The following is a 57,671-nucleotide window of genomic DNA, read 5'->3' on the forward strand; positions in this document are numbered from 1 at the left end:
AGCGCCTCTTTGAGGAAGGCGTCGCGATCTGGCTGGACGACCTGTCGCGCAAGCGGATCACGTCCGGCAACCTCGCCGAGCTGATCGACCAGCAGCACGTCGTGGGCGTCACCACCAACCCGACGATCTTCCAGAAGGCGATCTCGCAGGGCGACGGCTACGACCAGCAGTTGTCGGACCTCGCCGCCCGCAAGGTCACCGTGGAAGAGGCCATCCGCATGATCACGACGGCGGACGTCCGTGACGCCGCGGACATCCTGCGGCCGGTGTTCGACGCCACGGGCGGCCAGGACGGCCGGGTCTCCATCGAGGTCGACCCGCGCCTGGCGTACAACACCAAGGCGACGGTGGCCGAGGCCAAGCAGCTCGCCTGGCTGGTGGAACCGGCCGAACACGCTCATCAAGATCCCGGCGACGCGGGCGGGCCTGCCCGCGATCACCGAGACCATCGGTCTCGGCATCAGCGTGAACGTGACGCTGATCTTCTCGCTGGAGCGCTACCGCGAGGTCATGGACGCCTACCTGGCGGGCCTGGAGAAGGCCAAGGAGCGCGGCCTGGACCTGTCGAAGATCCATTCGGTGGCGTCGTTCTTCGTGTCCCGTGTGGATACCGAGATCGACAAGCGGATCGACGCGCTCGGCACGCCCGAGGCCAAGGCGGCCCGCGGCAAGGCGGGCGTCGCCAACGCGCGGCTCGCCTACCAGGCGTACGAGGAGGTGTTCGGCTCTGCCGACAATTCGACACAGTCCTCCGACCGCCGGAGCGCGCTGGACAGCGCGGGCGCCAACAAGCAGCGTCCGCTGTGGGCCTCGACGGGCGCCAAGGACAAGGCGTACAAGGACACCCTGTACGTCGACGACCTGGTCGCGCCGGACACGGTGAACACCATGCCGGAGGCCACCCTTTTCGCCACCGAGGACCACGGCGGGATCACGGGCAACACCATCGCCGGCACGTACGAGCAGGCGCGTGCCGACATCGACGCGGTCGAGGCGCTCGGGATCGGCTACGACGAGGTGGTCCAGATCCTGGAGGACGAGGGCGTCGAGAAGTTCGAGGCGTCCTGGAACGGCCTGCTCAAGTCGACCGAGGCGGCGCTTTCGCGCCTCGCCTCTTCGGACGATCGCTGATCCCGGCACGCAGGAACTCGACGACCGGTGGCTCGAGTGGGCCGTCTCCAGGGGAGAGGACTGAACCGGCTGCGCCCATCCGAAACATCGGGCATCGGATGCCGGCCGAAGTGGACCGGTACGGGCTCGGGCCCGCAGCGCCGCGCCAGGCAGTGCGGCGGGCCCGGGCGGTGTAGCCACCTTGCCTCAGGTTTCAGCGGGTTCCCTTCGCGGCGAACGCCGCGATGCTGTCGATGTTGCTCTTGTCGACGAAAGCCGGCCCGGTCAGTACCGGCTCCTCGCCGCCGCCGCTGTAGTTGCCGTTGTTCTTGTAGAGCCAGAGGGCGTCGACGGAGAGGTAGCCCTGCAGATATGGCTGCTGGTCGACGGCGAACTCGATGGTGCCCTTCTCGACGGCGGAGACGAGTTCCTTGTTGAGGTCGAAGGTCGCGATCTTCGCCTTGCTGCCCGCGTCGGACACCGCCTGCACCGCGGTCAGCGCGATCGGGGCGGCGAGCGTGACCATCTCGTCGATGGTGGTGTCCTGCTTGAGCTTGGCGGTGATCGTCGACTTCACGGACGGCATGTCGGCGCCGTTGACGTAGAGCACGTCAGTCTTGCCGCTGAAGGTCTTCTTCACTCCGGCGCAGCGCTCTTCGAGATTGACGTCCCCTTGCGCGTGGACGACGCACAGGGCGTGCTTGGCACCGGTGGAGTTGAGTTTCGTACCCAGCGCCTGCCCGGAGACGGACTCGTCCTGGCCGAAGAACGACAGCAGGCCCTGCTCCTTCCAGGCGGTCATGCCCGCGTTGAGCCCGACGACGGGGATGCCGGCCTTCTCCGCCTTGGCCATCACGTCCTTGAGCGCGTCCGGCTTGGCGAGGGTGACCGCGATGCCGTCGACCTTCTGGTCGATCGCGTTCTGCACCAGGTTCGCCTGGTCGCCGGCGGTCTCGTCGTTGGAGTAGATCAGCTTGACGTTGTCCTTGGCCGCGGCGGCCTCGGCACCCTTGCGGATGGTGTCCCAGAACGTGTCGCCGGAAGGCGCATGGGTGACCATCGCGATCGTCATCCGGGGCGTGCTCGCCTTGCCCGCGGAGGCGTCGGCCGTGCCTTCCTCGGACTTCTTGCCACCGGAGCTGCTGGAACAGCCCGCGAGGGCGAGGACTGCCGCCGTGGCCACGGCCAGCGCGGGGGCGACTCTGCGGGAGAAGGGAGCGGCTATGGGGTTCATTCTGTGCACCTCACTGTGCAGCAGGGGACAGGGACTCAGACCCGGCTCAGGCGGGCCGGGGGAAGGTGATGCCGGTCAGCCTGCGGATCTCGTCCATCGCCCGGAGGGTGGCGATCGAGTCCGACAGGGGCCGCAACGGTGTTTGCGGCGAACCGGCCGCGATGCAGCGAGCCGCCTCGGCGGCTTCGAAGTGCAGGGCGTCGTGAGCGGTGCGGGATCCGGCACAGGTCAGCGGAGTGCCGCCGCCGGACGGGGTGAGCACGAGGTCGCCGGGCTGGTAGAAGGGGCCCGGCAGGCTCAGGGTTGCGTGGCTGCCGGCGATGGTCGCGGTGGTCGGGGTGTCGCTGAACAGCGTGGTGTGGACGACGGCCTGGTTGCCGTGCGTGTCACGCAGGATCGCGGATGTCTGGCCGTTCACGCCCGCGGGGTGCGGCTGGCCGCAAGCCTGGATGTGCGCAGGCGCGCCCAGGACCCAGGTGGCCAGCGAGACGGGGTAGGTGCCCAGGTCCAGCAGCGGCCCGCCGGCCAGTTCGGGGCGCAGGATGCGATGCTCCGGGCCGAAGTGCTCGCCGATGTCGGCCAGGACGGTGTGGACCTCGCCGAGGACGCCCGAGTCGAGGATTTGGCGGACCACGTCGAATCTGGGCAGGAAGAAGGTCCACAGCGCCTCGGCGCAGAACAGGCCCCGCTCTGCGGCCAGTCGGGCGATCCTGGTCGCCTCAGCGGCGTCCAGCCCGATAGGTTTCTCCACGAGGGTGTGCTTGCCGGCCTCCAACGCCAGCCGGGCGCAGGCGAGATGGGCGGTGTGCTCGGTGGCCACGTACACGATGTCGACGTCGCCGGCGGCGACCAGGTCTTCGTACGAGCCGTAGGAGCCGGGGATGTTGTTGGCCTCGGCGAAGTCCTTGGCGCGGGCCGCGTCGCGGGAGGCCACGGCCGTGAACTTCTGACGGGTGTGCCGCTGGACGGAGCTCACGAAGCGCTCGGCGATCCAGCCGGTGCCCAGGACACCCCAGCGCAGGGCGGGGGCGTCCATGGGGTCCGGGGTGCGGGCGGCGGGCAGTGCGGAGGGGAAGGCGGGCATCGCTCAGACCTCCGGGACCTGGACGGGGACGGTCCTGCCGCCGTCCTTCATGGATGCGATGACGGCCTCGGCCACGGCGGACGCCACCAGGCCGTCGTACGCGTCGGCCAGGGGTGACGGCTGCCCCGCGGCCACGGCGTCGGTCCACGCCTGGAGCTCCAGGCGGTAGGCGTCGGCGAAGCGGGGGCGCCAGTCGGCGGGGTAGCCGGTCAAGCGGGCGCGGGCCGAGTCGGACACGAGCCGTGCCGGGTTGGTGAGGGCCAGCGTGCCGTGCTCGCCCGCCACCTCGCAGCGGATGTCGTAGCCGTACCCGGCGTTCAGGAACACCTCGACCGTGGTCAGCGTGCCGTCGGCGGTGCGCAGCAGCATCAGCTGGGGGTCGTGGAGGCCCGCCATCGCCGAGGTGGAACGCCCCGCGTGCCAGCTGACCTCGGTGACCGGCGAGTCGAGCAGCCAGGGCACGGTGTCGAACTCGTGGATCGCCGACCCGGTGACGCTGAGCTCGTCGGTGCAGCCGGGAGCGGAGGACACACCACGGCTGGTGCAGTGCACGAGCAGCGGGGCACCACAGCTCCCCGCCCCGACGGCCGACTTGAGCTCGACATACGCGGGGTCGAAGCGGCGCATGAAACCGAGCGAGATCAGTCCCCCGCCGACCTGCCGCTCCTCCCGGACGACCCGCACACACTCGTCGAGGGTCGGGGCGAGCGGCTTCTCGCACAGGACCGGCTTCGCGGCCCGCAGGGCGGCGACGCACAGGTCGGCGTGGGTGGTGTCGTGCGAGGCGATGACGACGGCGTCGACGTCCGGGTCCGCGATCAGCGCGTACGCGTCGTCGGTGGCCCGCGCGCCGGGCACAAAACCGGCGACCAGGGCCGCGCGCTCCTTGTCGACGTCCGCGACGAGCGTGACCTCGGCGCCGGAGACGTGCCGGTGGAGGGTGGTCACATGGTCGGCGCCCATGTTGCCCGCGCCGATCACCCCGATGCGCACGTTGCTCATACCAGGTTCACCCACGTCCCGCTCTGGGCGGAGCGTGCCATGGCGTCCACGACGGCCGCGCTGTGCACGGCGTCGTCGAGCGTGGCCCCGTGCGGGGTGCCCTCGGCGACCGAGCGCAGGAAGCGGTACGCCTCGATGACCTTCAGGTCGTCGTAGCCCATGCTGGTCGCCGCGCCCGGCTGGAAGGCGCCGTACTCGCCGTCGCCCGGGCCGACGTAGACCGTGGCGACGGGCTGGTCCTGGTAGCTGGTGCCGCGGCTGACGCCGAGTTCGTTCATGCGGCGGAAGTCCCAGAACACCGCGCCCTTGGTGCCGTGCACCTCGAAGCCGTAGTTGTTCTGCTCGCCGACCGAGACCCGGCAGGCCTCCAGGACACCGCGGGCGCCGGAGGCGAAGCGCAGCAGGCAGTTGACGTAGTCCTCGTTCTCGACCGGCCCCAACTCGCCGCCGGTGGCACGCGTGTGGCCTGCGGTGGCGCCGGTCGGACGGGCGCGCTCGGGGATGAACACGGCCGTGTCCGCGGTCAGCGATGCGATGTCACCCAACAGGTACCGGGCGAGGTCCGCGCCGTGCGAGGCGAGGTCGCCGAGCACTCCGCTGCCGCCGCGCTCCTTTTCGTAGCGCCAGGTCAGGGCGCCGTCCGGATGGGCGGCGTAGTCGCTGAAGAGGCGGATGCGGATGTGAGTGACGGTGCCGAGCTCGCCGGAGGCGATCAGGTCGCGGGCCGTCTGGACGGCGGGCGCGTTGCGGTAGTTGAAGCCGACCGTGCCCTGGACACCGGCCTTGGCCACCGCGTCGGCGACCGCGCCGGCGTCCGTGGCCGTGAGGCCGACCGGCTTCTCGATCCACAGGTGCTTGCCGGCTTCCGCCATCGCGACACCGATCTCCCTGTGCAGGAAGTTCGGCGCGGTGATGCTGACAGCCTGGACGCGGGGATCGGCGGCCACCTCACGCCAGTCACGGGTGGTCGAGGCGAACCCGAACTGCGCGGCGGCCTCCTCGGCCCGGCCCGGCACCTCCTCGGCGACTGAGACCAGCTGCGGCCGCAGGGGCAGCTGCGGGAAGTGGTGCGGGACCCTGGCGTACGCCTGCGTGTGCACCCTCCCCATCCAGCCGAACCCCACGACGGCGACGCCGAGCGTACTCACCATGACTGCCCCTCTTTGGACCGTTCCATACTCGCTGCGCTCACAGTGAAGCCCGTTCTCCCACGTGTCAACCCTTTGACACGAAGCGCAAGCGTGTGGAACGGTCCACCCATGAGACCTCCGACCATCCGCGACGTCGCCGAACGGGCCGGCGTGTCGAAATCACTGGTCTCCCTCGTGCTGCGCGGATCCGACCAGGTGCGCCCGGAGAGACGGCAGGCCGTGCTGGCCGCCGTGGAGGAGCTCGGCTACCGGACGAACGCCGCCGCGCGCAGTCTCAGCGAGCGGCGCACCCGCACGGTCGGCGTGCTGCTGAACGACATGCGCAACCCCTGGTTCGTGGAACTGCTGGACGGCCTCAACTCCCGCCTCCACGACGGCGGCCTGCGGATGCTGCTGGCCGACGGCCACCTCAACCGGCGCCTCGGCGAGAACCTCACCCGCACCTTCACCGAGCTACGAGTCGACGGTCTGATCGCCGTCGGCACCCTGCCGCCCTCCGAGGCGTTGCGCACCGCGGCGGCGCAGATCCCCACCGTCGTCGCGGGCGCGCGTGAGCCCGCGCTCCCCCTGGTGGACATCGTCGCCAACGACGACGAGCACGGCGCCCGCCTGGCCACCGAGCACCTCATCGGACTCGGCCATCGGCGCATCGCCCACATCGCCGGGCAGGGCGTCGTCGGCGACCTTCGCCGGCGCAGCTTCGAGGCGGTCATGCGCGAGCACGGGCTGGACGACACAGCGATCGTGGAGCAGGGCGACCTGACCGAGGAGGGCGGCTACCGGGCCACGGTCCGCCTCCTCAGCGCTGCCGAACGGCCCACCGCCCTGTTCGCCTTCAACGACATCGCATGCGTGGGCGCACTGTCCGCGGCCGAGGAAATCGGCCTCCAGGTACCGCGCGACCTCTCCCTCGTGGGCTACGACAACACCTACCTGTCCCGCCTGCGACACCTCTGGCTCACCACCGTCGACAACGCCAGCCATGACGTCGGCCGCCGCGCCGCCCAGCATCTCATCGACCGGATCGCGGACCCGGCCCGTCCCGGTACGACCGTCCTCGCCGCGCCGACGCTCGAAGTGCGTGGCACCACCGCGCCGCCGAAGGGCGACAAGCGATAGCGGGGATGCGGGAGCGGCAGTGGACCACCGCTCGTCCGGCCCCGGAGCGAACTGGACGCCCTCGCCGAGCAGTCGTCGAAGCAGCTTCGCGAAGTCCGGGTCGAGTGGGACGAACCGGGGATCGCAGAGCGGGTGTTGAACCACCTCGCCGAATCGTCGTCCCGGACCGACAGTCATCGGCTTGGCTGGCGGCGATGGGCGTCAGTTGACCGTGATCGCGTCCAGCACCGTGTGGATGACGCTCACGCGGGCGGTGCTGATCTGCGATGCCACTCACTGCCGGGATGGGCCACACGGCATAGGAACTCGCGTGTGGGTCAGGCGGCGAAGCCGATGTTGGTGACGTACTCGTACTGGCCCCATTGCGATCCGAGGTCGACGATCTGCTCGATCCAGGCGTCGTCCAGGGCCCGGTCGTCGCCGGTGGACCATGCCGCGACGAGCGCCTCCCAGTGGCGGATGTTGAGGGTGCGCAGTTCTACGACCCGCTGGTGGGAGGGGCGCACGCCGGACTGGTTGAGCGGGTGGATCTCCACGCGGGTGCCCCGGCCGGCGCGGTTGAGGCGGGCCAGGAGGTAGCGGGCGACGTTGCGGCGGCGGACGGCGCGGTAGGCGTCGTCGATCCGGGCGAGGTTCTGCTTGGTCGGGCTGCGGGTGCCGGCCAGCCATGCTTGCAGGGTGCGGTCGGTGACGGTCAGGCCCGCGTCGTAGGCGGCGGCGCGGGCGTGGGGGGTGCGGGTGAGGTAGTGCAGGCGGGCCATCAGGCCGCGCCGGGTGGTGACGGGGGTGGCGATGAAGTCGGCGAGGGCGTCGAGCCGGCGGGCGACGGCCTCGTGGCCCTTGATTCCGCTGGCGCCGTACTTGCCGAACTCGGCCGTGCGCTCGGGCACTTGAAGATCCTTCTTCTCTGTCAGTTCTCAGTCCGCGGCTTCTTGGCGGCAGCCGGGTCTGCGGTCGCGGTGCCGACGGTGTAGACGTCCTTGACCTTCGCCTCGAAAACCCCGCGCCCCTCGGCAAAGACGCGGCGCCAGGTGCCGATGACGTGGAGTTCGTCGGTGCCCATCGCGCGGACGACCGTCAGGCCCTCGTCGTGCGCCTTGTGCGCCTTCATCCAGAGGTTGGCGAAGGCCTGGGAGCGGATGAGGTGCATCCAGTCGGGGCGGTACAGTTCCCGGTTGTAGTTCGACTCCCCCATCGTGGAGACGAACTTGGAGTACATCGCCTTCACATACTCCAACGTCACCTCGTCGCCCTCGGCGAGCGCCCGCTCCCGGGCGTCCTTCAGCGCGATACGGAACTTCTCCAGCAGGCTCTCGGTCGCGCCCGAGGTGAACGACTCGTGGATCTGCGGCGGTTCGCACAGACCGTACCGGGGGCCGGACAGGCGCAGCAGCAGACGCAGCGTGGGTTCGGTGACCCAGAGCGGGCCGGGCTCGTCCCGGTTGCCGATCGGGTTGGGCAGGTAGGCGCCGTGCTCCCATGCGGGCGGGGTGATCAGGTGAACGCCGGCACGGCGGCGGTCGTGGTGGTTGCCGGCTGTGTGCTCCAGCTGACCGATCGGCAGGTGCGTCTTGAGCGCGCTGAGATAGGCGCCGTTGATGTCCAGGGCCGTCACCTCGTGCGTGCCGGAAGGCAGTTCGGGGCGGGTCCACTTGGGGCGGGCCTCCCAGATCTGGTCGGCGCCGCGGGCGGAGGGCTTGCGCAGGATGTCCGGGATCCAGGGGTGGGCGACGATGGCGTAGCGGCCGCCCTTGCGGCAGTCGTCCAGCAGGGCCATCGCGTCCGGGATCGCCCGCTTGACCAGGGCTGCCGTCGCCGCGTCGACATCGCCCTCGTGCGCCTCGAGCGCCTCGGCCACGGCCGCCGCGATCGGGTCGGCGTCGGACGCGGTCCGCACACGGCGGCCCGCGGGGACGGTCTTGATGGTCTCCGCCGTGCGGCCCTGAAGCCGCTTGGCGGGGGCGGCTGGTGCGGGTGCTGTCGTCGCGCACTGGGCAGGGTCGAGATGTTGGGGGAAGCCGGCGACCTGGTGGCGGGCAGGCTGCCCGCACAGGACGCACGGCCGGGGCACGCCCAGGTCCTCGACGTCGTCGGCTTCCGGCGCCGGGTACGGCTGATCAGCCGTACCCCGCGGCTTAGCAGCCGTCGCAGCACCGCCGCCCGACATGGCAGGCCCGACTTGAGGAAGGTCGGTGTGAGCAGCGGTTTCAGCCTGCCGGGCGGCATCAAGGTCGGCCAGCTTGGCCTGAGCGCCTTCGAGGAAGTAGGCGTAACGCTCACGGACGTCACCGGCCGGGTCACGGCCCGCCTCCCAGCCGCCGACCGTGGAGGGACTAACCCCCAGCGCCCGGGCCACCTGCGCGCGCGAGAGGTCCAGTGCTTCACGCAGGGCGCGGCGCTGCTCAGCCGGGGGCAGTTCAACCTCTTTGCGGGCCGCGGCGAGCAGGGCGTCGATCGCCTCGAACTGCGGCTTCACCGCACCTCTCCCTTCACGGGCGGCCGCCGCCGTCCGGCACGGCGCTCCTCAGGCAGTGCCTCGCACGCCCGGGTGGGACCCGCCAGGAAGTCCAGGACATCCATGCCGTAGTGCACGGCCAACGCCTCACAGTCAGCCAAACTCCAGGCCGCGGCCCCGGACTGACGGCGGCTCACCTGTGCCTGCGTCACCCCCAGCGCCTCAGCCAGTCTTGCCTGCGACTCGCCCGAGGCATGCATCAGTGCCGCCACCACCAGCCGCACCCGTTCCGGCAAGGACATTCCCATGACCCCACCCTACCAGGTTCATGCGATTGATGCATTATTTATGGGTAATTCGCATAACACTGTGGTGGCCTGCGGCCCGGGAGCGCTGGGCACGGCCGGGCTGCAGGAGGCGGGCGCCGCGGTGCATCGGGGCTCCGCGCCCGGTCACACCCCCACGGCCCTCGCGTTCGAGAGTGAAGTCCGTCCCCACTGTGATCGCGTGGTGCGGGTCAGGGCACCAGCGGATTGTCCCGAGTGAGCTCGATGGTGTGCATCTGGCGGCGCAGCTGCGCGGGCAGGGACGGCAGGTCGTTGTCGACGATGATGACCTGGTGCGGGCGTGCGTGCGGCGTGCCGCTGCGGGCGCCGGCAATGTGGTCGAGGAAGTGCGCGTACAGCCGTGCGATCAGCTGCTGGTCCTCGGTGCCGTATCCGACGTTCTTGCGCGGCGAATCAATGATCAGCAGGGACGGCAGATCGGTGGCTCCGGTGACGAGTGCGTGGCTGAGGAATGTCATCCGGTAGGCCACGTTGATCGCGGTGCGGACGCCGTGGCCCACCTTGGTGAGTTTCCCTGCCCTGACCTTCGGCAGGAGCGAGTTGTGGTCGATGCGCGCACCAGGCTCTCCGGGCAGCGACAGGCCGCCGATGATGGCTGCGAACTGCTCCTCGATCTCGGCGAGGGTGGTCTGGCGTCCGGACAGGAGGTTCTTGCGCGTCTTGATGTCCTCGCGCACACCGCGCAGTTCTTCCTCTGCCGCGCGCAGCGCCCGCTGCAGTTCGAGCAGCCGCCGGTGCGGGTCGAGCTGCCGCTCGAGCATGCCGGTCCGAGTGCGGGCACCGGCGTGGGCGGCTGAGAGCTGTTCGATCTGGCCGGCCAGAGGCCCGGTCTCCAGGCGGGTCCGCTCCTCCAGCTCCGCCCGCGCCTGAGCGAGAGCATCCCCGGTCTCACCGGTCGCCTTGGCCGCCTCGACGGCCCGCTGCTGCGCCGTGGCCAGCGCGGCTTCGGCTGCCGCTGCGGCCTCGTTCCGCGCGCCGGGATCCAGTTCGCACAGGCACAGGCCACAGGCTCCCCGGGGAACGATCCGGCCGGCCAGAGGCTGCGTGCAGGAGGGACAGCGCAGCACCGGGTCGGTGCCCGGCTGCTGCTGGGCACGCTGGACGGCCCGCTGGGCCGAGGAGACAGCCGCCTGGGCTGCTTTCCCCTCTTCCCGGGCCCTGGAGTGCGTTCCTTCCAGGGCGGCGACGCGCTGGCGCAGCGGATCGGCGAAGGTGGTGGCAGCGCGCATGCGGCCCTTGAGTTCCTCCAGTGCCGTCAGCGTCTGGCGTTCTTCGCTCCGGGAGCGGGTCAGCTCCTCCTCCAGTTCCGCCGCGCTCCCGGTCAGGAATTCGCTGATCGTCTCGGTGCGGCGTTTGAACTGGCTCACGGTCTGGCTCAGGTCGTCGCGGCGGGCGGCAAGCACCCGCATCTCGGCATCGATGAGTCCGAGCACGAGCTCGACGACCGTCTTGTAGGACTGCGCGGTGTTGGCCTGTCCGCGGACGGCCTCGGTGCCGTCGACCATGTCCTGGGAGAGGTGGTTCAAGGCGTAGAGCTGGGCGAAGGTGAGGCGGGCGCCGTTGCCGAGCAGTGCGACGGCGGTGGGTGGGGCGAACAGCTCGGACAGGCCCAGAAGGTCCAGCAGCACCTCGCCCACGACGCGCCGGTCGCTGTCCGGCTGCGCGGTGGCGTCGAGCAGTTCTTCGACTTTTCCGTCGTAGGGGCTGATCAGTTCGACGGTGCCGGTGTCGGCGACCGTGGAGCGCCGCAGGGCGATGTCCATGCCTTCGATCCGCAGGTGCACCGTGACAGACGTCAGCCGCTCCGAGGGCACCTGCCGCCAGTCCACCGGAAGACCCAGCGGGTATTTGATGCAGTCGACCAGCGTGGTCTTGCCTGTGTCGATGGGGCCGTAGATGCACACCACCGGATGGGCGAAGTCGAGGGTGCGTACCCCGCCGGTGGAGCTGATGACCACTTGCTTGACGAACAGATCCCGCGACATGGGCTTCCTTCCGCAGTTCACCGATGCCCGGGACAACGGGGATGCCTGCTGAAGGAATCGAGCACGGCGGTCAGATCGCCGGAAGGGGTGAGGGGCGTCCGGGGCCGGGGCACCTCCTGTTCGCCCCGCCGGTCGGCTGTGCTCCCCAGCCACGGCTCAGCCAGGGACGCGCTCTTCCTGCTCACCGCATGCCCGTGCGGTGCATCGCACGTGCTCGGTTGTGAGGAGGGAGGGGATTGCCGTCGGGATGGTCCCGGACCCAGGACAGGCCGCCGATGTCGAAGTGTTGACGGGCCCCGGAATGCACATTCGGGACATTCTGGGGCGTCCGGGAGGGGTGGCGTGCTGTGGACCGTTCGACTGACACCAGGTGCTAGCGTCATATGTCCATCTGGGCCCGTCCGCACGCCCGTTCCCTCTGCTGAGGCCGGCCGCGTGCATGACCGAGGAGACGCGGTGGCTTCCATCCGACGCATGCCCGAGCGCACGATCGCCTTCTTCGAGATCGTCGCGGGCGCTTCCGGGGAACAGGTGCGGGTGCCTCCCATGGAGTGGGACAGGGCTCTGAGTGATCTGGCCACAGCCACCCTGCAGGAGCGGATGGTCGACAAGGAGGTGACCTTGGTCGGCTCGGTGGCCACTGTGCGCGAACAGGATCATCTGCTGTTGCACCGGGTCAAGGACGCCACGGAGTGGCTGAGCATGATGGATTGGAGCACCGGCCAGTGGCGCGAGCTTGAGCAGAACGCCAGCCGCGGCTTTGTGGACACTTCTGCGATCTGCTTCCTGCCGTTCGGGAATGTGGTGGGCATCATGCAGGGTTCCGTTTCGGCCCCCACGCACAAAGGACTGGAGACCTGGCTCAACGAGCTGCACCTGTTTCCCGACACACGGCTGGCGATCCGTCCGGTGCTGTCGAAGGCCGAGGTCGAACGGCTGGGGACTGCGCACGGGGCGTCTCGCATCGAGATCAAGATCGGAAACCACAAGGCATCGGCGCTGCGCAACCGCACCGGCCGACTGGCGAGCTTCCTGCGGCTGGCGCACGAGGCCTACGGCGACATCAACGTCACGATGATCATCAGTGTGCCGCGGGGCAAGGGCCGGGACGAGGACCGTCAGGCGCTGCTGGACGATCTGAGGGACATCGCGCCGGTGGCCCCGGGGGCCGCTGACCGCGCCCGGGCCAAGCTGGTGTTCGCGGAGGCGGACGGTGCAGAGCGCAGCCGCCTCGTGGAGCTGACGGAGCATCACATCACGGCGAAGCGGCGGGTCTCAGCGGTCGACGACGAGGGAAACTCCATCCGGATCTTGTCAGCGGTGGATGCGATCCTTGACGTAGCGGCCGAGCACGAGGGCGAGCTGCGGGCGGCTGTGGGGGCTGACCTGCGCTGACATGTGATAGGGGGCGGTGCGTGAGCGTACGGGAGTCTCTCGTCGACCGATGGTCAGAGACCGTGTGGTGGGACTACGTGATCGCCCTTCTGCTGGTGTCAGGGCACGTCGCAGCTGTGCGGATTTCCGGGAGAGGCGACTGGCTGTCCTGGATCGAGTCCGAACAGCGTGTTGCTCTGTACGGGACCGCCGCCGGCGTCGTCTCCGCGATCGGAGGGCTGAGCTCGATCGCGATCTCCATCTACCTCTCCAGCAACGGGGAACGAATCCGCGCCGCGCGGCGCCACTACCAAAACGAACTGCGGCGCAACTGGAAGGCGCTGCTCGTCGCCACCGCCGTGATCTGTGCGGGCTGCCTCGCCGCTCAGGGGCTGGACAACAAGACCGATGCGCATTCGGCACGCTATCTCTTCGAGGCAGTCATGTCGTTCGCGCTGATCCGCTTCCTGCGCATGCTGTGGCTACTCGACAACATGATGAAGATCAACGACCGCGACCAGAGCGACCCTCCGCCTCAGCCGACACCCCGATTCGACCCCGGCTGGCGCCAGCGCCGCCGCAACCGCACGGCGTAGACCGATGCGATGTCACGGATCGCCCGGCCCTCGACACGCGGACATGTTGTCCGATCCGGCAGGTGACCTGGCCCGAACAGAGGGGCAGGATGCGGTATGGCGGAGCGAACGAGCAATCGGTCCACGAGGGTCCGGTTCGGCCGCCTCCAGAAAGCGGGGCGGCAGGTGCCGCACCAAGCCTTTCTCCGCCCATCTCCGCTCCGCCCTCGGCTCCCCCTTCACTGCGGAGACCTCATGGCCCAGCCAAGGTCTTCCGTATCAGCGGCAATTCGCCACGAGTCCAGCAGCCCCAACGCAGCCAACTGCTCCAGCACGTGAGGCAGTTCTGCGGGTTGGATACCGCACTCGCGCGCTGTCCGGTCAGCTTCATTCAGTCCCTGGCCGGTCTCGGGGTGGCTGTGTGACGTGAGGTAGACACTCACCACTTGCAGGAGCGGACCGAGCACCCCGGCCCGGCTCGGACAACCGGCGCGCACCGCCCAGTCCGCCGCATGGCAGCGGTCGGGGCGGGTGGGTGCCTGGCCGAGAAGCGCGTCGTCCAGCAGTACAGCGGCCACCTCGCCGGTCTCGCGACCGGGGGTCAGGCACAGCCATCGCGCCTGTTCCAGTTCCTGCCAGGGGCTCGGGTTGCCGCCTAGCCGAAGGCTGCGCAGCAGGCCCAGGGAGAGGCTCACCCGCATGCTGGCGTTCATACGCAAAGCGCACTGAAGGGCGATCAGTCGGGTGGCGGGCGAGGCTCCAGCCGGGAGCGCGGCAGCCAGATAGCTGAACATTTCCCGGACCCTGGTCCGCCCGTCCGGTTCATTGCGCCGACGCTGTCGGCGGGATGTGGCCGGTGGCGGGATGAGCAGGGCGGTGTCAGGGACCACTGCGGCGTGGGCTGTCGCTGCGGCGCACGCGGTGCAGGCGTCGGCGAGCCGCCACACCCGGCCCCCGCGCTCGCAGGCGAGAAGCAGCCGGACGGGGCCGGAGCAGCCGCGGTGGCGACGGTGCCAGCGGCAGCCTCGCTCGTGGCACTGGCAGGTCCTCAGGTGGGGCGCGAGTACGTCGCTGCGGGCGTGCCGGGCGAGATGAGTAAGGGCGGCCGCGCGAGCGGATGGTGCTGCGACGGGGCCGCCGCCGAGGCACTGCCGACAGACGAAGGCGAGCCCGCCTGCGTGTGAACGCAGTTCCACGGTCCAGGCCCGTGATGTCGCGGGGCATAGCGCGCGCAGCCTCATGGGCGGGTGCCCTCCTCTCGATGCCTGACCGCTGCCTGCCGGGGAACGGGCGGCGGCGGACACCGTAGTGCAGACCTCTGCACTTCAGTCGCCGCCACCACCTGGGCAAATAGGGCAGAGGTCTGCACTGACAGGGCAGGGGTCTGCACCGTCGGATGGACAGGTGACGATCTTGCCGCCCGATCCGGACCTCAACGCGCTGCGGCTGGAGCTCGCGCGGCTGCGGGCCGTGCGCGGGTGGACGTACGACGAGCTCGCCGCCCACAGCGGCCTGGCCAGGCGCACGGTCATCGAGATCGAGCAGGGCCGCACCATCGGCACCCTGAAGACCTGGCACGCCCTCGCTCACGCCCTGGGAACCCCCTTCGAGCAGCTCTTCGCCACGCTGTGCCACGGCCACGATCAGCCCGGCTCCGCCGACGGCTGACGTCCGGCGCAAGGCCGTCGCAGATCACCTGAAACGGCGACGCCGCACCGAACACCTGAACCCCTCTTCGCACACCCGTCGCCCTGCAGAGGGCCGACCGGGCGACGCCGCGGCGCCAGTTCCACGCGTGCGGCGTGTTGGCTGGCAGGTTCGCCCTCATGCGCTCCTTTCCTTCGTCTTCCGGGCGGCACTGGGACGGCAGTCCCGTTGCCGTTCCCATGCGTCGTGCCCTGCGGGTGAACTCTGGCGGCAGCAGCCGGCTGATGCGCTGCGGCCAGCACAGCCGTTGCCGTGAGTGCGGCAACCGGATCGAGTGGTACCACCACAGCGGCCCGCAGATGGTCCGTCTGCATCCGCGCGAACTCCCCGCCGCCCGGGTACCGGCCGACTGCCGCTGGCACGTCAGCTCCGGCATCGCCCATCCAGCCGGGGACGGCAGCAGCTGGTGCCGCATCCCGCACGCCCTGCTGTGCCCCGCACGGGAGGCCCCCGCGGCAGCCGAGCTGGAGGCGCTCCGCAGAGCGCTCGCGGTGAACACCCGGCGCCTGATCGACGCCGGGACCTTCCTCCCGCCCGCCGCCCGGCCGGAGGGGGCAGCGGCGCAGCAGGCCGTGTGCCGGCCGGCCCGGCCGGTTGTGCAGTTGCTGTACGTCCGCTACCTGGCCGCCAGCCCGGTGGAGGAAATCCAGTGCGTGGCCCTGACCCGGCGCCGCGTCCGCTGCACCCGCCCAGTCCTCGCACCCCACACCCCGCCCGGCACCTGGACCCTGATGCCCGCCACCTCTGCCACCGGCCAACTGGCTCTGCCCGCCGACGTGATGGCCGTCTACAACCTCGGCGCCCTCTCCTACGCCGAGCAGCTGCGCTGGCGTGCCCAGCGCTGCCCCCCGCACGCAGCCACGCCAACGGCTCCCGACCTGACGGTGCCGGACTGGGAGCCCTTCGACCCCCTCCTGCACCGTGAGCACATCCACACCCGGCTGCCCACCCACAGCCGCCCGGGGCCCTCGGGCCGCGTGCGGAAGGCGGTCCGGCCGTGACGCGACACCATGCCGTCGAGATCCTCCTGACCCGGCCCCCCTGCCCCTGTGAACTCAAGCGCGTCCGGCGGGCCGTACCGCTGGCCGTGAACGCCGACCGCACCCGGCTGATGGCCGTGCAGGACGCCCGCAGCCCGGGCCACGCCCTGCACAAGCTGCGGCGCCGCCTGGGCAAACGGCTGCCCATCGACGTCCTGAGCACGCACTACCCGGACCGCAATGGGCAGGTACGGCTCAATATCGCGTTCAGCCGGAGCGATGAGACAGCCATCCGGCAGGCTGCGGCCTGCCGGGGCCAGCGGCCTGCGGAGTTCCTCAGCCGACGCGTGACCGCTGCCCTCGCCGAGCGGGAACAGCAGCGCCTTCGCGCACTGGAGGACCGGCTACAGGTCCTGCTGGCCGACCACGCCCTCGAAGAAGTGCTGACCTGCGCAGTCCATACCCTCAGCCGACGCAGCCACTCGCCGGCGGCACCGTAACGCCTTCTCTTCCGTGAGTGCCCCCTGGCCGTAGGCCGTCTGGGCTCTCTTCGTCTCCATGCTCGCTGCGGAGTCTTCATTGCCTACGCCCACCGACGAACAGGTCCACGCCGCCGATGCCTTCCGCGCCGGCGACCACCTCGCCCTGCAGGCCGGCGCCGGCACGGGCAAGACCACCACGCTCGCCCTGCTCGCCACCAGCACCCAGCGCCGCGGCCGCTACCTTGCCTTCAACAAGAGCATCGCCAGCGACGCCGCGGCCCGCTTCCCCCACACCGTGCAGTGCAAGACGGCCCACGCCACCGCCTACGCGGCCCTCGGCCACCGCTACACCGGCCGTCTCAACAGTCCCCGCCAGCCCGCCTGGAAGACCGGCCAGGCGCTCGGCATCACCCGGCCCGTCCGCATCGGCGAGCACGAGATCAGCACCAGATCGCTGTCCTACGCCGTGCTGCGCACCGTGACCCGCTTCTGCTACTCGGCCGACCGCACCGTGGGCCGCCACCACGTCCCCGCGCTGCGCCGCCTGGGGACCCCCGGCGAGCACGCCCAACTCGCCGAGGCGGTCCTGCCGTTCGCCCGCCGCGCCTGGACCGACCTGCACAACCCCGACCAGGGAGTGGTCCGCTTCGAACACGACCACTACCTGAAGATGTGGGCCCTGACCGAACCGAAAATCAACGCGGACTTCCTCCTGCTCGACGAGGCCCAGGACACCAACCCCGTCCTGGAACAGGTCTTCTCCGCCCAGCGCGACCATGCGCAGCTGGTCATGGTCGGTGACTCCGCCCAGGCCATCTACGGCTGGCGCGGCGCCCGCGACGTGATGACCGGCTTCGACGCCACGCAACTGACCCTCACACAGTCCTTCCGCTTCGGCCCGCTCATCGCCGAGCAGGCAAACCGGTGGCTGGAACTCGCCGAGGCCCCCATCCGGCTGACCGGAAGCACGGCCATCGCCGCGGAAGTCGGCGATCTGGCCCGGCCGGACGCGGTACTGTGCCGCACGAACATCGGTGCCATGACCGAGGTCATGCGCCTGCTCACCGAGGGCCGGCGCGTAGCCCTGACCCGCGGCGCACCAGCCCTGGCCGCGCTGGCGCTCGCCGCCCGCGACCTCCAGGAAGGACGCCCCACCACCCATTCCGAACTCGTTCTCTTCGGTTCCTGGGGCGAGTTGCAGGAGTACGCCGAACACGATCCCGCCGGATGCGACCTGCAGCCCTTCGTCAACCTCGTCGACACACACGGCCCCGACGCCATCCTCACCGCGATCAGTAAGCTCACCGACGAGAAGACCGCCGACGTCACCGTCTCCACCGCCCACTCCGCCAAGGGCCGCGAATGGCCCACCGTGCGGATCGGCGACGACTTCCCCCCGCCCAAGGACACCGACCAGCACGACGCCCAGGGCCGGCCCATCCCCGAACCCGTCAGCGACACCGACGCCCGCCTCGCCTACGTCGCCGTCACCCGCGGCCGCCACCTCGACCTCGGCGGCCTCTCCTGGATCGACACCCACCTCGCCCGCCTGTCCGGCGCCTGAGCCAACTCATGTTCGGCCAGGCCCGGTTGCGGCATCACCTGCTCAGTCGCCGCATCGCGCCGCTGCCCGCCTCCACAGCCACCAGCTATCCGCGATCGGGGGCCGTGGCAGACGCAAACCGTCAAGACGGAACGGCGCTCGCCGTCGAGCACGACCGGGGTGGCCAATCCGGCAAGAAGACGCGTGCCAGCATCGCCCGGCTCCGGTCTCACGCCTTCGAGCGCTGCCGTACCAGGGTGACCTCGATGCTGCTGTCGTCGGCGTGATCTTGGAAGACCGAATGCACCAGGCCACAGGTACAGTTCTGCTCACCCTGAGCCGACGGCGCCGGCTCCTTCGCAGACTGGGCGCCAGATGATCACCGGCCCGCAGCAGTCACACACGCCAGCCTGCGTTTCCGACTCACCTTGAATCACACGCCAGTTCCAGTCCTTCCACGGCCAGACCGTCGTCGCGGAGAACACCGACCCGCCCTCGGACATCCTCGATCGGGCGCAGGTCTACATGTTCAGCCGCGAGGCCCACGGCCAGCGCTTCGGATTCTTCCCGCTCACGTCTTCGTCTTCGCCGACGCAGTGATCAGATACAGCGGCTTGCTGCTTCCTCCTCAGGTCCGGCCGCACGGCCGGCGGCTGTTGACCTGAGCGGCCCCTCCGCTCGGGTAAGTGCTGTTATTGTGCCCGGAGTTGAGCGATGGGCCTGTGCGCCTGCTGTGTCACGCTCGCATCCCGGGCTGCTGCAAGCCCTGCGTTCAGCGTCTTTTGCGCCTCGTCGACCTGCGCGGAGGCAACATGACAGCACGTGCGCCTCTTCCTCTCAGCGGCACAGTTCCCGCAGCCGTGGCGGACCGGGTGCTCTTGCAGGTCGGCCACCGACGCGCGGCGCGCTATCGCGGCCGGGTCGATACGTCTTCGAGCGGCCTGGTACTGACCGGGGACGGGGCACTGACCAAGGCCGTCCAGCTGCGGGAGGACGGCTTCGATGCCGCACTGCTGGTCGACGAGGGCTGCTATCGCGTCGCTGCGGCCAGCGAGGAAGCGCCCTTCCCGAGCCTGGACAACGGGCCTGCGCCGCTGTTCGGGGATCCGCTGGAACACCTGATGCTGGCCCACCTCGCGTTCGCCGACCTCGCCCTGACGCCGACCGGATACCTGCACACCGGGGCCACCGGCGCGCTGCAGGCGGCAGCGGCACGGGTGACGCGTCTGGGCGACCCGCGGGTGGTGTTCGCGGTGCCCGTCGACGCCAGCTGGCTGCATCCGGGACCGGTGGAGTACCTCGCCGAGGTGCTCCACCGGGTCGCGGGGCCGAAGGCGGTCCTGGTGGGCGGCCGGCCGGATGCACGCGGCGGCGCGGCGGGGCTGGCGCGGCTGCTGGAACTGGTGCCCGGCGTCGGGGTGCTGCGCACGGGCCTCGGCGCTTTCGGCGGCCTGGCACGGGGTGCGGGCTTCACCGCGTTCGGCGTTGACGGCAGCATGCGGCACACCATGCCGCCGTCGCCGGCGCAAGCGGGATCGGGGGGCGGCCCGGGCAGCCCGGCCGTCCTGTTCCCGGAACTGATGGACTTCTTCCTCGGCCTCACCTTGGCCAAGCGGTTCGACGACGAGGCACCGGCCTGCTCGTGCGAGGAGTGCCAGGGCGAGCGCCTGGACCGGTTCACCAGCATGGCGCAGCAGATCCCCGCCGCCGGGCACAACACGTCCTCCCTGATGGTGTGGGTGCGGCAGCTGCGCGCGGTCGACGCCGCCGACCGTGCGGCCTGGTGGCGGCAGCAGTGCCGGCAGGCGCTGGACAGCTCGGCGGTGTGGAATGCCCGGATCCAGCAGCTCCCGGGGTTCACCGCCTCCCCGGACCTGTCCGCGTGGGCCGAGCTGCCCGCGCGCCGGGCGGCACAGCACGCCGGCTGACGGGGCTTCAGGGCAGGCGGGCGTGGAGCTGCTCGGTGAAGTGCCAGGCGACGGGGGTATGGCGGCGGGGCCGGTAGGGCTCGGGCCCCAGCCTCCAGGCAAGGCCCTCGGCGGCCGGCTCGAGGATGCCGATGCCCAGGTAGGCGGCTCGCATCAGCAGCTCGTCGCGGGCGTGGGCGGGCGGGTCGACGAGCAGGGCGCGGCGGGCGAACGGCTTGAAGCGGCTGGCGCGGGCCAGTCCTCCTTCCCAGTGGGTGCTGCGGGCGCGGACGATGACGAGGTCCACAGTCAGCGGGCGTACCGCGCGCCGGCAGACATGGTCGCCGGTGAGGGTCACGGCACCCCGAGGCAGGGCGCGGACCCGTTCGCGCAGCCGGGTGGGAAGTGAGTCCAGCCGGACGGGGAGGTCGACGGGGAGGTCGAGGAGGACCGTGAGGTCGGCGATGCCGAGTCCGGCCGCGGCCTGGGCGCGGCGGCGCTCGCATTCGAGGTGATCGCGCCGGTAGAAGACGAGGGTGTTGGGGCTGCCCTCGATGGTCGTCTCGGCCAGCTGCGCGCCCTGGCCGACCAGGGAGGCCGAGGCGTGCTGGACGAAGGCCCCTGCTCGTGCTGTCGGTGCCGCCATGCCGGCCCCTTTCGACTCTGCTAGCCGTGGTTGGTGACCGGTGCGGGCTAGGCCGCGCCGGGCGGTGCCTGGTGCTCTTGGAGCCGGGCCACGGTGGCGGCCAGTGACTGCCAGGCCTGGGCGCTGCCGCAGCGCCGGTAAAAGCGCCGCCGCTGCCCCGGCGCGGGTGGGACCCGCTGGACCAGGCCGAGCGTGATCAGTGTGTGAACCGGCGGCAGGTAGACGCTCGCCGGCACCTGCCGGGCCATGGCCAGGTCCCCCAGACAGACGCCTTTGTCACCGGCGGCGGCCAGGGCGGCGATGAGTTCGGCCCGGTAGCGGTTGCCGAAGACTCCTGCCGACAGGCGCCGCAACTCCTCCGCGTGCTGCATGATTTGTTTATCGCGAATCGCGAATCACTTGTCAAGAGGGGCGAGTTGGCGACCGCGGCGTGCCGGTTGTGCCCGGCCGGGCGGAGCTGCCGGGCGGGTCTGATGCTGTCCGGAAGGCGTCGTGTGGCAGGGGCAGCGGGGCGGGCGGTGTGCTATGAGGTCTGACGGACGTGTGGCCGCGTGAGGCAAGGGGCTTTCATGGCACAGGAGTTACGGGTTCTCCACCAGGACCGGTATGGGGTGCGGCGGACCCTGCCGGTCGAGCGGATGGCCGGCGTTCCGCTGACCGAGCGGGGCGAGGTGTGGAAACCGTCGCGGCACCCCTCGCAGCGCAGCATCGTCACCTGGTGGTGGGCGGCGACCACCAGGCGGCATGTGGGCTGCCGGTCGCTGGAGCGGCTGGCGACGGCGATGCTGCTTGACTTCCATCCGGGTGTGACCGGCTTCAGCGCCTGGTCGGGGCAGCTGATCTGGCGCGAGCGGGGCCGGGAGCGGCAGCTGGTGCCGGACTTCTTCGTGCGTACTGCGGCCGGGGGCACGCTGGTGGTGGTGTGCCCGCCCCGGAAGGGGCCGAGTGAACGGTTCGAGCGGCAGCTGGAGGTGCTGCGTGAAGCGTGCGGGCAGGCGGGCTGGCAGCTCGCGGTGCCGCAATTGCCCGGGGCAGTGGCGCTGATCAATCTGCGGTGGGTCTCGCGGCGGCGCCATTGGCGGTACGGCGAAGCGGGCGTGGAGGCCGCGCTGGGCGAGGCCTTCGCCCGGCCGCGGCCGCTGATGGAGGGCGTGGCGCAGTGTGGGGTGCCGCGGATGCTGGCCCTGCCCCGGCTCTATCACATGCTGTGGTACCGGCGCTTGGGCGTGGACTGGGGTGTGCCGCTGGGTCCTGGGTCGCTGGTGGGGCCGCTGGGTGCGGGGGAACCGGACGCGGTGCGCCGGCCGTTCACGGCGGAGCAGCCATGATGGCGCCCTTGAGCACGGCCGTGGTGGAGCGGGCGTCGCTGGTGGTGCGGCGGGCGCCGCGCGGGGTGCTGGTGCGTGGTGACCGGGTGCGCTGTCGCGGCAGCGTGTATGTGGTCGCCGGCCTGGACGGGGTGACGGTGTATCTGGCCCCCGTCGGCGGTGACCAGACCCCCGTGTCGGTGCCGCTGGCGGTGCTGGCCGCCGCCGTGGACTTCGCGGTCCTGGACGAGGCAGGGCAGCCCGTCGTCCAGGCCGAGCTGCCCGACTTCGCTGCTCTGGAGGGCGTCCCCGCCTCTGCGGCGGAAGCGGCGCAGTCGTGGTGGCGGGCGGTCATCGAGGTCGACACCGGGCTGCCGCCCGACGCGCCCGCGGGGGCGCGGCCGCGGCCGATGTACGACCCGGCCACCACCACCTTCATCGAGCGCTACCAGGCCAAGGCGGCGGAGCTGCATGCCGTGCTGGGCTGGTCGGTGTCCTGGCAGACGGTGCAGGCCAAACGGCTGGCGTACCGCAAGAAGCGCACCGTGGTGGCGCTGGTGGATGGGCGCAGCACCAAACAGCGGCGGCTGTACGGGCTGACCGATGCGCGGGTGGTGGACCAGTTGCTGATGCTGGTGGACCGGCAGCGGCGGCGCACGGATACGCCGAGCGACGCGCGCAAGCTGTTCAAGCAGCTGCGGCGGACGGTGCGCGCCGCGCACGGGGAGTCGGTCAAGGTCCCGGCCGAGCCGACGCTGTACAAACTGCTGCAGCGGCTGGGTATCGATGCGAGAGACCTGGGCGGCAGCCGGGGCGGCCGCCATCTGTCGGGCCCGGGCTCGGTGCCGCCCTTCTCGGTGACGTCGGCGACCATGCCGGGCGAACTCGTGCAGATCGACTCGACCGATCTGGACATCTGGGTGCTGGGCGACGACGGCCAGCCAGCCCGCGTGGAACTGACCTGCGCGGTGTGTGTGGCGACCCGCAGCATCATCGCCGCGGTAGTACGCCCCAAGCAGTCCGGGCGGCGCGGCAAACGCCGCAAGGTCGGCCAGGGCGGCCTGGTGGGAGCGCCGCGCCGCAAGGGCCGGGCGACGAAGGCGGTGGATGCCTGCGAGCTGCTGGCCCAGGCCCTGGTACCGGCACCGATGCGGCCCGGGTTCGACGCGGCCGTCCACGCCAGCGCCTCCGACCTGCCGTTCGAGGAACTGGTTGCGGTCGATGCCCGGTTCGCGCAGGCCGCGGCCCGGCCGGTGATCATTCCTGATCTGATCGTCATCGACCACGGCACGGTGTTCGCCGGGCGGACCTTCTTCGACGCATGCGAGTACCTGGGCATCTCGGTGCGGCCGGCGCGCAAGCGCACGGGCCAGGACAAGGGAGTCGTGGAGCGCACCTTCGGAACCGTGAAATCGAAGTTCAGCCAGCACGTGAACACTTACACCGGCAACGATCCGGTGCGGGTGCGGCGGACTGTGGACGGCGAGCGGCTGTGGACGCTGGCCGAACTCGACGACATGCTCCAGCAGTGGATCGCGCTGGACTGGCAGAACACGCCGCATCCCGAGCTCGCCGATCCCTACGACGCCTACCTGCCCGAGCTGACGCCGAACCAGATGTACGCCGCCTGCGTGGCCGTCGACGGCTATCTGCCGATCCCGCTGACCCGCGACGACTATCTGCGGCTGCTGCCGACCGCCTGGGTGGGCGTGAGCAAGCAGGGCATCCGGTTCAAGAACCGCACCTACGACAACCTCGAGCGCGATCCGAAGAAGGGGCTCAACCCCTGCCGCGGAGTCCGCTCCGGGCTGCAGGGCAGGAGAAAGGGCCGGTGGGAGCTGCGGTACACGCCCAACGACCTGTCGAGGGTGTGGCTGCGTAACCATGACGCCAACGAGTGGGTGGAGGCGACGTGGGTGCACCAGCACCTGGTCGGGCAGCCGTTCACGCAGTTCTTGTGGGACATCGCCGCCTCCCAGCATCTCGAGCGGGGCGGCCGGATCATCGACGAGGAGGCCATCGCGCAGGCGCTCGCCGAACTGCTGGAGCGCGCCGCCGAGGGCCCGGACCGGGCCGCACGGGTACAACTGCCCGACGGCTACACGCCCGTGCCGCCGCCGGCGCCGGCTGCAGCGTTCGACCCGTATGCGGGGCGCGCGCCGCTGGACCGCTCTCAACTGCTGGCCCTGGACGCGGAATCGGACGGAGACCCGCTGGACTGGGAGTCGGGCGGGAATCCGCTGGCGCTGGACGACACCGGCCTGTACGCGGCCGGCCGGGCGCAGGCGGTCATCGACTGGGACAGCGGGCCGGTGGCCCCGGACGCCTCGCTCGCCGCCTGGGAGAGCGCCCCGGCCGGTGGGGCGGCTGGTGAGGGCGGTGAGGGCCTGGCCGGCCGCTACCGGCGGATCATCGCCGACATCCGCCAGACGCACACCACCGGCGAGGAGGACGGTGATGACGATGGTGACGGCGTGGCGTGAGCCTCATGCCAGGCGATCTGGGCACCCCGGGCGTTCCGGGACCGCCGGCTGGACAAAGAGCGGAAAGGGAATTTCGTGATGGAGGCGGACAAGGCCGGCGAAGAGCTGCTGCTGGCCCGCATGAGCGAACCGGAGCCGATGTTCCTGGCCCCGCCGACCCCTTTGTGGCCAGAGGACTGTTATGCCTGGCGGGCGCTGGCCGCCCGGCTGGTCAAGCCGCCGGACCTGGCCGACTGCGCTCCCGAGGGCACGGAGGTCACCGAACACGACCCGCGGCTGCTCTACCACGGGCACATGAACATCGTGGTCACGCCGGCGATCACCGAAGCCTTGAAGGTGGTGGCCACGCGGGTGTCCGCCAACCGGCAGCGTGAGGGCGGCAAGGTCGGGATCATCGTGGAAGGCCCGCGCGGCACCGGCAAGAGCGCCCTGCTGCGGTGGATCGGCGTGCACTGGGAACAGAAGCTTTCCAAGCTGTACGGGCCGGACGAGAACCGCATCCCGGTGATCACGCTGAACGTGCCGCCGACGGCGCGCGGCAACCGCAACTGGGCGGGCACCTTCGCCCGTTTTCTGGGCCAGGACCGCGAGAGCGGGGATCCGACCGAGTCCGTCATCCGTACGATGCGCAGGGCCCGCACCCTGCTCGTCCTCATCGACGGCATCGAGCGGCTGCGCACCGCGGTGGAGGCGGAACTGGCGTTCCAGTACCTGGATATGATCAGCGAGGAGACCGGCGCCACGTTCATCTACTGCGGGCGCGGCGCACGCTCCATCGTCGACCCGCTCACCCGGGACAACGAGACGCCCCTGGAACCGAACGAGCAGCCGTGGGGCGATCACCCCGTGCTGCGCACCAGCCGGATCGGCTTCAGTGACGAGGAGACCCGCACGTTCGCCGTCATCGTCGACCGGTTCGACAAGAATTTGCGGCTGTACCGGCACACGCGCGGCGACCTGCTGGAGCTGTCGCAGGACCTGCACACCCGCAGCCGCGGCAACATGCGGATGCTGTCGCATCTGATCTGCCAGGCGGCGCAGAAGGCGATCCGCTCCAGGCAGGAGCGCATCACCCTGGAGCTGTTGGAATCGATCCCGCTCGGCGGTGTCGTGCACTTGTGACCTGCTCCCCGCTCCCTGCCGCTCTGGGGGGCAGGGAGCGGCCGCGGTGGGGGCGTGCGACGAGCCGCGGTCGCCTGGGCGTGGCCGCGGCTGACTGTGGCTAGCGGGGCGGTTGGGGGCGCTTGCGGCGTCCCAGTTGGGGGTCCCAGACCATGCGCAGCGCTTCCAGGGCACGGCGCTGCTCTTCGGTGAGCACCTCGGGGTGCCTGCGGCACTGGTGGATCCACTCCCCCAGCGGGAACGTCTTTGACTGCTCGCCGCCGTTGCCCCACCACCACAGTTCCTGGTGGCGGCGGGGGACGTCGATATGGCCTTCGCGAGCCAGGAACGCGGCAAGGTGTCCAAGGCCCTCGTAGAAGGCGTGGCGTTCGGGGTCGTGGTAGCTGTCGTAGTAGATGCCGTCGGGCAGGGGCGGGATGCCCAGCTGGAGCAGCAGGTCCTGCTGGGCTTCGTCCAAGCGGAAGAACTGCAGCCGCTGTTTGTAGATCCAGTTCATGGTGATGCGGTCCTCGCGGCTTGTGTCCTTGGAGGACTGCGAGGTGAACCGCCAGCCGGGGGCCTGGGCAAGCGCCTTGGCACGGGCGTATTTGCGCTTCCAGTCCATCCAGGGCGCGTTCCAGTGCGGGTCGAGGGCGGCGAGTGCCTGCTGGTGAGCGTCGGGCAGCCGGCCGGCGGCGGCCTTGCGGCGCTGGGTGGCCAGCCATCTGCCCAGCTGGTGGCCGCCGATGTCGGCCTTGACGGGGACGGCGAGGTGGCCGTGCTCGGCCGCCCAGGCGCGGGCGTGCTCCAGCATGGAGTCGAAGGTCTGCGCCGGCGCGGTCCAGGGCAGGCCGAGCGCGTCCAGGGCCCGTTTGTGTTCGGCCGGCAGACGGTCCAGGAAGTGGCGCAGGCGCAGGTTGCTCACGCACTCGCCCAAGGCGAAGCCGTCCGGGTCGGTGTAGTCGGCGGGGACGTCCAGGTGCCCGAAGCTGGTGCGGTAGCGGCTGGCGGAGGCAAGGGCCTGTTCCCAGGTGCCGATGGCCGGCAGAGTGATCTCCAGGCCGAGGGCGCGGGCCAGTTGCGCGGCGCGCTCGGGATGGGCGTAGTAGACGGCCCGCCGCGCGGTGGTGGTGGCGGTGCGCGTGCGGGCGGGCAACGCGATGCGATCCATGAACGATTCGTCGTGGGCGCGCAGCGCCTGCAGGAGGGTGAGCAGGTTCGCGAACGCGGAGTCCTGCAGCAGGTCGGCGGTGTCAGCGCCGGGGTGGAGGTAGACCGGGAAGATCAGGGTGGTCTTCTTCCCGGAACCGGGGGGCTGGCGCAGGCCGCGGCCGACGGCCTGGATGGCGTCGATGGTGCTGTAGCGCGGGTCGGCGAAGACCACGGCGTCGACGTCGGGCATGTCGACGCCCTCGTTCAGCACCCGCACGTTGGACAGCACCGCGCAGTCCCGGTCGGGGTCGGCGAAGTCGTCCAGCAGGTCGCGGCGCCAGTCGCCCGGCTGTTGGCCGTGGATCGCCTGCGCCCACAGGTTCTCGATGCGCAGTTCCTCACCGACCTCCAGGGCGGTGGCCGGAAGAGAGGCGGCGAAGGCCTGTGCGAGGGCGACGCGGTTGTGGAAGACCAGGACGCGGCGCAGCCGGTGTTCGGCGATCGCCCGCAGCAGGGCGACCTGGGCGGCGGCGTTGCGCAGCCCGTTGTGGTGGGCACTGGTGGCCGGGCGGCGGGCGGCGAGGATGGCGTGCAGGTCGCTGTCGTCGACGATGGGCATGATGACCTGGTAGTCGGCCAGGATGCCGCGCTCGATGGCCTCGGCCATGCCCAGCTCGAACACGGTCGGGCCGAAGATCTCGCGGTGGTCCATGGTGGCCAGCGGGATGCGTTCCATGAACGGCAGCAGCTCGCCCGCGGCCGGGGCACCCCAGATCCTGGGCGTGGCGGTCATGTAGAGGCGGGTCTTGGCGGGGATCGCGCTGTCGTCGTGGACGGTGCCCCAGCCGTCTCCGAAGGCGGAGCAGGTGCGGTGGGCCTCATCGGCGATCACCAGGTCCCAGGGCGGCAGGCCGTGCTGCTCGTGGGCACGCTGGATGTGGTGCAGCGAGCCGTAGGTGGCGAACACGGTGACCGGGCCGCCGACCCGCATCGCACGGGCGATCGCCCGCGGGTGACGGGTCATCACCGCCTCGCCGGGGGACAGTCCGCTCTCCCGCTGGCGCAGGGAGCAGACGCCGAGCGCGAGCCCCGCCCGGCCGGCTTCGCGCCAGCGTCTGATGGTCTGCGTCACCAGGGCTTTCGTCGGCATCAGCACCAGCACGGCGCCCTGGGGGGCCAGGCGCTGCGCGGCCTGCTGGGCGATCAGGGTCTTGCCGGTGCCGCAGGCGGCCACCACCGTCATGCGCTGTTCGCCGGCGGCCACGGCGGCCTCGATCGCGGCGAGCGCCTCGATCTGGTGCTCGCGTAACTCCATACCCTCTCCTCACGGAGCTGCCGAGGCACCGCGTCATGCCGGGCCGGGCCTTCAGATCGGGCGGGAATGTACTCGCTGGACACGCCGGCGCGGGCGGGGCATCGAACAGTTTCGGTCAAAGAAGCGTCGTGCCCGGGACGCCATGGCCGAACGCACCGCGTGCGGCGGCCGGGGGCCGTAGAGAAGTACGCGGACAGGCGGAGCGTCTCTTCGCGGGCCACGGCTGGCCGCTGCGGATAGCAGTGGCCCGTGGGGCTCGGCGCGGTGCCCCGGCGGTAAGACCGGCGCCCCCGTTGGGGGCAAATGATGAGGAAGGCATGTGCCAGTGACGGCGTCCCGTACCCCCCGTGCCCGCGCGGCCCGACCGCGCCGGGCGAAGGCCTGGCGCCCGGCGAAGCGGCTGGGGCGGTCGGTGATGCCGTTCATCGGCGGAGAGTCGACCGGCTCCTACACGCGCCGCCTGGCGGACCTCAACGGCGGTATCCCCGATGAGGAGTTCTGGCTCATGTTCGGAACCCCGCTGCGCCAAGGCAGGTGCCCGAGCGACCCGCGCTACGGCGACGGGTATCTGAACCCGGCCGCGTTGGAGCGGCTCGCCGTCATGGCCGGCCGCCAGGTCACCGAGTTGCAGCGCGCGCTGCCGAACCTGCGCGGCCCCAGGCTGCTGCCGGTGGACGGCCCGCCGGTGTGGGACTGGCCCTGGGAGACAGAGGGCTGCTTCCTGGTGCGGGTGTGCGAGCTGTGCGCCCGCATCAAAGGCACCAGCCTGGAGGCCTACCTGGCCTGCGATGCGACCTGGCAGGTGTGCGCCCGCCACGGCCGCTGGCTGGACAACCGCCGTGAACCGGGGACGGCCGCCCTCCCCCTGACCGCACTGCCCGAGGTCGTCACCGCCCACCGGCTGCGGCTGCAGTTGGAGCGGCGCCTGGGCGCGGGCGGCCGCGCGATGTTCGCGGACGCCTATGCCATCGTCTCGTGCTGGTGGAACGTCCCCGCTCTCAACGCGCCGGTGTGGCAGGCCCGCAGACGCGCCCTGGGACACGCCGGGCGGGACGAGCTGCGCGTTGCGCCGCTGGTGTTCTACCCGGAGGCTGTCCACCTGGCCCGGGCGCTGGCGGCGCGGGAACGGCGGCGCCTGCGCCATACCCTGACACCGGACCAGGACCACGCCTGGCTGGAGCGGGTCGCGCTGCTCCTACACGAGTGGGGCATCCCGGCCGAGGGCCTGGATGTGGTCGGGATCTGGGCCAGCCAGCATCCGCTCCTGTCACGGCCGCGGCGCACCCGGCAGACCGGGACCACCGCGGAGCGGCCGGCCCGCGGCCGCCACCGGCGTCTGCCCCTGACCGCCCCGCACACCGAACAGACGCTGGAGGCGACCCTGGGCGAACGCTCCTGCCTGCCCTGGAAGCTGGGCCAGATGATCACCACCGAACTGCTTCCCGCCCCGGGAAGCTGGACTCTGAGGGGCCGCGCGTAAGACCCACCCGCCGTGACTGCCGCGCGCCCCAGCCCGCCGCCTGTCCACGGATCACCAACGGCGACGTTCCCGTCCGCCGCCTCGGACGGCGTCTCGGCGTTGCGTGCGCCGGGGCTCAGCCACCCGGCCGCCCCCGCCGGGGTCGGGAGACGAGGCGCCTCGCACGGGCATGGCCTGCATGGACGCGCTGTGCGCGCAGGATGGGGGAATGCCCGAAGACTCTGCTCCCGCGCGCCCGGTCCAGATCCCCGCACGGATACACGCCGTGGGACCGGGTTGGCGGCACCTGCTGGAGCGTCTGCACGAACAGATCCGTACGGTCTTGCCCGGCTACCGTCTCCTCGATCTTAAGGAGAAGCTCGGCGGCCTTCGTGTCTACGTGGGGTGGCCAACGGGCAGCGGCGACACCCTGCGGACGCTGATCTGCCGCCGAGGCGGAGGCGGAGCGCACCTGTGAGTTCTGCGGGGCACCCAGCCGCATCCGCACCCGCGATGACCGGCCGGGAGGGTGGCGCAAAGCCGTATGCGGCACCTGCCATACCGCCTGGTCAGCACGTCGAATCATGATCGTCCAGGGTGTCGTGCGTGAGCGCGGGTGAGGCCACCAACCCGGCGGCGTACCGGACAGGCGGGCTGAAGGGGGCAGACCAGACGGACGCGTGTTGTCCTGCAAGCAGGCACGTGATCAATGATTCGACTGTTCGCTGCGCCTGACGGAGTCGGCGTTGGACGTAGTCGCTGTCGACCGCCAGACGATGCCGCGCCCTGCCCCGTACGAGGCTTCACACCAAGCCGATCTGCCCCAGCAGGCGGCGGGTGTCGGGAGAGGTGTCTTCGAGCGTGTGGCCGTGTTCCAGGCTTTTGAAGACCACGGCGGTCTTGGGGACTCGGTCGGCATGGAAGGTGGACCAGGTGCGGCAGGTCGGGCAGTCCCGGCCGATCAGGAAGGGGCGCAGCAGGTGTAGCGCGCCGTCGGTGTCGCGGAGGTAGAGGCTGCCGGTCTCCAGGTCGTTGCTGGGTGAGGTCATGGTGCGGGTGGGGACGACGGGGTGGTCTCCGGCCAGCTCCCGGTACTCAACGCGGGCGCTGCGCGCGAAGGCGTCCCAGCGCACATCGGTGATTTCCAGCAGGGGCAGGTCGGCCAGGAAGCGAGCCCGTTCGACCAGGCGGGTCAGGTCGGCGAAGGCGACGTCGATGGCGTGGGGCAGATCGATCGGGTCAACTCGCCGCAGGTGGGCCTGGTTGTTGCGGCGCTCGCTCAGGGCTTGGCGGGCCTTTTCGGCGTCCTGGTGTGCCAGCAGGGTCCGGATGTCGTTGAGGGGGTGGGCTTGGGGAAGGTTGTTCAACTGCTTGCTGCTCGCGGCTTCATTGAGCACATTGGCCCAGTCGCCGAACCCTGGGCCGCTGCGGCCGCCGGCGAGTTTGTCGCGGATCGCCGTCACGGAGCCCAGGGTGATCTTTCGGGCGTGGGTGAGGGCGAGGACGAGCTGGGCGATGTAACACAGCAGTTCTTCGGCGGTGTCGAGGATCGCGGCGTAAGCGGCCTGGGTGTCACCGGCGCTGATGCGGGCCTCGGTCTCGCGCCAGCGGTAGGCGATGGGGTAGGGGAAGCGGGTGCGGACGCTGTGCCCGAGGTCGTCGAGCAGTAAGGCTGCTTCGGCGCGCAGCCGCAGGGCGCGGCCGGAGTCGATGACGCGGGCGCGTGCTTGGGCCGCGGTCTTCTCCAGGAAGACGGATTCGATCACCGAGTCCGCCTCCTGCTCCCAGCGTTTGAACTGCTGCTTGGCAGCCGTCAGTTCGTCGAGGGCCTTGGTCAGTGCCTCATCGGGCTGCGGGACGGGCAGCGCGGACAGTGCTTCCATGCTGGTGATCGCCAGTCGTGGTCCGGCCAGGGTCAGGGCGAGCGGGGTACGCAGGAACATGCTGATGAGGCGGGCCTGCGGCCGGGAGAGCGGTTTGATGGGCCGCAGGATCACCACTTGGTCGGATGCGGCGGCGGGCAGGTCTGCTTCGCCGACCTCGGCGGTGAAGAAGCCGTGCGGAGGCACCGTGATCGGGGCGTTCATGCGGCGGAGCACCAGGTCTCCCGCCGTGAGTTGCTGGTCCGCGGGGATGGTGGCCCACAGGGTTTCCTCCGACGGCGGGGTGATCGTGCCGTCCCTGGCGATGTCGCGTGGCCGGATCATGCGCACCGCGCCGGGAGCCTTCGGGGATGTCAGCTGCTTGCCTCGTTTGAGAGCTGCGTCGTTGAAGGAGGAGCGGCGGAACGTGAAGAGATCCCCCAGGTCGTTGACGGCTCCGAAGCCGGCGAGGTCCTCGCGGCGTTGAAGGATATGCGGGTCGAAGCGGTCGAAGTAGAGACTCTGTTGCGGGCCGGGGATCTCCCGCAGCACATAGCCGTACTCTCCCCTGCCGCCCTGACGGTGAAGCAGTCGCTCGAAGTCCTTGACGACAGCCGTCTCGTCGGGGCGGGGGCGTGGCACCTGGAAGAGCTTCAGGACGGGGCTGGTCTGCGCGCGGGCCCGCAGGAAGACAACCGCTGATTCGGCGTTCGCGGAAATCTGCGTCAGCATGCCGGTCCCGTAGGCGAGCAGCAGGATGTCCCAGTGCTCAGCGATCTTAGTGCGCATCTCGGCCGCCCAGGGCTGATCCGACACCCATGGGTGTGCCGGCAGCAGCACCGCCATCACGGCGTCGGGTGATGGAGGCCGGCACGCGGCCATGACCTCGACGTAGTAGTCCGGGGGACTGGCTGCACGACGCCTTTCCGAGTCCGGCCTTCGTTCCCAGGTCGGCACCAGCAGCAACGGCCCCCGGGTGAGCAATTCTGCTGCGCGCGGCGCCAGTTGCTCCCACGACGGCTCGGGTACGCTCTGCCAGTCTTCCGGTGCGCGGAAGGCCAGCTCGCCGGCGAGCAGGGAGCTGCTCAGCACGGTCGGCGCGCCCTGGGCAAGCCGCTCGAACCCGATCCTGACCAGCTGCTCAGCCCACGATGACAACCGCGCCATCTCCACCACGTGCCCCCCTACCCCGGCATGCGCTCTGCTGCGGAAGGAAGCCTAGAGGCCTGCCGATCACCGGCAAACTTCGGCGTCGGCCGTGCCGATACCGGTATTTGGCGGCTCGTATGTGCTCTTTACACCAAACCGGGTTGCTCTCACCATCAGTGGTCTAGGGGTGCGGCTGGCACATGCCCGCCCATCGACCTGGAGGGGGCCGGGATGGGTGTGTTATGGAAGCTGGAACCGGCGACGGCCGCCAAGCATCGCCTGTACCAGCGCTATTTGGACGCCTGGTGGCCCATTCTGCTGCAGACGTCCCAGCGCACCGGTTACTCCCGCCCCCGTGTCACGCTCCTGGACGCGTTCGCCGGTCCTGGCCGCTACCAGGACGGAGAACCGGGTTCGCCCGTCTTCATTCTCGAACGCCTGCTGAACCACAGCGCGGTCGACCGCATGCACCTCAGCCCCCGGCGTGTGCACCTGATCTTCATCGAGAAGGACCATGCCCGGCACCAGCACCTGCTGGGTGAGCTCCACACCCGCTTCGGACCGTTGCGCGACCTGCCGGTCCACGTCGAAGTCCAGCGCGGCGACGCCGGCACCGACAGCGTGTCCCTGCTGACCCGGCTGGGTTCCTGGGGCCAGCCCATCCTCGGCATCTTCGACAGCTGGGGCAGCGTCAATGTTCCGCTGGATGTGATGAGGCGCATCGCCCGCAACCCCTCCAGCGAGGTCGTCACCACCTTCGGGCCCAACTGGTTCAGCCGACGCGAGAACCTCAACCCGGACGTCCTCGACACTGTCTTCGGCGGCCGTGCATTCTGGACGCCTGCTGATGCAGAAAGCCGCCCCGACGAGCGGTGGCGTGTGTGGCTGTCGACCTACCGGGACGCGCTGCGCCGGTCGGGCTTTCCCTACCAGCTGCAGTTCGAACTGGTCCCCCGCACCGGACAGCCGCTCTACCTCGTCTTCGGAACCGGCAGCACCGCCGGTCTGAAAGCGATGAAGGAGGCCATGTGGAAGGTCGACGACCGGGACGGTGAGAGCTTCCGCGACCCGCGTACGCGCGGTGCGATCCCTGACGGTCAGATCGACCTGTTCCAGGCCGCTGGGCTCGCCGACACCGAACTGCTGGAACTGGTCGCGCAGCGCCTGTCGATGGGGCCGGCGACGGTGGAGACGGTGGGCGAGTGGCTGTTGACCGAGACCTCGCGCTGGATGCCGAAACACGCCCTGCAGGCCATACGGGAGATGCGGCAAAACGGCCGGGTGACCCTGCTCTCCAGTGGGAAACTCACGACGAAGAGCCAGGTCAGCCTGCCCGCCTGAGACGCCCTCCCGCGATGACGCGGGCAGGGCTGGTCACACGTGGACGCGTGGCCTGGGGTATTCACGGACCCGCAGCGCGGCGGGGAACCGGCTGATCTCCTTGTGGTCCTTGCCCCAGCGGGAGCCGAGCTGCTTCACGAACGTGGCGCAGCCGGACTGGCGGGAGCTGGCCACCACATCCTGTGCCCAGGCCAGGTCCATGGGGCGAGCACCCGGCCCGGATTCTCCGCCCACGATCACCCAGTCGATATCCGTCAGGTCCAGGCCGGTCAGCGGGCCGAGCAGCGGCTCGCACGACAAGAACCGCACCGCGGCCGGCACCTGGCGCAGGTCCTCGATGCGGGGCAGTTCTCTGGCGCTCTCCACCGAGACCCCCATCCACAGATTCGCCGGCCACTCCAGCCGCCCAGCGATCTGCCGCAGGCGGCGGGCGCGCTTGGTGAGGACTTGGTAGGTGTGCTGCGGCGTCTCAGCGATCACTGCAAAGACCTGCCGCACGTAGTCGAGTGGCACCCGGGCGTGGAAGAGGTCGCTCATCGAGTTCACGAACACCGTCCGCGGACTCTTCCACCCGTAGGGCACGCGCAAGGTGTCCGGGTGCAGCGTCAGTCCGAAGCCGGGACCGGACGTACGCGGATCACCGTCGGCCTGGTACTTGGGCGAGCCCATCGCCTTCAGCCGCTTCGCCAGCGTCAGCGCATAGCAGTGATCGCAGCCGGCGGAGACGCGGTCGCAGCCCGTTGTCGGGTTCCACGTCGCCTCGGTCCACTCGATCGCGCTGCGGTCACTCACCGGCCGGCCCTCCATCCCCTCGAACCGTGCCTCGCCCCGGCGGCAGGATTCCAGCCGCCGTCTTCCCAACGAGCCGGCTCATCCCCGGTCATCGGCAGCCGCCCGCGCCCCGTGCGCCGTAACCGCCACCCACAATAGAACCTTTGTTTCAATCCTGGCGACTGTCACGGCGCTGCGGGCGGCTGTGGCGTCCGGGCCGCGCCCGTTGCACGAGGTGTGATGTCCAGGCCCCTGGCGGGATGGAGGAGTTCTTGCACGACGACGGGCGGCGCGGCCAGGGTGATGACGCCTGCGGCCCAGTCAGCGGTGGTCTTGTAGGCGGCGAGCGCGGCGATCTCCCACATCGACAGCGGCTCCACCAGCCGAAATCCGTCATCGTCCGGGCCGATGGGAGGAAGCCGCACGCTGGCCTCCACGGTCGCTGCGCTGCGTTCGGCGATGCCAGCGCGTGGTGGCGGGTGCAGCCGGGCGTCCTTGTCGTAGCAGGCGTAGTCCGGGCTGGTGGTGATGCGCCAGTCCTCCCTGTGCCGCCACGCCTGCCAGAGTTGCGCCAGTTGCTCGGTGGACTGCTCGCGCTGCTGCAGAGCAACGGCGGCCTTTTCGAGGGTGACCGTGTCGATGAGGGTCCGCTGTTCTTCACAGCGGCGTTCCGTATGAGCTGCGGCACGCGTCAGCGCCGGACGCGCCCAGTCGTGCAGCCATGGGTGCGCCCTCACGCCCTCGACGGTCACCGACAGCCGGAACTGCAGGTTGCGCCAGTGGTCGCGGTTGAAGTTGGGCCCGAGGAAGTCCGGCGTGTAGTACGGCTGTTGACGGTTTTCTGCTTCCTCGTCCTCCTCTTGGAGGGCCTCCAGGAGGGTTACGAGGTCGAAGACGGCGTCCGCAAGGCCGGCGTCCGCGGCCAGGGACTCCACACGGCAGCAGCCGCACATGCTGAAGGCGCTGTCCGCGTCGAAGCGGACGCGGCGCGTTTGCCTGGGGCTGGTGCCTATCGCCTCGTGGCACGTGGGGTCGCTGTGCACGAAGTTGTCGTCGTCCCAGGTGACCATGTCCATCGGCCGCCCGTAGAACCGGTCAACGGGTATGCCGCACTGCCCCATTACGCCGACCGGAACGCTCTTTCCTAAGTCTCTGTGCACCCGCCTCAGCGTAGTCCGGCATGCCATTGCCGGCGCAGGAACGACGACAGTGTCCCGAACTGGTCGAGGGAGTGCGTCCGCAGCCGCAGACCGGCACGTCCGCGCGTGCCGGGGCTCGTCGTGTGCAGCAGCACGCGGGACGACCGCTCCACGCCTGAATTCGATCGAGGTATTTGCTTTTAGACTCTCTCCAGTTTTCATCCAAGGTCTGAATTGATCATTTGTCGGATCTCAACCCGCGTGTGTCAGTGGCCCCTTGTACGGTCTCGGCTGTGGTTTCCGAACCCGTGCAGCCCCAAAACCTTTGGTGGGGTGTGGAAAGGGGGCCTCGCGATGAGCGATGCTCAGTACGCCCTCGGGCGGAAAGTGATCAGTGCAGCGTTACGTGCCGGGGTGGCCTGGACCCGGCGGCTGGAAGAGCCGCGGGCCTGGCGTGAGATCTCCTGCATGCACGGCGTCATCCTGGGGCACCTCCCACTGGGCGCCGGTCCCGAGACACCTGCCGGCCTGATCGGCAACCTCACTCGTCCGCTGCGGTCGTGGATCCCTCTGGACTGGTCCGCCCTGCCTGCCGAGATGGGCGACCTGGTGATTCTGGAGGACGGACACGACCAGCAGTCCGCCCAGTTGACCGAGGAAGCCTTCGAAGTCGGCTGCTCCTACCTCGAGGTGCTCTTCGACCCTGCTACCGGCGGACTGGACGGCGGGCGGGACTGGCTGCCGACCTGGTCGTGGCAGACGGCGGAGCAGACGGAACACGCGATCTACCGGCAGCTGGCCAGCGGCAGCCAGGCGCAGTACGTCGCCGGTCGGCTGATGCTGGTGGAGGTCCCCACCGGTACCGAGGACAGCATTCTCGAGGAGTACGCGCGGCGCGGGGGTGCGCGCATGCAGGTCTACCGGCCGCTGCCGGCGGAGCGCAGCTGCGTGCGAGGGGGTGCGGTGTGGTGGTGGCCGTGCCCGGTGTGTGCGTACCCGATGCGGCTAACGGGTGAGTTGCTGCGCTGCGACTTTCTGCCGCACCAGCGCAAGGCCCGCGTGCTGCTGCGGCCGGGACGGCGTCTGAGCGATCCGCCCGAGGTGGTGAACGGGCCCCCGGGACTGGCTGCGCGTCGCGGTGAGGGTGTGCTGTGCCTGGACTGGCCGGTGTGGCGTCATCTGACCGTGCCGGGGCTGACCGAGGTGGATCTGATGCGGTGGCTGGAGCGCAAGGGGCTGGAGGTGGAGCGCTGGGGTGAGATGGACTCCTGGGACATCGGGGTGACGTTGCCGGACGGGCGGTGCCTGGTCGATGTCAAGGACGTCGCCAACGAGCAGAGCATCATCGACCGGCCTCCGCGGGCGAAGACCATCGTGGTGCCGTCCTACCGGTCGGAGCAGGTCAAGCCGCTGCGTGCGGCGCTGGAGCCGGACGGGTACGCCGTGCACACGGTGGCGTCGTTCAAACGCCTGATCAGCGCCCAGTTGCAGCGGGGGGCGGCATGAGCGGCACGGCCGGCAGCGGAAGCGTCACGGTGCCGCTGGTGGTGCGGGCCTCCGTGTTGCTGGCGGCCCGGCTTTTTCCCAATCGGGCCCCCAAGGAGGAGTCCGCGTGGCGGCAGGTGGCCCGTCTGGACGACGCTCACTTCCTGCTGTCCGGGCATCTGCCCTGGTGGGAGCAGTGGCCGGCGCTGTCCCAGGATGACCGGCTACGGGTGGCACGATTGCTGCGCAGGCGTCCCGCCTCGCTGGCGCACCGCAGTGTTTTCCGTGAGGAGGCCGCCCGGGTGGCGGCGGCCGGCGCAGGAGCGGAGTTCGCTGCGGCCGACGAGGACGGGCAGGTCGTGGTGATGCCTGCACCCGACTCTGGCGCGCGCATTGACGGTCTGCTGGCGGAGATCGACGGCCATGTGGCGCGCGCTGCCCGTGCCCGGCGGCGGCAGCCGGCCGCGCCCGGGCGCTACTTCTCCGAACTGCGGATTAACGACCCGCTGAGCCCGTCGCGGCGAGCCGTCGGCGTCCACTACGACCTGCGCATTGCTGAGCCCGGGAAGGCTGCGGCCGCGGTGTTGCAGGACGGCGCTGACCTTGACGATCTGCGGATCCCCCTCAGCGACCTGGAGCAGCTGGCCGAGCGGCTCGACGCCGCCTACGGGGAGCAGCACCGGGTGAAGGCCGTCGCGGACCTGCGAGAGCATCTGCACCATGCGGACGGCTCGGCACTGGGCGAGGAGTTCCATGCGCAGGCGGGAGCCACCCATGTGCTGCATGCCCCTACCGGGCTGGGAAAGAACATCGCCTCGGAGCTGATCGCCCTGTGGTGTGCGCGGCGCGGTCTGACGGCTGCTGTGGTGGTGCCGCAGAACGCGCAGGTGATGCAGGCGGTGGCACGGCTGCGCCGGGACGCGAAGACCCTGCACCGGACAGAGACGGAAGACCACCGCGGCCGGATGCCGGTGGTGGTGCCGCTGATCTCCACCCGCGGCATGCAGAAGCTCGCCGAGGACACCGCGGGCAGCGTGCACGACGATACCGAGCACCGCGAGTGGGTGTTCGGGGAAATGTCCTACAGCTGCGCCTTGACCGCGCACGCGGCGCCCGAGTCGCGGGGCGTGGAGCTGTGGGATCCCGGCAACGAACCGTGCGACCAGCTCAAGGACTCTTCCGGCAAGACACGGTGCTGTCCGTGGCGTGCCACCTGCGGCAAGTTCCGTCACCACCGTGCCGCGCTGGACGCGGACATCCTCATCACCAATCACACCAACTTCCTCATCGGGCGCATCCACGTTCCGCTGGCCGACTGCGGTGTGGAGCGTGGGGATGTGACGGTGGAGGAACTGCTGCTGCGCCGGGCGCATGTGGTGATGATGGACGAGGTCGACGCGCTGCAGGCCAAGGCGTTCGATGAGAGCGCCAAGAGCGTCCTGCTGGCCCGGTACGGGTCGGCCAGCAGCCCGGTACGCGAGCTGGAGGAGCAGTTCAGCCGTCACTGTCTGCGGCTGAGTCGTGAGGTCGAGGAGTATCTGCACCCCAAGATCAAGCGGCTGTCGTGGCTGGCCGAGACGTATGTGTCGCACCTGGCGCGGGGGGCCATCACCCCGGACCGGGAGCGGCGCAGACTGGTGGTGCCGCGGCGGTGGGATGCAATGCTGGCCCACCGGATCTTCAAACTGAAACCCGGGGAGCGGCCCAGCGAAGCGCACATGCGCACCGTGAACCGGCTGTTCAGCAAGACCGGCGAGCTGGACGAGAGCGAGGAGGTCGAAGGGCTGGAGGAACTGCGGGCCGTCCTGTCATCGCTGACCGACTTGTCGGACGAGGGCAGTCTGAGCGCCGACACCCTCGCCGAACTCACCGACCGGTTCAGGAAGGTCACCGCAGACCCGTCGCCGCAGGATGCGGCCGCCGGGGACGACTCGCCGAAGGACACTGCGCAGGATGCCCCGCCGGAGGACGTGACCGATCTCGTCCAGTACGCGGCGCGGCGGGCCTTCCTGGAGAAGAGCCGCGAGATCCTGCGGCAGATCGTGGGCGTGGCACCTGCCTTGCAGGGGGCGGGGATGACGGCCTCCAATGAGTTGGCGGAGGTGTTGTCGTCGCACGTGCCGTGGCGTGCGGCGCCCTACGGGCCGCTGGGACGGCCGCTGTTTGCGTTCAGCGAGCACTTCAACGACCAGGACCTGGCGGCAACCACCCTTACCCTCAAGAGTTTCGTGGGTGACCCGCACAGTCACATCAGCTATCTGGGCGACGTCACGGCGCTGGCGCACGGCGGCCGACGGCGTGTCGTGATCGGGCTGTCGGCGACCGCGCACATGCCGCACGCCCCGCGGCACCATCTGCTCACACCGCCGTCGTGGTACGTGCCGGACGACGTCAACGGCAGTCTCAGCGCCGTGCTGGACAAGGTGCAGCACGAGGACGGGCAATGGGCACGGATCTCGGGACTGCGCGGACAGCGGCGCGAGGACGCGTACCAGGAGATGGGTGCGGCCCTGTGGCCGCGGCTGGACGCGGAGCTGGCGGAGGTGGCCGCTGATCCGGCAAGAGCGCACAGGGCGCACGTGCTGGTGGCGTTCGAGGCCTACCACGCCGGACCGCTGCTGGCGCAGGGGCTGATCTCGGCCGGCGCGCCGGCCGGGGAGATCTGTGTGGCGGTGCGGCCGCAGGAGGTGCCGCGCTACGAGAAACACCCCCCGGGCTGGGTGCCCGTCCCGGCAGACCGGCTGGAGCAGTTCCCCTTCCATGTCGGTCACGGGCGGTGCCGGTTCCTGCTGGCGCCCATGGCCCGCGTGGAGCGGGGCCTGAACATCGTCGACCAGGGCGGGCGGTCGCTGCTGCACGTGGCCTGTCTGGTGGTGCGGCCGGTGCTGGTGATGGAAGAGCCGGCCGTGCTGCTAGCCATGGTCAACTCGCTGGCCTACCGTGACGCGCCTCCGCCCGGCGGCGAGCCGGCCGCGGCCCTTGAGCAGCTGCGGCTGTCCGCCGGACGCACGTTCGAGGAGATCCGGCGCGGCTCGCACTATTTCAAGGACCTAGGCGAAGACGTGAAGACCGCGATCGTGGCGGAGATCCTCACCCGTCTGATCCAGCTCGGCGGCCGCACCCGCCGTGGCGGAGACCACGGCCGCCTGCATCTGGCGGACGCCGCGTTCACCGAGACCGCGACCGACTCCACCCTCCCCCACCTGCTGTCCACGCTGCGCGCAGAGTGGCAGCGGCGCGATGAATGGGACCTCATCGACCGGATCTACCGCTCCACCCTCGATGTCCTTCTAAGCCTGGCCGACCACGACCTTCCCGGGGAGACGCCGTGAGCCGCTCCGCCAAGAGCCCCAGTGCGCTGAGCACCCTGTCGTTCGCACTGACCGGCGAGCTGATGGGCGAGGTGTATGTGTATCCGCTGCCCGAGGAGTTCAGCCAGGCCTGGGCACGGCTGCCCAAGCCGCGCTCGCTCGACGCGCAGCGCCCGACCGCCTCGCTTGCGACGGCGGCCCGCGCGGTCACGGGACGGCGGCTGGTGTTCACCGACCCGGAACGCCCGCCGCTGACCGGGCCGTGGACCAGGCGGGCTCTGATCGTCACGTCGGAGCCGCTCGACTTCACGGTGTGGCGGCGGCTGGTACGGGAATGGGAGGGCCGGCTGACCGGCTGGGAGGGGAGGGACACGCTCAGCCAGTACCTGGTCGACGAGGCAGGCGGCCCCTACCCGCTGCAGGAGGTGCTGCATCGCGACCGTGAGGGCCGCGTCACGGGACCGAACTGGGCTTTTCAGGTGGCGAGTTGGCGGCTGGCCCAGCTGCTGCGCCGCGAACCGTGGGAGGTCGAGACGCTGGCCGAGCCGCTTGCGCTTGTCCTGGAATCGGAAGGCGACCTGCTGACGTGGGCGCAGCCGATGGAGCGGGAGGCGAGCTGGATCGACGAGGCCACCGGTGAGCGGCGCCGCCGTGTGGGTCACGCCATGGACCGCATCCACATCGACGTCGACCCGGCTCCCGGGGGCCGGATGCTGGTCGCGCATCTGGAGGCGCGCACCGCGCGGATCGCCACCGGCTGGTACGGGGTCAAGAACGCGCATGTGTGCCATCCCGCCAACCCCGACATCGTGCTCAAGGCGCCGGTGCACCTGCGGTGGGCCAAGGACGATCACGGCCAGTGGACGCTGAAGTCGGCGCAGTACAAGGGGGCGACCGCGCAGATCGTCGAGGCCTGCGGGATCGCGCCGCTGCCCGACCCGTTCGCAGTCGACTTTGACAAGCCCGGGCCGGTGCGGGGCATCCACACCACCGCCGTGCACCCCATCGGCAAGGGGGCGGGGTCACGGTTGATGCGCCGGCTGGAGGAGCACGCCAGCAGGATGCTGGACGCCGCCCCCCTGACCTACACCGGCAGCAGCGTCAGGGTGCCCCGGCTGTCGCCCGAACCGTCTCCGGTGGTGGCCCCGGACAAGATCCTGCCCGCCGTTGTGGCAGCCGGCTTCCAAAGCCTGCGGATCGTCGCCCTGTATGAAACCGGGGCGTGGAAGGAGCGGATCCTGGCCCAGCTGGCCCGCGACTTCGCCCAGCCGGAGGTGGAGACACTCAAGGACGGGCACACCACCGTGCTGGCACCGGGACTGCAGCTGATGACGGTGCGGGTTCCCGAACTCGTGCGGCACGGCCCGCACAACCGGGCCCCGGTCCTCAACGGTCTGTCGATGCTGCGGCCCTCCGATCCGGGCGAACTCGTCGCCACCCTTGTCGAGACCTCCCTGCCGGCCCGCGGTGAGGCGGATGCCAAGACGGCGCTCAAGCCGCTGTTCGCCGACCGCGATCTGCCGTCGCAGTTTCTGACCATGGCCTCGCTCGGCGACCTCTACCAGCCCAACCTCGCCGAAAAGATCGCCCGCTCCCGCGCGGCCAGGAACGAGCAGGAACCGCCGCCCATCACGCGCAAGGAAGACGCCGCGGCACAGATCGCCACCGGCGGGCTGCTGACAGACTGCGGCGTCATCGACGACCGGCTGGCGGCCGCCGCCTGCCACCCCCTGGCCCGGGAGACCGCGTTGGACCGGCGGGCCTGGCTGGTGGGTCTGTGGACCCGGCTGCACCGTTTCCCGCGCATCCGCGGCCGTGCCGCCGCTTCCCCGGTCCTGGCCGTCACCCTGGTCGCGCTGAAGGCCTCGCCCCATCCGGACGAGAGGTATTGGCCGGCCCTGATGTACAGCGGCCAGCGGTGGCTGCCCCTCGCAGTCGGCCGCACGCGCCACCATGCCGGACCGATCGGCCTGCCCGGCCATCATCTGCGCGACGAGACCGGCGGCCCCGCACGAGTACGCGATCATGTGGAGCAGGCCCTGGCGCAACTGCCCGGCGACCGCAGTGTGGTGGTCTTCACCGAGCAGCACCGGGACTTGTGGCCGGGCCTGGCGAACCCCACCCTGGGCGATGGGCTGCTGCCCGGGCTGGCCCTGGCCGCCCGCGGCCGGGACATCGCCGTCGTCCGCGTCACGCACGGCAGCCGCACCCCACGCCCCACCCACCGCGTCGGCGGCAGCAGCAAACGCCCCGGCGACGCCGACAAGGCGGCCATGCCCGAGAAGATCCTGTACGTCTCGGACCACGGCGGGGTCGACTCCTGGCTGTTCGCAGCAGAGACACGGCAGCACAAGGGCGGTCAGCGCACCGGCACCGACTACACCCGCCGCACCCTGCCAGAAACCTCGCAGAGCAAGCTCGGCACCGACTTCCACGCCATCACCCGCACCGAGTACACCGTCGCCCGGGCCGGCACCTGGCAGGAGGAACGACTGGTCGGGCTCGCGGCCCGTCTCTCCCAGCAATCCGCCAGCTGGAGCGGCCGCACCCTGTTGCCCCTGCCACTTCATCTCGCACGCAACGCCGACGAGAAGCACCCCCAGTACGTCGCTGCCGAGGAGGACGGCGGGTTTGAGCAGCAGTGACAGCCGGCGCCAGTGAGGCACTGGCTGCGCAAGCGCGGCATCCGGGCAGTGATCCCCGTCCCCGCTGACCAGTAAGGACCCCGGCTGCGTCGGGGCAGCCGCGGCGGCAGGCCACCGGTCTTCAGCCGCGAGACCTACAAGCAGCGCAGCACCTCGAACGGTGCGTCGACTGCCTGGGGCAGTGGCGGGGCCTCGCCGCTGCCTCAGGCGCAGACCGCCGCCATCTACCTGGCTGGGCTCCGCATCGCCGGCGTCTTCCACTGGTCTGCCCGGTGATCCATACAAAACCGCCCTGGATCCGCGTCGGTCTCCTGCGGTCACTTGCGGGACTGGTCACGCGTCACGTCGAGCGCATCGCCCGGGGTCGGGTGTCTTCAGACGTGTCCCGGCGGGTTCAGGGCGAGGAAGAGGGCTGTGTAGGTGTCCTGCGGCGAGACCATGTGCTGGGAGTCGGCAGGTTGCCGTTGACGACGATGGCTGCAACGAGTGAAGGCGCTTCTGGGTTGGTCAGGCCGTGCAGTGCCGGCTGGAGGGTGAAGAGGTAGTTCTCCGGCACTCCGACGGGTGATGTCTTGCGGCTCATGTCCAGGATGCACAGGATCGACAGGCGTGCACCGTCGGCCGCTGCGTACTGTGTGGGCTGTCCCATGTACTTGTGGGCGCTGTCCTGGGTGACCGGAGTTTTGCGTTCCACCTTCAGTTCGGCGGTGATTCCGTCGTGCCGGACATCGAGGTAGCCGAGGGCGAGGGGGCTGCCCCTCTGCAGGCGTCCGCCGAGTTCCGGCTCTGCTTGCAGTTCCTTGTAGAGGTCGTCGTGGAACTTGCGTTCTGTGACGTGGCTGCCGCGTTTGTACTGCTTGTTCCACGTCATGGTGAGTCCGGTCCGGCAGATAGCGGTGAACAGGCGGCAGAACGCCTGGAGTTGGTCCTCATCGTATCCGGCGTGGTGAAGACGTTCGTAGAGGGCGAGCAGGCGTTCGTCGAAGACAGGGAAGTTGGTCAAGAAGTCGCGTGAGGCGTCGAAGGGCCGGCAGCGGATCTCGCGGTGCCCGGCGGTATCGAGGCTCTGGGTGACCGGTCTGCCGTCCCGGGTGCCGCGCCAGCGCAAACTGACCGAGAACGGTGGGGCGGGGCTGCCGGCCGGGAGAGCGAAGCGGAGGATGAACGTGCCGGTGGCGTTCAGTGTCACGGGGCCGTCCGCGCTCGGCGGGCGCGGCCAGAAGTGGGCGGGTGTTTCCACCTCGTTGGGGGTGAGGTGGCTGAGGAGTTCGGCTTCGAGGGTCTCAGCCCACTCGGGCCAGGGACCGGTACGCACGTAGAGGCGGAGTTCGTAGACCATCGAGGGGCGCAGGACCTGTGGGCCGGTGATGAGGCGTCCGTCCACGCTGGCCAGTACGACAGCGACGGCCGACTGGTCTTGGGCGGAGTGGACGTCCGGGTCGCCTTCTGCATCTGCCATGTGGGAGGTGGGCGGTGTGCGGCGGCGGGGGCCGTGAGCGATTACCAGGGGCAGGGGCAGGGTCGCCCAGTCGGCGAGAAGGTCCGCAACGCCGCTGGCGTCGGTGAGGAACTGCACCCGCTTGAGAGCGGTCTGCGCAGGTCCGGCCAGCGGGTCGGCGTCGCCGAATCGCTTCTCGAGCTCGGTGGTGATCGCGGCTGCTCGTCGACGGGCTGCAGTGGCCAGGGCCGTCATCTCGGTGGTCTCGGCGTCGAGTTCGGCTGCATCGAGGTTGATCAAGAAGGCAGCCACCTCGCACAGCCCGGCGAAACACCGCGCGTAGGCGGCGGTCGCCGTTGCCTCCTGGGACTGGTTCCTGAGGGTGTTCGCCGCGTCGTGCAGCCGGGTTGCGCGGGCACGGAGTACGGATGGCTCGTTGCTGGCACGGTCGGGGCACTGGTCTGCGTCATGCTGGTTGATCCGGCAAGCGCCAGTTCGTGGCCCGTGAGAAGGCTTCGGATCGTCACGCGGGTGCGGGCCTGGTCTGTCAGAGTACGGGCGTCGCTGTCGTCGCCGACGATGTCAGCGGCTTGCGTCAGCTCGATGGCGGCCGCGGTCGTGTCGCCTCCAGTTGCTGCCGCGGCGTCGAACGCGGCCGCTGCCCCGATCAGTGAGACCAGCCCCCGGTGGACGGCGAAGGCGGGCTCGTTGGGGATCGCCTCGAGGGCGGCGTTCATGAGGACGGCGGCATCCGCTGGGCGGGCAGCCCGCCAGGCGACCTCGGCGTATTCGGCCGAGCCGAACACACGGTGCGGTCCCAGCTCGAGGGCGGCCTCGCGCAGGTCCTCCACCGCCAGGCCAGCCAGGCCCGGGCCGCAGTCCAGCAACGCGCACAGTTGCCGGTTGTCGTGGTCGTTGAACCGGTCGTTGATGTGAGGGTCGCGGACCTGGCGCAGGCGCAGCTGGGCCATGGCCGAGCTGGTGGCTGTCTGGGGCAGCCAGTCCCGGCGCAGGGCGTCGCGCAGGTGGTAGCGGTCGAGGTCTGCGGCGCGTTTGAGGATCTGCTGTTCGGTGTGGGTCCGGAGGGCTTCGTCGCCGCGTGAGAGGCGGGCGGCGGCCGTCATGGCCTTCTTGACGGTGTCCGGGAAGCGGTCGATGTCGACCTGGGCGCAGACCAGCAGCGCGTAGAACAGCAGACGGAGGGTGTCCTCGTCGCTCCACTCCAGGCGCATGGCGGTGTCGAGAACGCCGTCGATGACAGCGATGTAGTGGTCCTCGAGGAGGGCCGGCAGGAGGTCGGAGATGCTGGAGGGCAGACGGTGGGCGGCGCCGATGTCCGCCCAGGCGCTCAGCGCGGCCGACCGCGAGGCGACGTCGGCGTCGACGACGTAGGTGTGCAGCAGCGGAAGGATCATCCGCAGCAGGCCGGGGTGGTCGCCGTGGCGCCGGCCGAGCGTTCCCAGAAGCGGCAGTAGTCGCGGCACGATGACCTGCCTGCGCTGGCTGTCTCGTTCGTCGGCGATGGTGTCGATGACTGCCCTGCACACCGCCGCCGCGTCGACGGTGGCGGTGTGTTCCAGAGCGTCCAGAAGCCTGCGGGTGCTGGACGCCAGGGACTGGCGGTAGGCCATCCGCTCGAGGAGGCGCAGCTGGGGCGGGACCGTTTCGGGGGTGGCCAGGAGCGTGGTGGGTGCGGTGTCCGCCGACTCGAGCGTGTCGATGGTGGTCAGGACCGCGCCCAGGAGGGCGGCGACATGCGGCTGGGCCCAGGCCGGGTGGGTTTGGGCGAGTTGCTCGGTCAGAGTCGCGGCCTGGACACGTACGTCGTCGCCCCAGTCTCCCCCGACACGGGTCAGGCATGTGGAGAGCAGGTACTCGAAGACGGTGCGCTGCTGGCTCTCGTCGAGCTGGGGATCGTTGGCGGTCCGGAATCTGTCGTTGGGGTCGATGAGGTGGCTGGCTTGTTCCAGGACGCCGAACAGGCGCTGACATACGGTGTCTCCGGCTGTGCTGCCGGTCCGCTCGAGCCGTGCAGGCACGTCTCCAACTGCCAGGACGAGCAGGGCGGCGAGAGCTTGCTGGATTGTCCCCACCGGCGCGGGGTCGTCGTGGTGATCACCGTCAACGCCCATATTCAGCAGCATCGACGGCACGAGCAGACCCGCCAGGTCCGCGTGCGTGAACGCCAGAGCCCGCACAGCGGACGCGGCGGCGCGCCGATCGGTCTCGGCTTCTCTTCGTGTCCGGGGTGCGGGCCGCGCTCCGGCAGGCACCACAAGCGACTCGAGGGGTCGGGGGGCTGGCAGCATGCCGGTAAGCACAGCGACCACGGTGCGGGGGACTACTCCTGCTGCCACACGGAGACCTGTGGCGTCCCCGGTTCCGCCTTCGTAGGACCCGAAGTGCCGGGTCCGCGGCTCTGCGAGATACACCAGGGACCGGACCACCGCCTCATCGAGCTGGTCGGCGTAGCGAGGAGTCAGCAGGTCGGCCACGCAGCGGCCGGCCTCCTCAACAGGGCCGCGCCTCAACGTGTTCACGGCCGCCTGCACGACGTCCGCAGCGCACTCGCTGCGGACGCGGGCTACGTGCCGCAGCGGCGTCAGCAGCACTGAGACGTGCACGTCGGACACCAGGCCCAGAGCCAGCTCGATCACTGCGGTGGTGAAGGTCTCCGGCGCGCGCTCCGCCAGCGCAGTCAACCGCCGCAGCGCACCGTCGCAGGCCGCCGTGTCCCGTTCCGTGCCGGGCTCTCGGTCCAGGACGCCGATATCGTCCAGGGCACTGGCCATCGCCGTGTCCGACGAAGCCCGCGCAGATCGGCGGTGTTCGCGGCGCTGTTCCCAGTAATGGTGGCGCCGCGCGGTCTCCGCTCGCTCGGCTTCCTCGGCCCGTGCTGCAGCTTCCTTCCGTTCGTCCATGACCGTGGCAAGGTTCGGGACGTCGCCCGTGGGACGGCGATGAGCACACCCGATGCAGTGTTCGTCGTAGAACTGCCCTGCGATCCAGTCCAGGTTCATGGCGGCGCCGCCATGGGCCACGGGACAGGCCACCCGCCGCATGTTGATCGGCAGCCCGGTCGCCGCCTCGGCCATGCCCCGGCCACCGAATTCGGTGAATGTCATGTTCAAGCAGTGGCGTCGGGCCATCTCCATGGTGTGGGCGTTCTCGCGGCCCATCCTCACCGCGTCGTCGAAGACCCGATTTGTGTCGTTGGACATCTCCCCACTCTCTCAGGCACCACTGACAGTCCGGCCGTCACCGATTCCCGGTCTCAGAGCGTCACCGCGCGGCCCTGGCACAGTGCACGTCGCTGTCCGCCCGCACTCCCGGGTTGTGCGGGACAGCCTGGCATGAGGGGGCTCCGTGTTGTCCGCCCTGCAGCTGTCCGAGGCCCCGTCTGCGGAGGGTGATGGTTGGTGGGGTTACTCATCGATGCGCTGGAGTTCGACGGCACTTCGGTCGCCGACGGCGGCGAGTCCGTCGACGACGCGGCGCCACCGACTCAGAACGGCGGCATCGGGAATGCCGGTTTCGCGGAGTTCGGTGAGCCAGCGGGTGACGTACCAGCAGTGGCCAGCGACGGCGTTGTAGCGGCCGTCGATCACATGCTCCAGCCAGGGCAGGCCGGTGGCGAGCTGCCAGGCAAAGCGAGTGGTGCGGGCGAAGCGGGCCAGTGCGTCAGCGGCCATGGCCTCGCCGCGGGCCCAGTCGAGCCATCGTCCGGCCGCATCACCCAGGTCGCTGGGCGTGAGCCAGTCGCGGTTCGCCCGGTCGAGGGTGTCGTCGGGGGTTAGGTCGGCGGTGCGCAGTTGCGGGGTGGGAAGCAGGGCGGCGATGGCGTACTCGGCCCAGCGGCTGTTGTCCGCTTGCAGGGTGGCGCCTGCGTCGAGAGCGTCGAGCGTGGTGGTCAGGATCAGCGGCCACACGTCTGAGAGCAGGGCGCGCAGTCGGGGGTCATAGGTGAAGAGGGTGGCCGCGTCGTGCAGGAGCTGCTGCAGGGCGTTGGCGTTGTCGGCGTACGTTCGCAGGTGGGTGGTGAGGGGTTCGGTACTGCCGTCGGCAGCGAGGGTGATGAGGGCACGGACGACGAGTTCGCGTTCGGAGCTGTCGTATCCGGCGTAGCCTTCGGCCATCCAGTGGTCGGCGCCGTTGCGGTGCGCGTCCATGAGGACCGGAAGGAGGGTGGTGGCCCGTTCGGCCAGACAGGCGGTGTTGCGGGCGGCGACGGTACAGGCGACCGGCATGGCGAGCCGGTGCACGAGCAGGCCGGTGGCCGGGACGGCGGGCAGGGTGTCGGTGTAGGGAGGCGGCAGGAACTCCGGCTGACGGCTTCCCGACCGCCAAGGGCCCAGACGGCAGCCTGAGAGACCTGCTTGGACGGCGGCCCACAGGGGCTTGTGGCGCCGGCAGGGCGTGTCCTTGTCCGCTTCTTCCTCGCAGGGGGACTCCCACGCGGGGGCGCAGTTGGCGGCGAAGATGGTACGAATCCCGTCCGGCAATGCGGCCAGGGCGGTGGCGGTCTGTTCGATGCGATCCTGGGCGATGCCGAGATGGTCGAAGGGCGCGAGCGGGAGGCAGGGAAGGGCTCGGGCAACCGAGCCGGCGGCCGCCATCGGATACAGCCAGTCTTCGTCATCTCCGTTGCCGGGAGGCGCGGTCGCGGGGGCGGCGAGAAGCATGTCTGCGGCCCAGCGCAGATCTTCGTCGGGGATGACCGCGAGCCCGCGTGCGTGGCTGATGACTGCGAAGGCCGCGACTGCGGCCGGAGCGTCCTGCGGGTGCAGAGTGCCGAACGAGGGTGGATCGGCGGCGAGTTTCCGTGCGAGCGCAATATCAGCGGGAAGCGCGCCCGTCTGCCACTCTTCGGGCTGGTGGTCGTGGTCGCCGTAGGTGTGCTGCAGGCGCAGCGCCTCGCTGCCCGCGGCAACCTGGGCGGCGAACGGAGCGAATCCCTCGGCGACTTCTGCGGGAGGCGTGTACTGCAGGACGACCATGTTGTCGGTCCGGTAGGCGGGATGGTTTTCGGGCCGCAGCAGTGATGCCCACCCCCGGGCCCTGGTGAGTTGCCCGTCGGAGTCCTCGCCGGCTTCGGCTTGCGCGGTGGCAACCAGCCTGTCGGCGACGTTGGCCAAAGCGTCCAGCCGTGCCTGATCACCTGCGACCATAGCCCGCTGGGTCAGATCAGCGGCAACTTCGCGTGGGGGCGTCGTACGCCGGTCGGCGCCGACGACGTCGTCCGGCGCCGGTCCTCGTACGTGGAAATGCCCCTCGGTACTCGTCCTCGAGGTCTCCAGGCCCCACACGGCCGGCGAGGTGAGCCAGACATCCAGCAGATCCCCGACGTCTTCCCGATGACGGACGAGCAGGCCGACGACCAGGCCGGCCATGGCGAGGTTGTTGCAGCCACGCAGCAGCAGACGCACGACCCTCTCGTACGGCATACCCGCCGCGATAAGGCTGTCGGCGAGGCGCTCGACCGCCATCAAGGCGCTCATGCAGGGAAAGGGGCCGACGGTCGAACCGCGGTACCAGCCCCACACATGGCTGTCGCCGACGAAACGGCGAGGCCCGATGCCGGGAATGTCGAGGCTGATTCCCTCGAGCGGGGCATCCGGCGGGTCGAGGTCCGGGCCGAGGCGGCGGAGTGTGCGGACACGGCATGCCGCTGCGTGGTCCAGCATACGGTTGATCATGTCGAGGGTGTCGCCGGGCAGGCTGTGCAAAAGCCAGTAGAACGGCCCGAAGTGCCAGGCGGAGAACGGCGGCCCGAAGTGGATCCGGTGGTGGCGGCGGATCCCCTCGTCGTGCATCCTCCCGCCGCCCCAGCGGCTTCGCTCGGGCTGGTGGATGTAGTAGGCCTCGGTGAGCTCCAGGAGCAGCCGCGGATGGGTCCGGGCCATGGAGACGGCTCCGAGCGACTCCACTGCGGCTGCCAGGTGGCTCGGGGCCTCGGTGGCCGTGTCCCGCAGCCACTGCTCACTTGCTTCGTCGGTGTCGGGCCCCAGGCTGGCGAGGGCTTCGACGGCGAAGTCGTCGTAGCGTTCCGGGTGCGCGGCAAGGACGCGGTCGCGGACCTGCTGGCGCAGGGGGTCGGGGTCCTGGGTGTCGCGGGCCATGCCGCGCAGCCATGCCAGCACTAGTTCGCGGATGGACTCGCCCATCTCCCGGGAGTAGGGGTCGTTCTGGCCCAGGTCACGGTCGGTGCAGTAGGTCAGGGCAACCACGGGTGCGAGTGTGAAGGGGTCCGCGACGGTGCTGGTGACGTAGCGCAGGCCGGCCAGGCGCAGCAGGGTTTTGAGCCCGCGGTGGTCATCGGCGGCCAGGTCGTCCCACACGTTGTCGATCACGGTCTGGGCGTTGCCGAGGGTGAGCAGTGCTTCCATCGGGACTTCCGTCCACCGCTCCCCTTCCTTGTCACCGAGCTGCCGGAATTCGCCGTGCAGTTCTCGCCAGGCGGCGGTCTGCTCCCCCGCAAGCAGCTTCGCCTGGCAGGCGAGCCGGACCGCGCGCATCGCCCAGCGGGGCGCTCCGGCCTTCTTCAAGGGCTCCCATCCTTCGGTGAAGAACAGACGGCACAGGGCGAAGTCGCGCATCAGGTCGGTGGCGAACTCGTCGCCTGCGGCGAACGCGGGGTTGGCCGGTGCGCGCAGGATCGCGTCGGATCGCAGTCGCGGCAGCGACACGCCGGCGGCGGGTGGGCTGTCCGGCAGTCTGAGCGCGCGGCGGGCGACGGCGAGGACGGCCTGTTCCCGGTCGTCCGGTGACCCGCTTCCGGGAAGGTACTCCTCGCCTTTTCGGACGAGTCCGTTCCAGACAGCGGCGAACACATCGGCTTCGGACAGCAGTGTGCTGGTCTCGGTGACGGTCCCGGCCCGCAGCAGGACATCGACCAGGCCGGGCCGTCCGGCCAGCCACTCGGCTCGCGTGTCGGCACTGAAGCGGATCAAGGTGTGAAACGTCTCGACGAGCTGGCGACGCTCATCGGCAGTGAGCCGTGACACGACGTGCTGGGCCACCGTCTGCGGGCGGTCCGCCTGCGCTGCGGCGGACCGCAGGACCTCGCGCACCCGCGTGGCTCCGTCGCTGCGGGTGACGGCGACCACTCCGAGGCCAGCCCTGAAAGCCGCGGTGGCCATGTCCCGCAGCAGATCACGGCGGCCCTCCAGGACGGCTTCTGCGCCGTCGATCACGAGCAGGCGAACCGCTCGGATATCTCCTGCCGCGAACACCTCCGTCAATGGGTGCCCGCCCAGCAGGTGTTCGACCTGTACCGCCGATTCGGGAAGGTCACGCAGGCTCAGGCAGGCCACCTCCGCGCCGCGCTCGGTGAGCTGGCGTGCGGTGCGGATCGTCAGAGCGGACTTGCCGACATCGGGCTCCCCCGTGACTACCAGGCCCGATCCTGCCCGGCCGGCCTGGCCCATCGAGTCGGCGAGCCGGGCCCGCTCTTCGGCCCGGTCCAGTTCCAGCCGCACGTCACCGGCCCGCAGATCCGGGCGGGTGCCTTCCCGCAGACGATCCGCCATACCGTCCAGCTTCGACCAGGCTTGCCGGTAGGAAGGGGTCCGGCCGAGGGGGAACCCGCTGAGTTCGCGGCGCACCATCGTCTGGTCCAGGTGCGCGGCGGACGAGGCCCAGGCACCGGAGCGCTCCGCAAGGTGAGCGAAGACGTCGTCGGCTACTGTCGTCGCCTCGTCGGCCACGATCCGCCGCAGCGCGGAGACGGCGGTGGTCCGGTCGGACTCGTCCGCCCCCTCCAACCGCATCTGCCGTACCCGCAACGCCATCAGCCAGCGCCACGTCAGCTCTTCCGCTTCGATATGCAGCAGATCGTCCTGGTCCTTGGAGGCCGCAGCGACCAGGGCATCCAGATGCCTGAGGCGTGCCCGCACTGCGGCCTTGGCCGCCCCGGGACGCTCCACGGCAGCACGGAATGCGGTCGCGGAGGACACGGACCGCGCGATCCTGGCCAGCGCGTCGGTCTGCTGCACAGCCGTGCTGGAGACACCGACCGCAAGCGCCACCCGCCAGTGTCCGGCCGCCACCTCGTCCCAGCGTCTGGTGACCACCCGCAGAAAGGACCGCACCAGCGGAACCGACTTCTCGTCGCTCGTGGTCAGGCCCGGATCCCTGCGTACCCCGATCGACACCCTCCGCACATGGCCGTCGCGGGTGCGGCCCTCCACCACGACATCGTCGATCGGGCTAATGTGGCTGGCCTGCAAACGCACCGAATGCGGGACGACGTCGTCACCGAGCTCACTGATCGGGTCCTCGGTCAGCAGCGCGGCAACGAGCGTCGCCGCGTAGCGGTGCTCGATCCAGACACCGCCCCCACCAGTGGCGTACGGGGAAGATCCATCAGTCGTCGTCACGCCCGCCAGCCTACGAGCAGGCACCGACACCCCCGCCGCTCCAACGTACGCCCGCCACCGGCCCCCTCCCCCACTGCCGCCCCGCACACAACCAAGCGCTACACCCGAGCCCTCAACCACCCAGTAGCAAGATCAAAAACCTTCCGCCCACACGCTCGCAAGCAGAAGAACTATCTGTCTAGTTACGACATCCTCCATCTAGTTGCGACATCCCATGCCAGCGGCCTAGCCGACTGGAGGCCAAAGGGTCAACCAAAGGAACCATCACAGGTCAACGTCCATACCACATGTTGATCTTGAGTTGTCTCGGTACTTCAAACACCACAGTTCAAAGCCTTGCTGATGTCGCAACTAGGCAGAAGGTCGACACCCAAATGGAACGTTCTACAATCGGTCCCCAGCAGACGAGACCGACCAGGAGAGGACAGGATGCCTGCGACCCCGGCGGTCCCGGACGGGAAGCGGCCGACGCTCGCCGACCTGGCGACGCGGGCAGGTGTGTCCACCGCGCTGGCCTCCATCGTGATGCGCGGGGCGAAGGGGGCCAGCGCCGCCACCCGCGAGCGTGTCCTGGAGGCCGCGCGGGAGATCGGCTACCGCCCGGACGCCCGGGCGAGACTGCTGCGCAGCCACCGCTCCCACCTGCTCGGCGTGCAGTTCGGCCTCCAGCATCCCTTCCACGCCGACCTGGTGGAGGGCATCTACGCCACCGCCGAACCAGCCGGATACCAGATCGCGCTGAGCGCCGTGACCGCCGGACGGGGTGAGCAGCGTGCCGTCGAAACCCTGCTCGACGACCGCTGCGAGGCGCTGATCCTGCTAGGCCCACAGGCCCCCGCCTCACGGCTGACGGAGCTCGCCGGGCAATTGCCGGTCGTCTCTGTGGCCCGCCACCTGCGGCCACCCGTCCCCGGCCTGGAGGTCGTACGGACCGCCGACGACAAGGGCGCCCGCCAGGCGGTCGACCACCTCGTGGCGCTGGGCCACCGCGCCATCGCCCACATCGACGGCGGCAAGGCACCCGGCGCAGCCGACCGGCGACGCGGCTACCGCACCGCCATGAGCCGCCACGGTCTCACCGAGCACATCCGCGTCGTGCCCGGGGGCCTCACCGAGGCAGAGGGCGCCGAGGCCGCCCAGGTTCTCGCCGCCTCCCACCCGCGCCCCACCGCGGTCCTCGCCTTCAACGACCGCTGCGCGACCGGTGTCCTCGATGTCTTCCTCCGCAGCGGCATTCCCGTCCCCGGCGCCATCTCCGTCGTCGGCTTCGACGACAGCCATCTGGCCCGCCTGGCCCATATCGACCTCACCACCGTCGGGCAGGACATCCCCCGCCTCGCCCACCTCGCCGTGGACCGGGCCATCGCGCGCCTGGACGGTCGCGACACCGGTACCGGGGAACAGGTGGTCGCTCCACACCTCGTGGTCCGGGGGACGACGGCCCCGCCCTCTACCGCACCGGCCACCTGAGCGTCGTCTGGGCCAACCTCGCACCGCACACAGTCCCACGCGCCTCCAATACCTGAGGAATGGGGCACAACGGCGAACTCGGCGACTTTCTCCGCTCCCGTCGCGCCCTCCTCACCCCGAACACCGCCGGACTGCCACCGGGCGCGGGGCGCGCCGGGTGCCCAAGCCGTGAGGAGGTCGCGCCCCTGGCGGGTGTCACCACCGACTACACCCGCCTGGAGCAGGGCCGCCACCCGCACCTCTCCGAAGCCGTCCTGGCCTCCGTCCCCCACGCCCTGCGTCTCGACGACGAACGCGGCTACCTCTTCGCCCTCACCCGCCCCGCGTCCCACCGCCCCGTAGCGCCGGCGCACGCCCCGAGCGGAGCGGACCCGGTCCGCGGCCCGCCAGAGGCTGGAGTTCACCGCGCTTCGAGGCATTCCCGGTGACCAGGTGCGTGCTCGGCGGACGCGGCACGGAGCAAGAGGTGCCCGACACAGTCATCACTTCCTTTTGCTAGGTTTGCCGAGGCGTGACAAAACGGCCTGCCGGACATGTCCACTGTCACCTCGCAGGCACTCCCCACGTCGCCTTCCGGCTGACTCAGTCGCACCTAGGGACTTTCGTTTGGATCACCGTGCGGACCAAAGAAAGATGCCTGCGATGTGGAGTCCGGCCAGGTAGATGGTGGCTGTCTTCTCGTAGCGAGTGGCGATGCCGCGCCACTGCTTGAGGCGGTTGATGCACCGCTCGACAGTGTTGCGGTTCTTGTAGGTCTCGCGGTCGAAGGCGGGCGGCCTGCCGCCCCGGCTGCCCCGTCGAAGGCGGTGTGCCTGCTGATCGGCCGGGACAGGGATGACCGCACGAATTCCGCGCTTGCGCAGGTGCTTGCGGATGGCACGGGAGGAGTACGCCTTGTCGGCCAGGACGACGTCGGGGGTGGTGCGAGGCCGACCACGCTGCCGGGGCACTCGCAGGCGGGCCATGACCTGCTCGAAGGCAGGCGCGTCACCGGCCTGCCCTGCGGTCAGGACGAACGCCAGAGGCCGGCAACGGCCGTCGGCCACCAGGTGGATCTTCGTGGTCAGTCCGCCGCGGTACCGGCCGATGGCGTGATCGTCCGGTTCGCCGAGCGGGGCCCCCTTTTGCGAGCCCCGGCCGCGTGCTGGTGAGCGCGCACGATGGTGGAGTCCACCGAGACGGCCCAGTTGAGGTCTTCGTCGGCGTCGGCCTGAGCCATCAGCGCGGTGAACACTCGCTCCCAGGTGCCGTCGACTGCCCCCATTCGCAGCCGGTTGTAGATGCCTCGCCAGTTGCCGTATTTCTCCGGCAGGTGGACCCATTGGGTTCCGGTCTGGAACTTGAAGGCGATCGCTTCGATCACCTCACGGTGGTCACGCCACCGACCACCCCGCCTCGGCGTTCGGTCCGGGAGCAACGGCTCGATCCGCGCCCACTGCACGTCAGTCAACGGCACACCCGGACCAACGATCAGATGATCCAAACGAAACGGCGTAGCTGCCAGCGCGCGTTCGGGCGGCCGCGGCCTTTCCGGGAGGCCTTCACCCCTGCGTCATGCGGCCCAGCCCAGCCGACCGCGCACCCCCTCACATAGGAACAGCGAAACCCATGACAGCCAGCAACCAACCTGCTAGCCACACCACAACATCCGCTTGGTCACCCCATGACAGCGAGCACAGGCCCCGTCCTGCACCCACTACCAGGACACCCACTCCCGACCCTCGCTGACGCCCACCCGCTGCCACCCCACCACCCACTCACAGGCGTATCGCGGGGTGTTCCTCGTTGTGGTGAACCTTGTGGATTCGGCTGCCGCGGTCGGCACGGGTTCGCTAGAAGAAGGGGTCATGGCAGCGATGGGGGCACCGGCAGCGGATGATCAGGCGGATCCCGGCCGGCCCGCGGAGCGGGTATGTGCGGCGCTGATGTGTCCTCAGACGCCCGCTTCCACCGGGTCGTCGGTATGGAAGGTGCGGCGGTAGGAGGCGGGTGAGACACCGAAGGCGGTGCGCATGTGGGCGCGCAGGGAGTTGGCGGAGCCGAAGCCACAGCGGTGGGCGACCAGGTCGATGGACAGGTCGGTGGTCTCCAGCAACTGCTTGGCCAGTTCCAGGCGTTGCGCGGTGAGCCACTGCACGGGGGTCATGCCGACCTCGTCGCGGAAGCGGCGGGTGAAGGAGCGCAGGCTCATCCGGGCGTGTTCGGCCAGGCGGTTCAGGGAGAGGGGTTCGCCGAGGTGTTCCAGGGCCCAGGCGCGGGTGGCGGTGGTGGTGGCGACGGTGGGTTCGGGCACCGGGCGGTCGATGTACTGGGCCTGGCCGCCGTCCCGCCAGGGCGGGACGACGCACATGCGGGCGGCGCGGTTGGCGGCGGCGGCGCCGTGGTCGCGGCGGATCATGTGCAGGCACAGGTCGACGCCGGCGGCGACGCCCGCGGAGGTCAGGACGTCGCCGTCGTCGACGAAGAGGACCTCCTCGTCGACCTTGACGCGGGGGTAGGCGCGGCGGAACTCGGGGGCGAGGTTCCAGTGGGTGGTGGCGGGCCGGCCGTCGAGGAGGCCCGCGGCGGCCAGGACGTAGGAGCCGGTGCAGATGGACACCAGGCGGGTGCCGGGCCGGATGCCGGCGATGGCCGCGGTGACCTCGGGCGGCAGCGGGCCGCCGCGGCCCAGCTCGGGCATGGCGTGCGTGGGCGGGACGATCACGGTGTCCGCGGCGGCCAGGGCCTCGGGACCGGCCGCGGGCTGCACGGTGAACCCGGCGTCGCTGAGGACCGGGGCGCCGTCGGCGGTGCAGACGGTGACCTCGTACAGCGGGCGTGAGCCGGCGTCCAGGACGCTGCCGAAGACGCGGGAGGGGATGCCGAGTTCGAAGGGCGGGACGCCGGGCAGGGCGAGGACGGCGATGCGGTGCCGCCCGGCCGCGTCGGCGCTCGGGTCGGGGCGGGGGTCGGTGCACGGCCACTGCATCTCGCTCATGGCCAGATCCTGTCACATAGTGGCCAGACGGCCAACACCATGGTGGGGGCGGGTGCCGGATCGTGGACTGCGCCGCGCCGGGAAGGGCCCGGGCGGCCGGTATCCGATCAAGACGGAAAAGAGTGAGGCGGACAGCATGCGTGCGGTGGTCGTGGAGCAGTGGGGCGGACCGGAGGTGCTCGTGGAG

General features: G+C 70.3%; 41 protein-coding genes and 2 pseudogenes (2 of these 43 cut by a window edge). 22 read left to right on the plus strand and 21 right to left on the minus strand.

The genetic code is table 11. The features are described 5' to 3' along the window. Window positions 1-1,131, plus strand: a pseudogene (gene tal, locus IE263_RS37535) (transaldolase); it begins 16 nt to the left of the window's first position. Window positions 1,132-1,324: 193 nt separating this feature from the next. Here the strand turns inward: tal and IE263_RS37540 are convergent. The 4 genes from IE263_RS37540 to IE263_RS37555 are packed head-to-tail and all read right to left on the minus strand — an operon-like array spanning window position 1,325 to window position 5,581. Next, entirely contained in the window at window positions 1,325-2,344 is a 1,020-nt protein-coding gene (locus tag IE263_RS37540) for a sugar ABC transporter substrate-binding protein (RefSeq protein WP_189942553.1), read from the minus strand. A gap of 46 nt (window positions 2,345-2,390) precedes the next feature. Then, window positions 2,391-3,428, minus strand: coding sequence for a Gfo/Idh/MocA family protein (locus IE263_RS37545; RefSeq protein ID WP_189942554.1), 1,038 nt, complete (start codon window positions 3,426-3,428; stop codon window positions 2,391-2,393). Between the two features lie 3 nt (window positions 3,429-3,431). Then, window positions 3,432-4,430: a Gfo/Idh/MocA family oxidoreductase gene (locus tag IE263_RS37550; RefSeq protein ID WP_189942555.1), complete on the minus strand. Its 999-nt coding sequence runs from the start codon at window positions 4,428-4,430 to the stop codon at window positions 3,432-3,434. After that, window positions 4,427-5,581, minus strand: a complete 1,155-nt coding sequence (locus IE263_RS37555; RefSeq protein ID WP_189942556.1) for a Gfo/Idh/MocA family protein — start codon at window positions 5,579-5,581, stop codon at window positions 4,427-4,429. The genes IE263_RS37550 and IE263_RS37555 overlap by 4 nt, the downstream gene beginning before the upstream one ends. Before the next feature lie 108 nt (window positions 5,582-5,689). On the opposite strand from IE263_RS37555, the gene IE263_RS37560 reads away from it, so the two are divergent. Then, the gene (locus tag IE263_RS37560; protein ID WP_189942557.1) at window positions 5,690-6,700 is read left to right on the plus strand and encodes a LacI family DNA-binding transcriptional regulator; all 1,011 of its coding nucleotides are present in this window, start codon (window positions 5,690-5,692) and stop codon (window positions 6,698-6,700) included. A gap of 317 nt (window positions 6,701-7,017) precedes the next feature. Here IE263_RS37560 and IE263_RS37565 read toward each other — a convergent pair whose 3' ends face one another. From IE263_RS37565 to IE263_RS37580, 4 genes are all read right to left on the minus strand, one after another. Then, window positions 7,018-7,590 (minus strand): transcriptional regulator, encoded by a 573-nt coding sequence (locus IE263_RS37565; RefSeq protein WP_189942558.1) that lies wholly within the window; start codon window positions 7,588-7,590, stop codon window positions 7,018-7,020. A gap of 20 nt (window positions 7,591-7,610) precedes the next feature. Further along, window positions 7,611-9,176: a helix-turn-helix domain-containing protein gene (locus IE263_RS37570; protein ID WP_189942559.1), complete on the minus strand. Its 1,566-nt coding sequence runs from the start codon at window positions 9,174-9,176 to the stop codon at window positions 7,611-7,613. Next, complete coding sequence (locus IE263_RS37575; RefSeq protein ID WP_189942560.1) at window positions 9,173-9,463, minus strand: helix-turn-helix domain-containing protein; 291 nt, start codon at window positions 9,461-9,463, stop codon at window positions 9,173-9,175. The genes IE263_RS37570 and IE263_RS37575 overlap by 4 nt, the downstream gene beginning before the upstream one ends. A 209-nt stretch (window positions 9,464-9,672) precedes the next feature. Next, entirely contained in the window at window positions 9,673-11,487 is a 1,815-nt protein-coding gene (locus IE263_RS37580) for an ATP-binding protein (RefSeq protein WP_189942561.1), read from the minus strand. A 474-nt stretch (window positions 11,488-11,961) separates the two neighbouring features. Between IE263_RS37580 and IE263_RS37585 the strand changes: the two genes are divergently transcribed. Together IE263_RS37585 and IE263_RS37590 are read left to right on the plus strand one after the other, a co-directional pair. Beyond that, window positions 11,962-12,882: a DUF6731 family protein gene (locus IE263_RS37585; protein ID WP_229911379.1), complete on the plus strand. Its 921-nt coding sequence runs from the start codon at window positions 11,962-11,964 to the stop codon at window positions 12,880-12,882. Between the two features lie 77 nt (window positions 12,883-12,959). Then, window positions 12,960-13,457 (plus strand): hypothetical protein, encoded by a 498-nt coding sequence (locus IE263_RS37590; RefSeq protein WP_229911380.1) that lies wholly within the window; start codon window positions 12,960-12,962, stop codon window positions 13,455-13,457. Between the two features lie 218 nt (window positions 13,458-13,675). Here the strand turns inward: IE263_RS37590 and IE263_RS49030 are convergent, their stop codons facing one another. Further along, a complete protein-coding gene (locus IE263_RS49030; RefSeq protein ID WP_229911381.1) occupies window positions 13,676-14,230 on the minus strand; it encodes a hypothetical protein in 555 nt (184 codons plus the stop codon). Window positions 14,231-14,840: 610 nt separating this feature from the next. On the opposite strand from IE263_RS49030, the gene IE263_RS37600 reads away from it, so the two are divergent. The 6 genes from IE263_RS37600 (at window position 14,841) to IE263_RS37625 (ending at window position 20,076) form a co-directional block, all read left to right on the plus strand. Next, complete coding sequence (locus tag IE263_RS37600) at window positions 14,841-15,104, plus strand: helix-turn-helix transcriptional regulator (RefSeq protein WP_189942564.1); 264 nt, start codon at window positions 14,841-14,843, stop codon at window positions 15,102-15,104. A gap of 218 nt (window positions 15,105-15,322) precedes the next feature. After that, window positions 15,323-16,144 carry a DUF6083 domain-containing protein gene (locus tag IE263_RS37605; protein ID WP_189942565.1) on the plus strand — a complete coding sequence of 274 codons (822 nt, stop codon included), beginning with the start codon at window positions 15,323-15,325 and terminating at the stop codon, window positions 16,142-16,144. Then, entirely contained in the window at window positions 16,141-16,623 is a 483-nt protein-coding gene (locus IE263_RS37610; RefSeq protein WP_189942566.1) for a hypothetical protein, read from the plus strand. The genes IE263_RS37605 and IE263_RS37610 overlap by 4 nt, the downstream gene beginning before the upstream one ends. A gap of 79 nt (window positions 16,624-16,702) precedes the next feature. Continuing rightward, complete coding sequence (locus IE263_RS37615; RefSeq protein ID WP_189942567.1) at window positions 16,703-18,169, plus strand: UvrD-helicase domain-containing protein; 1,467 nt, start codon at window positions 16,703-16,705, stop codon at window positions 18,167-18,169. 8 nt (window positions 18,170-18,177) lie between these two features. Next, on the plus strand, window positions 18,178-18,435 hold the full coding sequence (locus IE263_RS37620) for a DUF6354 family protein (RefSeq protein WP_189942568.1): 258 nt from the start codon (window positions 18,178-18,180) through the stop codon (window positions 18,433-18,435). 573 nt (window positions 18,436-19,008) lie between these two features. Next, on the plus strand, window positions 19,009-20,076 hold the full coding sequence (locus IE263_RS37625) for a hypothetical protein (RefSeq protein WP_229911382.1): 1,068 nt from the start codon (window positions 19,009-19,011) through the stop codon (window positions 20,074-20,076). 7 nt (window positions 20,077-20,083) lie between these two features. Here IE263_RS37625 and IE263_RS37630 read toward each other — a convergent pair whose 3' ends face one another. Together IE263_RS37630 and IE263_RS37635 are read right to left on the minus strand one after the other, a co-directional pair. Next, window positions 20,084-20,701 (minus strand): hypothetical protein, encoded by a 618-nt coding sequence (locus IE263_RS37630; RefSeq protein ID WP_189942570.1) that lies wholly within the window; start codon window positions 20,699-20,701, stop codon window positions 20,084-20,086. Between the two features lie 47 nt (window positions 20,702-20,748). Beyond that, window positions 20,749-21,072, minus strand: a complete 324-nt coding sequence (locus IE263_RS37635; RefSeq protein WP_189942571.1) for an ArsR family transcriptional regulator — start codon at window positions 21,070-21,072, stop codon at window positions 20,749-20,751. Between the two features lie 198 nt (window positions 21,073-21,270). Between IE263_RS37635 and IE263_RS37640 the strand changes: the two genes are divergently transcribed. The 3 genes from IE263_RS37640 (at window position 21,271) to IE263_RS37650 (ending at window position 25,613) form a co-directional block, all read left to right on the plus strand. Continuing rightward, window positions 21,271-22,029, plus strand: coding sequence for a TnsA-like heteromeric transposase endonuclease subunit (locus IE263_RS37640; protein WP_189942572.1), 759 nt, complete (start codon window positions 21,271-21,273; stop codon window positions 22,027-22,029). An 8-nt stretch (window positions 22,030-22,037) separates the two neighbouring features. Then, complete coding sequence (locus IE263_RS37645) at window positions 22,038-24,491, plus strand: TnsB C-terminal domain-containing protein (RefSeq protein WP_189942573.1); 2,454 nt, start codon at window positions 22,038-22,040, stop codon at window positions 24,489-24,491. A 78-nt stretch (window positions 24,492-24,569) separates the two neighbouring features. Continuing rightward, on the plus strand, window positions 24,570-25,613 hold the full coding sequence (locus tag IE263_RS37650) for an AAA family ATPase (protein ID WP_189942574.1): 1,044 nt from the start codon (window positions 24,570-24,572) through the stop codon (window positions 25,611-25,613). Window positions 25,614-25,713: 100 nt separating this feature from the next. On the opposite strand, the gene IE263_RS37655 is transcribed toward IE263_RS37650, so the two are convergent. Beyond that, entirely contained in the window at window positions 25,714-28,059 is a 2,346-nt protein-coding gene (locus tag IE263_RS37655) for a DEAD/DEAH box helicase (RefSeq protein ID WP_189942575.1), read from the minus strand. 325 nt (window positions 28,060-28,384) lie between these two features. Here IE263_RS37655 and IE263_RS37660 point away from each other — a divergent pair, with 325 nt between their 5' ends. Next, the gene (locus tag IE263_RS37660; protein ID WP_189942576.1) at window positions 28,385-29,539 is read left to right on the plus strand and encodes a hypothetical protein; all 1,155 of its coding nucleotides are present in this window, start codon (window positions 28,385-28,387) and stop codon (window positions 29,537-29,539) included. 782 nt (window positions 29,540-30,321) lie between these two features. Here IE263_RS37660 and IE263_RS37665 read toward each other — a convergent pair. Then, the gene (locus IE263_RS37665; protein ID WP_189942577.1) at window positions 30,322-32,538 is read right to left on the minus strand and encodes a hypothetical protein; all 2,217 of its coding nucleotides are present in this window, start codon (window positions 32,536-32,538) and stop codon (window positions 30,322-30,324) included. A gap of 222 nt (window positions 32,539-32,760) precedes the next feature. On the opposite strand from IE263_RS37665, the gene IE263_RS37670 reads away from it, so the two are divergent. After that, window positions 32,761-33,870, plus strand: a complete 1,110-nt coding sequence (locus IE263_RS37670; RefSeq protein ID WP_189942578.1) for a three-Cys-motif partner protein TcmP — start codon at window positions 32,761-32,763, stop codon at window positions 33,868-33,870. Window positions 33,871-33,903: 33 nt separating this feature from the next. Here the strand turns inward: IE263_RS37670 and IE263_RS37675 are convergent, their stop codons facing one another. From IE263_RS37675 to IE263_RS37685, 3 genes are all read right to left on the minus strand, one after another. Beyond that, window positions 33,904-34,662: a DUF5131 family protein gene (locus IE263_RS37675; protein ID WP_229911383.1), complete on the minus strand. Its 759-nt coding sequence runs from the start codon at window positions 34,660-34,662 to the stop codon at window positions 33,904-33,906. A gap of 164 nt (window positions 34,663-34,826) precedes the next feature. Further along, window positions 34,827-35,717 (minus strand): hypothetical protein, encoded by an 891-nt coding sequence (locus IE263_RS37680; protein ID WP_189942580.1) that lies wholly within the window; start codon window positions 35,715-35,717, stop codon window positions 34,827-34,829. Between the two features lie 89 nt (window positions 35,718-35,806). Then, complete coding sequence (locus tag IE263_RS37685; RefSeq protein WP_189942581.1) at window positions 35,807-35,953, minus strand: hypothetical protein; 147 nt, start codon at window positions 35,951-35,953, stop codon at window positions 35,807-35,809. Window positions 35,954-36,134: 181 nt separating this feature from the next. Between IE263_RS37685 and IE263_RS37690 the strand changes: the two genes are divergently transcribed. The 4 genes and pseudogenes from IE263_RS37690 to IE263_RS49035 form a co-directional block, all read left to right on the plus strand. Then, a complete protein-coding gene (locus IE263_RS37690; protein WP_189942582.1) occupies window positions 36,135-37,286 on the plus strand; it encodes a restriction endonuclease-related protein in 1,152 nt (383 codons plus the stop codon). Further along, window positions 37,283-40,597 (plus strand): DEAD/DEAH box helicase family protein, encoded by a 3,315-nt coding sequence (locus IE263_RS37695; RefSeq protein ID WP_189942583.1) that lies wholly within the window; start codon window positions 37,283-37,285, stop codon window positions 40,595-40,597. The genes IE263_RS37690 and IE263_RS37695 overlap by 4 nt, the downstream gene beginning before the upstream one ends. Next, complete coding sequence (locus tag IE263_RS37700) at window positions 40,594-43,221, plus strand: RNaseH domain-containing protein (protein ID WP_229911384.1); 2,628 nt, start codon at window positions 40,594-40,596, stop codon at window positions 43,219-43,221. The genes IE263_RS37695 and IE263_RS37700 overlap by 4 nt, the downstream gene beginning before the upstream one ends. A 12-nt stretch (window positions 43,222-43,233) precedes the next feature. Beyond that, window positions 43,234-43,422, plus strand: a pseudogene (locus IE263_RS49035) (IS5/IS1182 family transposase); the annotation flags it as partial. Window positions 43,423-43,615: 193 nt separating this feature from the next. Here IE263_RS49035 and IE263_RS37705 read toward each other — a convergent pair. The 3 genes from IE263_RS37705 to IE263_RS37715 form a co-directional block, all read right to left on the minus strand. Beyond that, complete coding sequence (locus IE263_RS37705; RefSeq protein ID WP_189942585.1) at window positions 43,616-44,959, minus strand: hypothetical protein; 1,344 nt, start codon at window positions 44,957-44,959, stop codon at window positions 43,616-43,618. Continuing rightward, a complete protein-coding gene (locus IE263_RS37710) occupies window positions 44,956-47,880 on the minus strand; it encodes a hypothetical protein (protein WP_189942586.1) in 2,925 nt (974 codons plus the stop codon). Before IE263_RS37710 ends, IE263_RS37705 begins: the two co-directional genes overlap by 4 nt. A gap of 204 nt (window positions 47,881-48,084) precedes the next feature. Further along, window positions 48,085-53,037, minus strand: coding sequence for a P-loop NTPase family protein (locus IE263_RS37715; protein WP_189942587.1), 4,953 nt, complete (start codon window positions 53,035-53,037; stop codon window positions 48,085-48,087). 429 nt (window positions 53,038-53,466) lie between these two features. On the opposite strand from IE263_RS37715, the gene IE263_RS37720 reads away from it, so the two are divergent. Together IE263_RS37720 and IE263_RS37725 are read left to right on the plus strand one after the other, a co-directional pair. Then, entirely contained in the window at window positions 53,467-54,507 is a 1,041-nt protein-coding gene (locus IE263_RS37720; RefSeq protein ID WP_189942588.1) for a LacI family DNA-binding transcriptional regulator, read from the plus strand. Between the two features lie 59 nt (window positions 54,508-54,566). Then, window positions 54,567-54,935: a helix-turn-helix domain-containing protein gene (locus IE263_RS37725; RefSeq protein WP_189942589.1), complete on the plus strand. Its 369-nt coding sequence runs from the start codon at window positions 54,567-54,569 to the stop codon at window positions 54,933-54,935. Between the two features lie 183 nt (window positions 54,936-55,118). On the opposite strand, the gene IE263_RS37730 is transcribed toward IE263_RS37725, so the two are convergent. Both IE263_RS37730 and IE263_RS37735 read right to left on the minus strand, forming a co-directional pair. Continuing rightward, window positions 55,119-55,978 (minus strand): IS5 family transposase gene (locus IE263_RS37730; protein ID WP_373312217.1). Its coding sequence is split into 2 segments (ribosomal slippage): window positions 55,119-55,604 and window positions 55,607-55,978, totalling 858 coding nucleotides; the frame shifts between segments, so codons are not numbered across the junction. Between the two features lie 462 nt (window positions 55,979-56,440). Next, complete coding sequence (locus IE263_RS37735) at window positions 56,441-57,484, minus strand: GlxA family transcriptional regulator (protein ID WP_373312216.1); 1,044 nt, start codon at window positions 57,482-57,484, stop codon at window positions 56,441-56,443. Between the two features lie 136 nt (window positions 57,485-57,620). On the opposite strand from IE263_RS37735, the gene IE263_RS37740 reads away from it, so the two are divergent. After that, window positions 57,621-57,671, plus strand: partial view of an NADP-dependent oxidoreductase gene (locus IE263_RS37740; protein WP_189942590.1) — the 5' portion only. 876 nt of this gene lie beyond the right edge of the window; the window shows 51 of its 927 coding nt (coding positions 1-51); its start codon is at window positions 57,621-57,623; its stop codon lies beyond the right edge, outside the window.

Source organism: Streptomyces aurantiogriseus, assembly GCF_014649375.1.
Lineage (GTDB): Bacteria > Actinomycetota > Actinomycetes > Streptomycetales > Streptomycetaceae > Streptomyces > Streptomyces aurantiogriseus.

What these genes read in the sequence shown, in the direction of transcription:
- IE263_RS37540 (WP_189942553.1), bottom strand. Translation starts at nt 2,344, where the DNA reads ATGAACCCCATAGCCGCTCCCTTCTCCCGCAGAGTCGCCCCCGCGCTG.
- IE263_RS37545 (WP_189942554.1), bottom strand. Translation starts at nt 3,428, where the DNA reads ATGCCCGCCTTCCCCTCCGCACTGCCCGCCGCCCGCACCCCGGACCCC.
- IE263_RS37550 (WP_189942555.1), bottom strand. Translation starts at nt 4,430, where the DNA reads ATGAGCAACGTGCGCATCGGGGTGATCGGCGCGGGCAACATGGGCGCC.
- IE263_RS37555 (WP_189942556.1), bottom strand. Translation starts at nt 5,581, where the DNA reads ATGGTGAGTACGCTCGGCGTCGCCGTCGTGGGGTTCGGCTGGATGGGG.
- IE263_RS37560 (WP_189942557.1), top strand. Translation starts at nt 5,690, where the DNA reads ATGAGACCTCCGACCATCCGCGACGTCGCCGAACGGGCCGGCGTGTCG.
- IE263_RS37575 (WP_189942560.1), bottom strand. Translation starts at nt 9,463, where the DNA reads ATGGGAATGTCCTTGCCGGAACGGGTGCGGCTGGTGGTGGCGGCACTG.
- IE263_RS37580 (WP_189942561.1), bottom strand. Translation starts at nt 11,487, where the DNA reads ATGTCGCGGGATCTGTTCGTCAAGCAAGTGGTCATCAGCTCCACCGGC.
- IE263_RS37585 (WP_229911379.1), top strand. Translation starts at nt 11,962, where the DNA reads ATGCCCGAGCGCACGATCGCCTTCTTCGAGATCGTCGCGGGCGCTTCC.
- IE263_RS49030 (WP_229911381.1), bottom strand. Translation starts at nt 14,230, where the DNA reads ATGTTCAGCTATCTGGCTGCCGCGCTCCCGGCTGGAGCCTCGCCCGCC.
- IE263_RS37605 (WP_189942565.1), top strand. Translation starts at nt 15,323, where the DNA reads ATGCGTCGTGCCCTGCGGGTGAACTCTGGCGGCAGCAGCCGGCTGATG.
- IE263_RS37620 (WP_189942568.1), top strand. Translation starts at nt 18,178, where the DNA reads ATGTTCGGCCAGGCCCGGTTGCGGCATCACCTGCTCAGTCGCCGCATC.
- IE263_RS37630 (WP_189942570.1), bottom strand. Translation starts at nt 20,701, where the DNA reads ATGGCGGCACCGACAGCACGAGCAGGGGCCTTCGTCCAGCACGCCTCG.
- IE263_RS37635 (WP_189942571.1), bottom strand. Translation starts at nt 21,072, where the DNA reads ATGCAGCACGCGGAGGAGTTGCGGCGCCTGTCGGCAGGAGTCTTCGGC.
- IE263_RS37640 (WP_189942572.1), top strand. Translation starts at nt 21,271, where the DNA reads ATGGCACAGGAGTTACGGGTTCTCCACCAGGACCGGTATGGGGTGCGG.
- IE263_RS37650 (WP_189942574.1), top strand. Translation starts at nt 24,570, where the DNA reads ATGGAGGCGGACAAGGCCGGCGAAGAGCTGCTGCTGGCCCGCATGAGC.
- IE263_RS37655 (WP_189942575.1), bottom strand. Translation starts at nt 28,059, where the DNA reads ATGGAGTTACGCGAGCACCAGATCGAGGCGCTCGCCGCGATCGAGGCC.
- IE263_RS37670 (WP_189942578.1), top strand. Translation starts at nt 32,761, where the DNA reads ATGGGTGTGTTATGGAAGCTGGAACCGGCGACGGCCGCCAAGCATCGC.
- IE263_RS37680 (WP_189942580.1), bottom strand. Translation starts at nt 35,717, where the DNA reads ATGGACATGGTCACCTGGGACGACGACAACTTCGTGCACAGCGACCCC.
- IE263_RS37690 (WP_189942582.1), top strand. Translation starts at nt 36,135, where the DNA reads ATGAGCGATGCTCAGTACGCCCTCGGGCGGAAAGTGATCAGTGCAGCG.
- IE263_RS37695 (WP_189942583.1), top strand. Translation starts at nt 37,283, where the DNA reads ATGAGCGGCACGGCCGGCAGCGGAAGCGTCACGGTGCCGCTGGTGGTG.
- IE263_RS37710 (WP_189942586.1), bottom strand. Translation starts at nt 47,880, where the DNA reads ATGTCCAACGACACAAATCGGGTCTTCGACGACGCGGTGAGGATGGGC.
- IE263_RS37720 (WP_189942588.1), top strand. Translation starts at nt 53,467, where the DNA reads ATGCCTGCGACCCCGGCGGTCCCGGACGGGAAGCGGCCGACGCTCGCC.
- IE263_RS37725 (WP_189942589.1), top strand. Translation starts at nt 54,567, where the DNA reads ATGGGGCACAACGGCGAACTCGGCGACTTTCTCCGCTCCCGTCGCGCC.
- IE263_RS37735 (WP_373312216.1), bottom strand. Translation starts at nt 57,484, where the DNA reads ATGAGCGAGATGCAGTGGCCGTGCACCGACCCCCGCCCCGACCCGAGC.